45 protein-coding genes and 1 pseudogene (1 of these 46 running past the window's edge) are annotated in these 57,671 nt (G+C 47.7%); 12 read left to right on the top strand and 34 right to left on the bottom strand.

The window, feature by feature from the left end; genetic code table 11:
• Window positions 1-683: 683 nt before the first annotated feature.
• Window positions 684-3,779: a hybrid sensor histidine kinase/response regulator gene (locus FJQ58_RS08195; RefSeq protein ID WP_238403903.1), complete on the bottom strand. Its 3,096-nt coding sequence runs from the start codon at window positions 3,777-3,779 to the stop codon at window positions 684-686.
• 1,121 nt (window positions 3,780-4,900) lie between these two features.
• On the opposite strand from FJQ58_RS08195, the gene FJQ58_RS08200 reads away from it, so the two are divergent.
• On the top strand, window positions 4,901-5,380 hold the full coding sequence (locus tag FJQ58_RS08200) for a hypothetical protein (protein ID WP_139992176.1): 480 nt from the start codon (window positions 4,901-4,903) through the stop codon (window positions 5,378-5,380).
• Window positions 5,381-5,383: 3 nt separating this feature from the next.
• Here the strand turns inward: FJQ58_RS08200 and FJQ58_RS08205 are convergent, their stop codons facing one another.
• From FJQ58_RS08205 to FJQ58_RS08255, 11 genes are all read right to left on the bottom strand, one after another.
• Window positions 5,384-5,590, bottom strand: coding sequence for a hypothetical protein (locus FJQ58_RS08205; protein WP_139992178.1), 207 nt, complete (start codon window positions 5,588-5,590; stop codon window positions 5,384-5,386).
• A 220-nt stretch (window positions 5,591-5,810) separates the two neighbouring features.
• Window positions 5,811-6,257, bottom strand: a complete 447-nt coding sequence (locus tag FJQ58_RS08210; protein WP_139992180.1) for an OsmC family protein — start codon at window positions 6,255-6,257, stop codon at window positions 5,811-5,813.
• A 172-nt stretch (window positions 6,258-6,429) separates the two neighbouring features.
• Window positions 6,430-9,594: an alpha-mannosidase gene (locus FJQ58_RS08215; RefSeq protein WP_162341383.1), complete on the bottom strand. Its 3,165-nt coding sequence runs from the start codon at window positions 9,592-9,594 to the stop codon at window positions 6,430-6,432.
• 241 nt (window positions 9,595-9,835) lie between these two features.
• Complete coding sequence (locus tag FJQ58_RS08220) at window positions 9,836-10,693, bottom strand: NAD-dependent epimerase/dehydratase family protein (RefSeq protein ID WP_139992184.1); 858 nt, start codon at window positions 10,691-10,693, stop codon at window positions 9,836-9,838.
• Window positions 10,694-10,708: 15 nt separating this feature from the next.
• Window positions 10,709-11,650 (bottom strand): aldo/keto reductase family protein, encoded by a 942-nt coding sequence (locus FJQ58_RS08225; RefSeq protein ID WP_139992186.1) that lies wholly within the window; start codon window positions 11,648-11,650, stop codon window positions 10,709-10,711.
• 757 nt (window positions 11,651-12,407) lie between these two features.
• Complete coding sequence (locus FJQ58_RS08230) at window positions 12,408-13,778, bottom strand: MGH1-like glycoside hydrolase domain-containing protein (protein WP_139992188.1); 1,371 nt, start codon at window positions 13,776-13,778, stop codon at window positions 12,408-12,410.
• A 6-nt stretch (window positions 13,779-13,784) separates the two neighbouring features.
• Complete coding sequence (locus FJQ58_RS08235) at window positions 13,785-14,675, bottom strand: carbohydrate ABC transporter permease (RefSeq protein ID WP_139992190.1); 891 nt, start codon at window positions 14,673-14,675, stop codon at window positions 13,785-13,787.
• 15 nt (window positions 14,676-14,690) lie between these two features.
• On the bottom strand, window positions 14,691-15,593 hold the full coding sequence (locus FJQ58_RS08240; RefSeq protein ID WP_139992192.1) for an ABC transporter permease: 903 nt from the start codon (window positions 15,591-15,593) through the stop codon (window positions 14,691-14,693).
• 27 nt (window positions 15,594-15,620) lie between these two features.
• Window positions 15,621-17,303, bottom strand: a complete 1,683-nt coding sequence (locus FJQ58_RS08245; protein WP_139992194.1) for a type 2 periplasmic-binding domain-containing protein — start codon at window positions 17,301-17,303, stop codon at window positions 15,621-15,623.
• Between the two features lie 126 nt (window positions 17,304-17,429).
• The gene (locus FJQ58_RS08250; protein ID WP_162341385.1) at window positions 17,430-18,476 is read right to left on the bottom strand and encodes a response regulator transcription factor; all 1,047 of its coding nucleotides are present in this window, start codon (window positions 18,474-18,476) and stop codon (window positions 17,430-17,432) included.
• On the bottom strand, window positions 18,445-20,298 hold the full coding sequence (locus FJQ58_RS08255) for a cache domain-containing sensor histidine kinase (RefSeq protein ID WP_139992198.1): 1,854 nt from the start codon (window positions 20,296-20,298) through the stop codon (window positions 18,445-18,447). Before FJQ58_RS08255 ends, FJQ58_RS08250 begins: the two co-directional genes overlap by 32 nt.
• A gap of 412 nt (window positions 20,299-20,710) precedes the next feature.
• On the opposite strand from FJQ58_RS08255, the gene FJQ58_RS08260 reads away from it, so the two are divergent.
• Complete coding sequence (locus tag FJQ58_RS08260; protein WP_139992200.1) at window positions 20,711-21,946, top strand: hypothetical protein; 1,236 nt, start codon at window positions 20,711-20,713, stop codon at window positions 21,944-21,946.
• Window positions 21,947-22,050: 104 nt separating this feature from the next.
• Here FJQ58_RS08260 and FJQ58_RS08265 read toward each other — a convergent pair whose 3' ends face one another.
• The 13 genes from FJQ58_RS08265 to FJQ58_RS08325 all read right to left on the bottom strand — a co-directional run bounded on the left by FJQ58_RS08265 (window position 22,051) and on the right by FJQ58_RS08325 (window position 38,590).
• Window positions 22,051-23,583 (bottom strand): stalk domain-containing protein, encoded by a 1,533-nt coding sequence (locus FJQ58_RS08265; RefSeq protein ID WP_139992202.1) that lies wholly within the window; start codon window positions 23,581-23,583, stop codon window positions 22,051-22,053.
• A 644-nt stretch (window positions 23,584-24,227) separates the two neighbouring features.
• Window positions 24,228-25,814 (bottom strand): response regulator transcription factor, encoded by a 1,587-nt coding sequence (locus FJQ58_RS08270; RefSeq protein ID WP_139992204.1) that lies wholly within the window; start codon window positions 25,812-25,814, stop codon window positions 24,228-24,230.
• Window positions 25,786-27,702 carry a cache domain-containing sensor histidine kinase gene (locus FJQ58_RS08275; RefSeq protein ID WP_139992206.1) on the bottom strand — a complete coding sequence of 639 codons (1,917 nt, stop codon included), beginning with the start codon at window positions 27,700-27,702 and terminating at the stop codon, window positions 25,786-25,788. The genes FJQ58_RS08270 and FJQ58_RS08275 overlap by 29 nt, the downstream gene beginning before the upstream one ends.
• 131 nt (window positions 27,703-27,833) lie before the next feature.
• Window positions 27,834-29,501 carry an extracellular solute-binding protein gene (locus FJQ58_RS08280; protein ID WP_139992208.1) on the bottom strand — a complete coding sequence of 556 codons (1,668 nt, stop codon included), beginning with the start codon at window positions 29,499-29,501 and terminating at the stop codon, window positions 27,834-27,836.
• Window positions 29,502-29,580: 79 nt separating this feature from the next.
• Window positions 29,581-30,405 (bottom strand): carbohydrate ABC transporter permease, encoded by an 825-nt coding sequence (locus FJQ58_RS08285; RefSeq protein WP_420799820.1) that lies wholly within the window; start codon window positions 30,403-30,405, stop codon window positions 29,581-29,583.
• A gap of 81 nt (window positions 30,406-30,486) precedes the next feature.
• Window positions 30,487-31,422: an ABC transporter permease gene (locus tag FJQ58_RS08290; protein ID WP_238403911.1), complete on the bottom strand. Its 936-nt coding sequence runs from the start codon at window positions 31,420-31,422 to the stop codon at window positions 30,487-30,489.
• Window positions 31,423-31,727: 305 nt separating this feature from the next.
• Entirely contained in the window at window positions 31,728-32,255 is a 528-nt protein-coding gene (locus FJQ58_RS08295) for a hypothetical protein (RefSeq protein ID WP_139992214.1), read from the bottom strand.
• 259 nt (window positions 32,256-32,514) lie between these two features.
• On the bottom strand, window positions 32,515-33,558 hold the full coding sequence (locus FJQ58_RS08300; RefSeq protein WP_139992216.1) for an NAD(P)/FAD-dependent oxidoreductase: 1,044 nt from the start codon (window positions 33,556-33,558) through the stop codon (window positions 32,515-32,517).
• A gap of 117 nt (window positions 33,559-33,675) precedes the next feature.
• A complete protein-coding gene (locus FJQ58_RS08305) occupies window positions 33,676-35,295 on the bottom strand; it encodes an AraC family transcriptional regulator (RefSeq protein WP_139992218.1) in 1,620 nt (539 codons plus the stop codon).
• 136 nt (window positions 35,296-35,431) lie between these two features.
• On the bottom strand, window positions 35,432-36,442 hold the full coding sequence (locus tag FJQ58_RS08310) for an ABC transporter substrate-binding protein (RefSeq protein WP_139992220.1): 1,011 nt from the start codon (window positions 36,440-36,442) through the stop codon (window positions 35,432-35,434).
• Window positions 36,443-36,711: 269 nt separating this feature from the next.
• A complete protein-coding gene (locus FJQ58_RS08315; protein ID WP_139992222.1) occupies window positions 36,712-37,512 on the bottom strand; it encodes a hypothetical protein in 801 nt (266 codons plus the stop codon).
• Window positions 37,513-37,700: 188 nt separating this feature from the next.
• Window positions 37,701-38,255 carry a DUF2812 domain-containing protein gene (locus FJQ58_RS08320; protein WP_139992224.1) on the bottom strand — a complete coding sequence of 185 codons (555 nt, stop codon included), beginning with the start codon at window positions 38,253-38,255 and terminating at the stop codon, window positions 37,701-37,703.
• Between the two features lie 5 nt (window positions 38,256-38,260).
• Window positions 38,261-38,590 (bottom strand): PadR family transcriptional regulator, encoded by a 330-nt coding sequence (locus tag FJQ58_RS08325; protein ID WP_139992226.1) that lies wholly within the window; start codon window positions 38,588-38,590, stop codon window positions 38,261-38,263.
• 399 nt (window positions 38,591-38,989) lie between these two features.
• Between FJQ58_RS08325 and FJQ58_RS08330 the strand changes: the two genes are divergently transcribed.
• From FJQ58_RS08330 to FJQ58_RS08360, 7 genes are all read left to right on the top strand, one after another.
• The gene (locus FJQ58_RS08330) at window positions 38,990-40,072 is read left to right on the top strand and encodes a LysM peptidoglycan-binding domain-containing protein (protein ID WP_162341387.1); all 1,083 of its coding nucleotides are present in this window, start codon (window positions 38,990-38,992) and stop codon (window positions 40,070-40,072) included.
• Between the two features lie 328 nt (window positions 40,073-40,400).
• Window positions 40,401-41,069 (top strand): deoxyribose-phosphate aldolase, encoded by a 669-nt coding sequence (gene deoC, locus FJQ58_RS08335; protein ID WP_139992230.1) that lies wholly within the window; start codon window positions 40,401-40,403, stop codon window positions 41,067-41,069.
• A 1-nt stretch (window position 41,070) separates the two neighbouring features.
• On the top strand, window positions 41,071-41,517 hold the full coding sequence (locus FJQ58_RS08340; RefSeq protein ID WP_139992232.1) for a cytidine deaminase: 447 nt from the start codon (window positions 41,071-41,073) through the stop codon (window positions 41,515-41,517).
• A gap of 78 nt (window positions 41,518-41,595) precedes the next feature.
• A complete protein-coding gene (locus tag FJQ58_RS08345) occupies window positions 41,596-42,777 on the top strand; it encodes a NupC/NupG family nucleoside CNT transporter (RefSeq protein ID WP_139992234.1) in 1,182 nt (393 codons plus the stop codon).
• Window positions 42,778-42,796: 19 nt separating this feature from the next.
• Entirely contained in the window at window positions 42,797-43,978 is a 1,182-nt protein-coding gene (gene deoB / locus FJQ58_RS08350; RefSeq protein WP_139992236.1) for a phosphopentomutase, read from the top strand.
• Between the two features lie 21 nt (window positions 43,979-43,999).
• Complete coding sequence (gene deoD / locus FJQ58_RS08355) at window positions 44,000-44,707, top strand: purine-nucleoside phosphorylase (RefSeq protein ID WP_139992238.1); 708 nt, start codon at window positions 44,000-44,002, stop codon at window positions 44,705-44,707.
• Window positions 44,708-44,748: 41 nt separating this feature from the next.
• Entirely contained in the window at window positions 44,749-46,050 is a 1,302-nt protein-coding gene (locus FJQ58_RS08360) for a pyrimidine-nucleoside phosphorylase (protein ID WP_139992240.1), read from the top strand.
• A gap of 55 nt (window positions 46,051-46,105) precedes the next feature.
• Here FJQ58_RS08360 and FJQ58_RS08365 read toward each other — a convergent pair whose 3' ends face one another.
• Window positions 46,106-46,543 carry an Lrp/AsnC family transcriptional regulator gene (locus FJQ58_RS08365; RefSeq protein WP_139992242.1) on the bottom strand — a complete coding sequence of 146 codons (438 nt, stop codon included), beginning with the start codon at window positions 46,541-46,543 and terminating at the stop codon, window positions 46,106-46,108.
• Window positions 46,544-46,696: 153 nt separating this feature from the next.
• Between FJQ58_RS08365 and FJQ58_RS08370 the strand changes: the two genes are divergently transcribed.
• Window positions 46,697-47,341 carry a YitT family protein gene (locus FJQ58_RS08370; RefSeq protein ID WP_139992244.1) on the top strand — a complete coding sequence of 215 codons (645 nt, stop codon included), beginning with the start codon at window positions 46,697-46,699 and terminating at the stop codon, window positions 47,339-47,341.
• Between the two features lie 87 nt (window positions 47,342-47,428).
• Here the strand turns inward: FJQ58_RS08370 and FJQ58_RS08375 are convergent, their stop codons facing one another.
• From FJQ58_RS08375 to FJQ58_RS08385, 3 genes are read right to left on the bottom strand one after another with little or no spacing between them, the layout of a single operon-like run.
• Window positions 47,429-49,390, bottom strand: coding sequence for a carbohydrate-binding domain-containing protein (locus tag FJQ58_RS08375; protein ID WP_139992246.1), 1,962 nt, complete (start codon window positions 49,388-49,390; stop codon window positions 47,429-47,431).
• Window positions 49,391-49,418: 28 nt separating this feature from the next.
• Window positions 49,419-50,102 (bottom strand): DUF4956 domain-containing protein, encoded by a 684-nt coding sequence (locus tag FJQ58_RS08380; protein ID WP_139992248.1) that lies wholly within the window; start codon window positions 50,100-50,102, stop codon window positions 49,419-49,421.
• On the bottom strand, window positions 50,095-50,838 hold the full coding sequence (locus tag FJQ58_RS08385) for a polyphosphate polymerase domain-containing protein (protein ID WP_139992250.1): 744 nt from the start codon (window positions 50,836-50,838) through the stop codon (window positions 50,095-50,097). The genes FJQ58_RS08380 and FJQ58_RS08385 overlap by 8 nt, the downstream gene beginning before the upstream one ends.
• Window positions 50,839-51,072: 234 nt before the next feature.
• Between FJQ58_RS08385 and FJQ58_RS08390 the strand changes: the two genes are divergently transcribed.
• Both FJQ58_RS08390 and FJQ58_RS08395 read left to right on the top strand, forming a co-directional pair.
• The gene (locus FJQ58_RS08390) at window positions 51,073-51,750 is read left to right on the top strand and encodes a response regulator transcription factor (protein WP_139992252.1); all 678 of its coding nucleotides are present in this window, start codon (window positions 51,073-51,075) and stop codon (window positions 51,748-51,750) included.
• A complete protein-coding gene (locus FJQ58_RS08395) occupies window positions 51,750-53,048 on the top strand; it encodes a sensor histidine kinase (protein WP_139992254.1) in 1,299 nt (432 codons plus the stop codon). The genes FJQ58_RS08390 and FJQ58_RS08395 overlap by 1 nt, the downstream gene beginning before the upstream one ends.
• Before the next feature lie 74 nt (window positions 53,049-53,122).
• On the opposite strand, the gene FJQ58_RS08400 is transcribed toward FJQ58_RS08395, so the two are convergent.
• The 5 genes and pseudogenes from FJQ58_RS08400 to FJQ58_RS32280 form a co-directional block, all read right to left on the bottom strand.
• Window positions 53,123-53,473 carry an ABC transporter substrate-binding protein gene (locus FJQ58_RS08400; RefSeq protein WP_139992344.1) on the bottom strand — a complete coding sequence of 117 codons (351 nt, stop codon included), beginning with the start codon at window positions 53,471-53,473 and terminating at the stop codon, window positions 53,123-53,125.
• A 280-nt stretch (window positions 53,474-53,753) separates the two neighbouring features.
• Window positions 53,754-54,263: a CBM96 family carbohydrate-binding protein gene (locus FJQ58_RS32870; RefSeq protein ID WP_238403912.1), complete on the bottom strand. Its 510-nt coding sequence runs from the start codon at window positions 54,261-54,263 to the stop codon at window positions 53,754-53,756.
• A gap of 18 nt (window positions 54,264-54,281) precedes the next feature.
• Window positions 54,282-55,547, bottom strand: a pseudogene (locus FJQ58_RS08405) (family 8 glycosyl hydrolase); the annotation flags it as partial.
• Between the two features lie 664 nt (window positions 55,548-56,211).
• Complete coding sequence (locus FJQ58_RS08410; protein ID WP_139992256.1) at window positions 56,212-56,406, bottom strand: DUF2188 domain-containing protein; 195 nt, start codon at window positions 56,404-56,406, stop codon at window positions 56,212-56,214.
• A gap of 374 nt (window positions 56,407-56,780) precedes the next feature.
• Window positions 56,781-57,671 carry the 3' portion of an S-layer homology domain-containing protein gene (locus tag FJQ58_RS32280; RefSeq protein WP_162341389.1) on the bottom strand. It continues 594 nt past the right edge of the window, so only the last 891 of its 1,485 coding nucleotides appear in the window; its start codon lies off the right edge, out of view — the gene reads right to left on this strand; it ends in the stop codon at window positions 56,781-56,783.

Below are 57,671 nucleotides of genomic sequence, written 5' to 3' on the forward strand. Positions count from 1 at the left end.
AGCAAAGCAGCGACACTCGCATCTCGAGATTCTCCGATAAACAGCTGGTTTAATAATTGGTGATCTAGTGTAACCTGATATTGAGCCATGTTTAAATACTCCCCTCTGGAATGGTCTGGGTAACTCTTCTAGATGAGTATTTACTTCATGGCTTACTTTTTATGAAGTCATCATTTTACACAATTATATGGACTCAGCCCAAATCGGCGGTAGAAGGCTGTTTTTTTGAGTAATAGGTCTAAAAAGTAGACCTATTTCATCAGATATAGCCCATTTAGAGGAAATAGATCTAAAAAGCAGATCTATTCTATCGAGAGAGCCCCAAATTGGCGGAAAAAGGCTGTTTTGCTGAGTAATAGGTCTAAAAAGTAGACCTATTTCATCAGAAATAGCCCATTTGGAGGAAATAGATCTAAAAAGCAGATCTATTCTATCGAGGGAGCGCCAAATCTACGGAAGAAGGCTGTTTGTCGAGAGAAACCTCTCAAAAAGAAACCTCCCCTCCCAATAATTTAATAAACAACCTGCATCGGATATTCAAACGAAAATATGGCATCACCCCTATCCAATACCGAGAGCGGCATCACGCCCATCGACAAGCGATATTGGTTAATCCTAATTGGTGACTAATCGGCAAGAAGCCCGCTGAAGGAGCAATCCTCAGCGGGCTTTGAAGCATCATTTTACTTTTTTACGATAAACGAAATCGCAGTTCCCTTGCCTGGCTCACTTCGGATTTGCAAGCCCTGGCCGTACAGCTGCTTCAAACGGCGATCTGTATTGCGAAGACCAATGCCATGACCCTCTTTGGGCTGACCTTCGAGCAATTGCCGCAGCTGGTCCGCGTCCATGCCGACACCATCATCTTCAATGGTGATTTCGGCAAAACCTTCATAGTCGATCACGCGAATCCGAATGGTGCCGCCTTCCGCCCGTGCTAAGATGCCATGCTTTATCGCATTTTCTACGAGCGGCTGGATCGAGAGCGGCGGGATATCCAGCTGTAGATCCTCATCTGCCTCCCATATGATTTGAATTCGTTCCTCGAAACGCGCTTTCTCAATATGAAGGTACGAGTGTACAAGTCCAAGCTCATGCCTAAGCGAAACGAAACGCTCCAGATTGCGAGAACTAAAGCTAGCGCGCAAATATTTGCCAAACACATCAAGCAGCGATCTCATTTTGATAATATCAATTTCACTAAGTGCAGAGATCGAATTCAGCGTATTAAACAAAAAATGCGGCTGTATTTGCGCTTGCAGCCATGCCGCTTCTACCCGCAGCCGTTCGCGGAACGATTTTTTGCTATCTGTTAGGGCACGGACCCTTGATTTCAGCTCTTGAACATCGACCGGCTTCGTTAAATAATCGTTAGCTCCTGCCTTAAATCCAGTATCGATATCCTCTGCTCTGCTGCGTGCGGTCAAGAGCAGAATCGGCAGCTCCGACAACGTAAACCGCTCTCGAATGGCGTACGATAATTCATAGCCAGACATCTGCGGCATCATCACGTCCGCAATTACGAGATCCCATTCCCTTGTCGTTAGCATAGCGACCGCTTCTGCTCCGCTGGTAGCCGTCACAATATCATACTGGTCTAAGGAAAGTACGCTTACCAAAATGTCCAAATTAATCGAATCATCATCCACGGCTAAAATTCTCGGCCTCTCGGCAACCAAATCAAGGCTTGGCTTGTCCATAGGGAGGACATTAGACTTGGCATTAGCTGCCGCTGACTCCAATGCAGCTCCAGCCCATGCGTTTGCATAGGCCGAGGGCTCAGATTGAAGCGTCATCTCGCCTTGCGGCAGCGTAAAGGAAAATACCGAGCCTTGACCTGGAACAGCACTGACTGATAATTCCCCTTCATGAAGCTCTACCAACTGCTTCGAAATACTGAGTCCGAGCCCAAGTCCGTTAACGTTCACAGCATCCCCCGCATCGCCTTGCTCATAGGGGTCAAATATCATTTGCTGAAGCTGCTCGGAAATCCCGATTCCGGTATCCGCAACGCTAATCACCGCTTTCCCTTTCTGCACATAGGCATCGATGATAATTGTCCCTTCATTCGTAAACTTCGCGGCATTATGCAGCAAATTAAACAATATTTGTACTAGCCGGTCTTCATCCGCTCTCACAGGCGGAAATGAATCGGGAATGCGGTTCACGAGCTGAACAGGCTTGCCTTTGATCATATAATCAATCATGCCAAGCACGCCGGAAACGGTGGCCTGCACCTGTACGTTGGTCAGCTTTAGGTGAATTCGTTTCTCTCTCAGACGGTTAATGTCCAGCAAATCATTTAACAGAAATGACATGCGTTTGCCCACCGATACAAGCAGCTGTATTTGCTCCCGGTTTTTGGCATCATCCACTTTGCCTTCTGTGTCTAGTACAGTCTGTGCAAGGCTTAGCATGCCATGAAGAGGATTTCTAAGCTCATGGGAGGTCTGAACCAAAAATTGATCCTTGAGCTTATCTTCTTCAATCAGCTTCTTCGCTAACTGCTTCGTTTCGGCAGAATTGCGCATATAACGACTGAACCAATAGGAGGCAAATGCGATAAACGAGGCCATCATGTCAAAAGGATAATAATCCATCTCCATCCAGCCCGTATTTTTAACCACTCCCCACAAGATATTAACCATAATGCCGCTTAATCCAAGCAAAATAAATATAACGTCCCGGTCGCCTCTTGCCGCGGATAATAGGGAGAGCACAGGAACGGCTAGAAACGGGATCAGCACCAGGGCGGCATGAATGATATCCGTATACGCCAGCCAGGAAACCGGCAAAACAATCACGGCTGCCGCATAGATGATGCATAAGGTCGAATACGTTCGCAGTCCCCAAAAAGATTTGTAATCCGACAGCAGATGTTTGGCGTAATGAAATAGACAAACCGCCAACCCCAAATAAACCAAATAATACAGCTTAAGATTCCATGCATAGCTGATTGGCAGCCATACTAGCAACAGGAAACTGTTATCTATGAGAATTGAAATCATCCCAAAAATAAGTAATAGAAAAAAGTAGATCAGCGCTTTTTGGCGAACGCCCATACAATAGAGAATAATGGAATAGATGGCATGCCCAAGCAAAAGCAGACATACCGATAATTGCAGCCCGGCGGAAAACCAAGTGCTCCTATTAACAGCATGATCACTTCCAAATTTAATCGGCCAATAGATGCCGCCTGCAATGCGGTCGTTAAAATTTGCTACTTGTACGATAATATCAATTTCTTTCTCATTGGAAGCAAAGGTGGCTGAGAAAGGAACGATCCTCGGTTGATACTGTCCGAAGGAAGGACCAGGATCGCCTGATTGGGCCAATAATTGACCATTAATATACACTTTGGATGAGGTTGGAATCGTCGGTAGCCGCAGACCGTAAATTTGCTCGCCTTCCGCATCGACCAGCACCCGCAAGCGGTACGATCCATATCCAAACTTTGGATTCTGCTTATCTTTCATCAAATGGTCCCAGCGGCCGGGCACCTGAATGGTCGTTTTAATCATCTTTTCTGCGAGATCCGCGTTTTCTGTTCCGGTCAGCAATTGCTGGGGATAAAAATCCCATTCGCCATTCAGAGATATTGCATGATCCGCCGACAAATCCCACTGTCGCAAATCCAGTTGACCTTGTACAGCCTGAGCCTGGTCTGGCGGCGTCACCACCATAACCCAAAACAATCGCAGCCCTGTCAAAGCCGCTATAAATATCGTCATAAGCAGGAATACTTTTCTTAAGTTTTTCATATCTCTATTTTTCGACAAATAATAAGTTATTCCTTTGCCTTGCCATTATTCTCTTTAATGGTTTACTTTTATTATAAAATGATGCATTTTTTGGGTTGCATAAGTCCAAGCTGATTTTCCTTTTGTCGGTACTTATTGGCTTGTTGCTCGCTTCTTGCCAGAGTAAAGCTCATCCAGTTACCTCTATATAGTTGTTACTCGATTCCTGTCAGAGTTAAGCTCATCCCGCTACCTCTAACTCTTATGCATACTCTGAATCTCTATTTCTTTTGCGTATCCGTCCACACCCCGAACTTCTTCTTCCCTCTTTCTATAACAGTTCCTTATTGCGCACAATCCAGCTATTTCTCGAAATATCCCTTTATTGAGCATTCCGATTACCTACGACCACTCCCTTCACATTTCCCCCTCTTATTCCGTCTTACTCACCCCTTAACCAATAAGACTAGGCAACCCTCTTGCTTTAGATTTCTTCAAAAAAACACGTAACTCCCATGACTATAAACCAACTTAATTTGCTCTAATGGACAATGCAATTAAGAGTTATGCCCTTCCGCTTCAATTGAATATTACTGGCTTCGCTCAAGCTGACAAGGAATTTATCATTTTGCATATATTCACTATGATAATCCATGAGCCTAACACAAATAGATTAACTGGAATTCCTCCCGTTATTTTTGTGAATTATTGATTTTCAGGGCATTTAAAAGGAATTTCTCTCGCTATTCCCCATGAATCAGACGAAAACGAGCAGTACCCTCAAAATTAACAGGACTAATTCCAGCTAATTCATCACCCGAGCAAATAAGGCTATTTTAACGGGAGAAATTCCATCTATTTTATAAACCTGAACAAACAAATCAACTATACCTCTAGAAAACCTCAGAAAAATAACTGATTTTGTTGTCGAGGCCAGCTCGTTCCTCAGCATTCCCCCCTTTGAAGTCACCCCACTCATAAGTCATTACATTTTTGCACAAAAACACACTAAAAACGATTAACCCCCCCCTTGAAACTATACTAAATAAAGTAATTTTCGTTTCTTTGAGGAGCTATCTCTCCCTACATCCCACCCCTATATTTTTTGCACCCATACAACCTTAATTTCTATTTTGACGTAAATGAGAACAATTATCCTTATGATGAAAGGATCGTCTCGCTTTCAGTTTATTCTGCGTGTTGATGGAGTAGATGCTGTTGATACATTAAAGGCTATTGATACCGTAGAGGCAACTGAGAGAGCGGATTGGAGGATTATTTTTAAAATGAAGCTGGATGAGCATATGCTGCTGTGGAATCAAGCAGCCGTTAAATTACTGGATATTCGGCATATGATTATGAACCCGAGTGAGCGGCTGGAGCAATACCTGCTGCCATACAGTGTACGAGGCTCCGCCAGACTGCGGCTGGATGGCATGCAGCAGGAAGCCAATCACTTTCTCCTGCTGCTTAGCGCATTGACCCTTTTCCTAACACTTAAGCTGAATGATGAGCAGTATGCCTTTGCCCAAAAATGGCTGCACGAGGAAGCGATTCGGTTCTCGCAGTCATATCTTATCAATAAAAGGCCGGTGTCTCTCCCTAAGAGAAACCCGGCCTTCACTCTTGTTCCATTATAGTCGCTAGTACTGCTTGGGAGGAATTTCAGGCGGGATGTCCGGCTTGATCTCAGGTATTACATCCGGCTGAATCTCCGGCTCCCGGTCTGGCACGATCTCCGGTATCGGTTGATCGGGCCTGATTTCCGGTGCGTCCGGCGGCGTAATTTCCGGTTCATTGCCCGGATTCACATCGGGAATTTCCTGCGGCTTGCCTTCGTTATCAAACATCGTTCAACAGCTCCCTTCTCTTATAAGCATGTATACCCAAAAAACGCCTAGTTTTAACATACTCCTGTATTTTCTAGTTTCCCCCGAATTCTTCTGATGGTGGAATGCTTTAAAGCGGAAGGATTAAAAAATTCATTCAAAAGCAAAAATGCAGTGCAAGATGAGATTCCCACATCATGCACTGCATTTCAAATATTCCGTCTACTCTTTAATTAAAGGATTAGTTCTCAATAACAATACGATTCAGCTTCACATTAACCGGATTAGCCAGTGTGTCGCCAACCGGGCATTTGCTCTCTAGAAATTCAATAAATGCTTCTACCTTTTCCTGAGGCGAATCTGTCTTAATATAAAACGTATAACGTATATCCGAGTAGCCAGGCCGAACCTCGGAACGATTGAAGAAGCCGTCCAGATCAAGCTCGCCCTCTACCTCCACGCGGAAATCGTCAAGCTTGACCTCGAACTTCGTCGCGTATGCTCTGGCTACAATAGATTGGCATGCACCGAGCGATGCCAACAGCGCTTCGACCGGATTCATCCCCGTATCCGTCCCACCCAGACTTTTCGGCTCATCAATGGTCAGCTCGAATTGTCTGGCTGTCGTTTTCACTTTAAATCCCTCTTGTAACTGTGCAGTTGCCTTAAAGGTTTGAACGGATGCCATGTATATACTCTCCCTTTTTCAAGCTGAATGTATCCTATTTAGGAATGAACAACTAATTCATACCTAAATACTAGGAATAATTAACATTATAGCAATCGGCTTGGAAGACTGTCAATTTATTTTGGCAGAATATTCCTAGCAGTGAAAGAGTCATGACACTAAGCTAAACCCCTTATTTCTTATCCCCTGAATTAACTACTATTTTTAACGTTTTAATCTCAAATGCCCCGAAGTCCAGCGAAACAAGACTCCCTATTAACGGCAGCTCGACCAGCTCTTCTTCAAGCATATTAGCGGCAAAAACGCGGGCAGGAGTCTGGCCGAAGGTTAGCTTGGCCCCCTTTATCGCGGAGCGCTCTGCTTCATAGAGCCGAACAATGTACGCTTCACCATCCTCGGCCGGCTTCACGGCTTCGATCATGACATTGGTTGCATCAATGGAAAGGAACGAATCACCGTGGCCTAAGCCTTGCCCCTTCGCAGCAAGCACCGGCACGTTTAACTCATATGCCGGGCGTATGACTGATTCCGCGCTAAACCCTGCGGCATGGGGCAGCAGCGAATAGGTCACATGATGAATGCCGGCATCGCCACGCGGATCGGGATGAGTGCCTCCTTTATGCAGGGACAAACGCAGATCGGAGCCCTGTACCGAAATGCCGTATTTGCAATCGTTCAGCAAAGCAACGCCGTACCGATTTTCCGATAAGTCTGTCCACTTGTGGGCGCATACCTCGAACATCCCTTGATCGTATGGCGTATTCGTATGCGTCGGACGGTCAACGTGACCATACTGCACCTCGTGCCGGGCATGATGGGCAAGCACTGCAACGTCAAAGCCCACCTTTAATAGCTGGTGCCGCTCTTTCCAATCAATAACGGTCTCAAAGTCTACCTTCGCCGTATCCGCATGAAAAATCATATGCTGGGTAAGCGAGGACTGTCTTCCAATGTGATATTCGCTGCTTATGCGGAATTGCAGCGGACCGTCGGAGCAGATGTCACGGGCAGCGAGCCTGGTCTGAAGCTCCAGCTTGCCAAATATATCCCGGTCAATATCCCAGTTGTCCCACGCCCCTGGCAGGTCCTCGCCCATAAGAAAGGCATTAAGCGGATGGCCGGAGCCCCGAAGCTCCCGGTTCGCTGCTTTATCATAAAAAGATGCGATATAGCCATGCTTGTCAAAACGGACAATAGAATGAGGCGTATCCAGTGTATCGGCTTCCGCATCGTAGCGGAATGGTGATAGGGCCGCCGTACGGGACTGCCGCGTTAACGGAATGACTGCCGAGCCCAAGCCTGGTATGATTGCTCCGCCGATTAGCAGCTTGTCATGCCCAAATGCATCCGTGACCCGCTGGCTCGCAAGCGATTCATTCGCTGGAAATACGCCCGGCTTTATGCCTTCGAGAGCGATGACATCGCTCCGCTCCCAGCTAAGCGTGTTCCATACGGTAATGGCAGTGTCCTCGCCATCCGACATGGCTGCTATAAGCGCCGCCGTTTCCGCTTCCGCCTCGGTGATCACTTCGGCAACCTCTCGAATAGCACGGTCATGCACCTCCGGAATCGAGGTCCCTGGCAAAATATCATGGAACTGGTTAATGAGCAGCAGCTCATATAACGCCGTCAACCTTTTGCGGTCAGGCTGATACCCGTTTGCCACAGCTAGGCTTTCGAACATTTCCAGATCACGAAGCGCAAGCTCGGCTTTACGATTATTGCGTTTGATCTGATGCATCTGCGTCAGCGTTCCGCGGTGCCCCTCGAAATAAAGCTCGCCTACGTGCAGCGGCGGCTTGACCGCCTCTGTCTCCAACTGCTGCATAAACCGGCTTGCCGTCGTATGCGCAGCCTTAGGTACACCCTCCAAATCGGCAGCGCGCCTTGCCATTTCCAGCATTTCGTACTGAGGCCCGCCTCCTCCGTCACCGAAGCCGTACGAGACAAGCCGGCTATCGTTCACCTGCTTGTGCGCAATGGCATTATGCGGAGCATACACCCGGTCAATGAGCGTCTCCGCGTCTGGCCAGCAATGGATGGTATTGAAATGAGTCAGCACCTTCGTGCCATCTAAGCCTTGCCAATAAAACGTGTCATAAGGAAAATGATTCGTATCATTCCATGACAGCTTGGTCGTCAGGAAATAACGAACCTTTGTGCCAGCCATAATTTGCGGAATTGCTGCGCTGTAGCCGAAGGTATCCGGCAGCCAAAAAATATCGGCCGTGTAGTCAAAATGCTCTCTCGTATAACGCTGACCGACCAGAAACTGCCGGATGAGCGACTCGCCGGATACCAGATTGCAGTCGCATTCAATCCAGACGCCACCGTTAATTTCCCAGCGCCCCTCTGCGATCCGACGTTTCATCCCTTCAAAAATATCCGGGTAATGCCTGCGCATCAGCTCTGCATGGAAGGCAGAGCTTTGGATGAACGTATATTCCGGATATTGTTCCATAAGGCTTAGCACATTTGCATAGGTGCGCGCGCATTTGCGGATCGTCTCATCACGTGTCCATAGCCATGCTGTATCCATATGAGAATGGCCGATAATCCCCGTCGTCGGCGCGGATGCGCTCGTTTTTTTGCCCAGCAGCGGCTTCATGATTGCTATGGCATGCGCAAGCGGACGGCGCCACTGCTCCTCCGTCACCTCATCCGGCGATTGTACAAGCAGCGGAAACAAATCAAGCAGCGCACTTTCAATCTTCGCCCTCCGGAACGGATCGACCGCTCCTGCTCCCGCAATTTGCTGGAGCGTGCGAAGGTCAAATACAAACTCATGGACATCCTCGCGGCAAACCATCACATCGATGGAGCGGAATATCCGGTCATAGCGCTGGGCTCCCGAGAAATTCCCTTCGCTAAGCTGATACGGCTGCGTACCCACGCACGGATGCCCGGCATAAGCCTCGAAGGCAAGCTCTACCACCGTGCCTGGCTGCGCTTCCTCCGTTAAGAGCAGCGTATGATGATCCCCTCGGTTTGCCGCCTCATGCTTATGAGTGAAGATGCCCTTCGGCTTGCCATCTATCCAGAAAAACGTTTCTACGCCATCGGTTTGCGCTCGAATGTACAGCTTCTGTCCATGCAGCGCTTCCGGAATGCTATATTGTCCTTTAAACCAGGCAGAGCCCCATTCTTTTCCCCAAGCCTGACCGGCCTGTGCCTGCTGCCATTCCTCATTGCTGCCGGGAACCTGATAGCGATGCTCCTCAGTTTCGAAGAAATCAACCGCGACCTCCCCTACTTTTTGGAAAATCAGCGAGGTGTAAACCTCGTCCAGCTTCTTTATTTTGCCGAGCGTCTTCCCTCTATGCTTTGCATGAATCATGGGCAATAGCTCCTTATTTTGGAATACGTCCATTATAGAGCGCACCCTGCTCGCCTTCTACGGGACGAAAGCAAACTTTCAAAGGGAGAATTGGCGGATAACCCGGTGAAACGGCAATCGCCCTCTTCTACACAAGGAGGCGATCCATTTCTCTCAGAAATATAAAGCTTCTTTATTGTGTAAAACATAAAAAAGCCTTGCCCGAAGGCAAGACTTTTCCGCATCGCTATGAAAAGAAGCGCTATTTCTCCCAGCCTTTGACGTGATCGCGCCAGGCGTACTTCGGCTGCCAATTCAGCAGCCGCTTGGCCTTCTCGTTGCTGAGCAGCGATTCATGCTCCGTCAGCGCCGTGCGGAAGTCACGGACCTCCGGAAACCTCGCGGCCATCAGCTCACGGCTGGTTACCGCCATGCTGGAATCATCCGCCGCTATATTGAGCGCGACGCTTCCGAGTCCCTCGGCTTCTACCGCCAGGCGGCAAGCCTCTGCCGCATCCCGTGTATCGATATAGCTCCACAAGATGCGCTCGCGCTGCTCCGGATCATGAACGAAAGACGGAAACCGCTCATAGGCATCGGGTGCGATGACATTGCCTAGACGGAATGAAACGACCTGCATGCCCGTTCTGCGATTCATCATATCCGCTGTCTGCTCATTCACAATCTTTGATAAGCCATAGCTGTCCTCCGGCACTTGCGGATGGGCTTCATCTACCGGCACATACTGCGGTCCGATCCGCTCCCGCGCAAACACCAGCCCATAGGAGGATTCGCTCGAGGCGATCACCGCCTTTCGAATGCCGAGTCCCGCCGCTGCCTCCAGAACATTGTAGGTAGACATGACATTATTTTGAAACGTAACCTCGTTTGGATGCGAATAGGCAACGGGAATGGCTGCCAAATGCACGACGGCATCCGCCCCAGCCAATACGCCGTATACTTCGCCAAGCTGGTTCAAATCGACAATGACCGTACGGCACAGCGGCTCTGCCGGATGCTTAACATCCGCGTTGACGACCTCATACCCTTGCTCGACAAAATGCTTGACTACCCATCTGCCCAGCATCCCGCTTCCGCCTGTAACGACTACCTTTGGCACTTCGCTTCCTCCTTCTTACGCTTCTAAAATTTGTTCAATCCGACTGGTCACATCCGGACTGAGGACGATGCCCGAAGCCTTCGCATTTTCCTCCACCTGCTCGGGGCGGCTCGCGCCGACCAGCGCGCTCGACACATTCGGCTGCCGCAAAATCCAGGCGAGCGCCAATTGGCCGACCGTTAGCTCAAGCTCGGACGCTACTTTGCCCAGCTCGCGAACCTTCTCTATTTTCTCCTCGGTCACGTTTTTCCGCATGCCGTCAAGCTTGGCAGCACGGCTGTCTGCAGGCAGTTCGTTCACTGAACTATACTTTCCGGTCAGCAGCCCCTGCGCAAGAGGAGAGAATACGACTTGTCCGATGCCGCCGCGCTCTCCGTAAGGAATGACTTCCTTCTCGATATAACGGTTGAACATATTATAAATCGGTTGATTGACTACGATGCGGTCTAGCAAATAACGATCCGCAATCGCATGCGCCTCCACCATTTGGGCCGTTGTCCATTCGCTGACGCCGATATACAACACTTTGCCTTGACGAACCAAATCGTCGAGCGCCCGCAGCGTCTCCTCCATCGGCGTGCTCGGATCATGGCGGTGGCAATAATACAGATCCACATAATCCGCCCCTAGCCGCTTTAAGCTGGCATGGCACTGCTCCATAATATGCTTGCGGGACAAGCCCCGGTCATTGGGACCGTCGCCCATCTGGCCAAACACCTTAGTCGCCAGCACATAAGATTCCCTTGGAAAAGCACGAAGCGCTTCACCCATCAGCTTCTCCGCCTCGCCCCGCTCGTACACGTTGGCCGTATCATAGAAATTGATGCCCAGCCCATAAGCCGTTTGTATCGCCTTTACCGCATTTTCGCGTTCGACGTAACCTCCATATGTCAACCAGCTTCCGAGACTGATCTCGCTAACCTTCAACCCGCTCTTTCCTAAATGACGAAATTGCATCTCTACTCATCTCCTCCAGAATGGTGTATAAACAATGAAAAGGCTTTCTAGCACTTCCCTCTCTATTCTAGAGAAGATCGTATCAAGATGTAAGTAGTGAAAAATAAGTCACTATATTATATAACCTATATCTACTATACCTAAGGTAACTACCTTACAGGCGATTTCATCAGCTGTGGTTGACTGCCAACAAGTATCGCCCCATCGTGCACTGGGAGCTACTTGCGGTACGGAATGCGTGCACGAAAGAGCTACTCTCCGGGTAGAATGCGAACGCATCGTTTCAGTTGAAGATTATTAACTTCGTTAATCTTCTTTTTTCTATACTCCCCCGTCGTTTAAACCTGCAGCATGATCGTTCATCCTCGTAGTCGATGACTTCTCTCCGTTTGATTTAGAAGGATTTTCTCCCGCTATTTAGCGGAATTTTGGCTTTTTGAACAATTTAGATGGAATTTATCCCTATATTTCTAATAACTACAACTAGAATGACGCGAAGCGTCTGAATTAACGGGAAGATTTCCTGTTATTTCATTCCCCTCACGAATAACGCCATTTTAGCGGGAGCAATTCCATCTAAATCATAACTACCGGCCTATGCTGCTCCGTAAAACGGAAGAGAGCTACTTCTCTCATTAGTATCCTAAGTAAGCTCTTATAGCAGAAAAGCATGCAGCGGCCGATTATCGGCTGCACTGCATGCTTTCCTTGAACAAGTTAGAATCCTATTCCTTACCCCAATAGATTACTCCCAAACTTAAGCGATGGAGACGATATGCGTCTCTCCAGGCGCAACCGCAATCTCCGCATACGCATAAGGACGGCCAAGCTTATCATAGGCGCTGGCACTTTCGATCACTTCACCATTATGATGCAGCTGAACCGGAGCTTCCACCGCCTTATAGAACACCGCTCGCCATACAAGCGCTTCGCCGGATAGGCTGGTAAACGCCGTAGACGTTCTGCCTGTATGCTTCACGCTCACTGTTCTTCCGAGCACGGAAACTTCAGAAATTTCCGCCCAGCTCACTTCCTCCGTTAAGCGCGACACCGTAGTTACTGCATTGCCGCCATCTGCCGAGATGCCCATCAGCTCGGAAACGACCGCCCCGACTGCAGAATAGGATACTTCGGGATATTCGCGACGATCGAGCGCAGGGTCCATCAACGCCTTCAGGCTGCGCAAGCCCTCGCCGTCTTCGCCGCATCGGTAATACGTCTCCGGCAAATAAGACATGCCCTCCACGTTGGAAACGCCTTGCTTATGCATCTCGCGCAGCGCACCCTCCCGCTTCTCTCTATCTGCAATCGCTTCGTAATAGAGTGGCAGAAATTGGCCCTCACCGGACTCTGCCGCGAGGAAGCCACCGTCATGTCCCAAGGCGACGAAGAAGCAACCGCCTTCCTTATCCCACCACTGCTGCTCAAGTTGCTGGCGGAGATGTGCCGATTTCGCCGAGTATTCAGCATAAAGCTCTTTGTTCCCCAGCTTTTTTTCCAATTCGGCATAGGCTTGATAGCCCGCGATCATAACCGCAACCAAATCGGCTCCAATCTTGGGATAATCCCCAGCCTCGTTGTAGCTGGCAAGCCCTCTTCTTCCATAGGAAGGGTAGTATTCCGGAATGCCGTCGCCGTCTTTGTCCCATGTCTTCACGTATTCCGTTACCGACAAGCGATAGAAGTTTTGCAGAACCGGATCTTCCAAATAGGAACGGTCACCCGTCCACAAATATTGCCGGTAGCAGGCTTCAATCACATCAAAGTTGGCAGGGAGATTGTACCAGAAGTCCTCGTCATTCTCGTAGTCCACCGGCGCGGGCTCGTTATCGCCTGTAATCTCCCAGTAAGTGCAGTAATCTTTGCCCCTGCTGATATTCTCGGCAAATCGCTGCATCATATTGCGGGTATGTGCTTGCAAGCCAAGCACGGAAGCGCCCATGCTTTGATGGGAAATATCCCGCATGCAAAACGCTTCTCTCCCGGGCAAAGCCCCTTCATACCAAAGGCCGACGGGATCGCTCCCGTCATGGGCGTAAGCCAGCGCCTGTCCCTTCGCCCACTCAAATCCTTGGTTCAGCGCCTCGTCATCTGAGCGGAACATTAAATTGTTTGAGGCCATCTTCATCACCGATTATCCTTTCACAGAGCCGATCGTCAGGCCCCCAATAAAGTATTTTTGCAGGAACGGATAGACAAGCAGAATCGGTACCGTTACCAAAATCGTCGTCGCTGCTCGCAGCGTTAGCGGAGATAAGCTGTTGAATTTCTGGTAGATCAATTGCTGGTCCATAATTTGCTGGGAAGCTTCAACCTCCAGAAGCAAACGCCGCAAGTACACCTGCAAGGTATCGAAATGCCCGCTGGAATTATACAGAATGACATCGAACCATGAATTCCAATGCCCCACCGCGGCATAAATGAATACGGCGGCGAACACGGGGAGCGACATCGGAATCACGAGTCTAATATAAATCGTAATTTCCGTTGCACCGTCCAGTCTCGCCGATTCGAACAGCGCTTCCGGCAGCTCCGAAATATAAGAGGCCATAAGCAGCATGAAATAAGCGCTGATCAGCGTAGGAATCCAGTACACGTTAAAGGAGTCTGTCAGCCCAAGCTTAACCATCAGCAGGTAAACCGGGATAAGCCCTCCGTTGAAATACATGGTAACGAGGAACAGGATGCGCATAAACTTGCGCCCGGAGAAATGCCGGATGCTTACGATATAAGCAAGCAGTCCCGTCACGAACAAAGCGGTGGACGTCCCCACAATTACGCGCAGCACCGACCAGCCGAAGCCTTCAAGCAGCTTATGGTTTTGCGACAGCAGAACATAGGCATCCAGTGAAAACTTCCTTGGAAAAATATAGATTCCGCCCCGCGCGGCATCTGCTCCATCATTCAAGGAAAGGGCCAGCAAATTCAGAAAGGGATAGGCGACCATTGCGCCAAATAATAGCAAGACGGTAATATTCAAGACATCAAAAACGCGTTCAGATGCCGGTTTAGTTCGTGTGTTCATCCTGTAGGCTCCTTTCTAGAATATCGAGGTTTGCATCAATCGTTTCGACAGCCGGTTCGCGAGCACCACCAGCGTAAGCCCGATTAAGCTCTTCATTAACCCGACTGCCGTACCGTAGGAGTAATTGCCCAGCTGCACGCCGAAACGGTAGACATACGTATCAATGACCTCATGATAATCTCGGGTCGTTGGGCTACCCAGAAGCAATTGCTGCTCGAAGCCTGCATTCAGGATGCCGCCGAGCGCCAGAATGAACAGCAGGACGATTGTCGCCCGTATCCCTGGCAAGGTAATATGCCATATGAGACCGAAGCGTCCCAGCCCATCGACTCTTCCCGCTTCATATTGCTCGCGATCAATTCCCGCTATTGCGGATAAATAGATAATGGAGCTAAAACCAATTTCCTTCCACAGGTTGCCTGAGGTAATAATCGCCCAAAAATATTTTCCTTCTCCGAGAAACAGGATAGGCTCCTGAATGAAGCCCATGCGCTGCAGCAGATCGTTGATGATGCCATCGCTGCCAAGCAGCGTAAACAGAATGCTGGCTACAACAACCCAAGAAATGAAATAAGGAATGTAGGACAACGATTGTATCGTTTTCTTAAACGCGCGGTTCTTAACCTCATTTAATAGCAAGGCCAGAATAATCGGCGCCGGGAAACCGATACAAAGGTTCAGCAAGCTAATGACGATTGTATTGCGCATAATCATCCAGAAATCAGGCTCTTGGAAGAAGCGGATAAAATTGTCGAAGCCGACCCAATTGCCAAACAGCGTCTGGCCGGGAATATAATTTTGAAAGGCAATGATTAAGCCGTACATGGGAAAATAAGCAAAGAGCAGCACCCACAGGATAATCGGTAAGCTAAGCAGCCAAATTTGTCTCTCTCTGGAAAAGCGTCTAAGGTAGTTCATGATTCGGCTTCCCTCCCGCTCTCCGGTTTATTTCAGCAAAGCAATGTTCTTTTTAAATTGCTCCGTACGGTATTTCTCGATATCAGCAAGGCCGATTTTGATCGATTTTTCCCGCAGCTCGTCGAAGTTTTTGATTGCTTCCGCTTCAGTCTTGGACATGACTGCCTTCGCAAAGCCGGTTTTGATCAGCTCTTCGATTTGCTGGTTTTTAATCGTAAGCGGATTATCATTCATAAAGCTCACGCGGCGCTCTGTGCTGTCGTAGATGGTGTCGCCTACATTTTCATGCATAAGCTTTTTCCATTTGTCATCTTGAATGAAGTTCTGGTCATACCAAGCCGTGCTCTTCTGGTCGTCGCTGAGCAGTCCCTGAGGATAAGCGAGCCAGAACGAGTTGCTGCCGTTGGCGGCTTCCGTTTTCTCAAAGTCCAGTTTGCCGTCAAGAAGCGCCTGCTTCGTCGTTTCGTTGAACGACCATTTGCCGCCCTCTTCATAGTTCCAGTAGGAATCCTCGATATTGGGAATTCCCCAGCCAAGCAAGCGCGTGCCCATTGGCGTCATCATAAAATCAAGGAATTTAATGATTTCTTCCGGCGATTGCGCTTTGTCCGTCAATATCGTGTAGTTCCACCCGTGCGTGTCCTTCGGCGACAGGTAAGCCTTCTCCGCGCCCTGCGCTTTAAAAGCGATCTGTACGTAACGCTTGTCCTCTTTGTAATCGGCATCCGTTTTGAGCCATACCTCATGGCCGGCATTCCATGACTGCCACCAAGGACCGATATGCCCCGCAATTCTTTCGCTTGAAAATTTAATTCTCCAATCGTCGAACTTATTGACGAACGCATCCGGGTCCATCATGCCGTCAAGGAAAAATCGGTTGTAATACAGAACCGCTTGCTTGCCTTCCTCCGTATTCAGCCAGTGGGTCAAATTATGATCGGCATCCTCTTTGTAGCCGTCCTTCAATCCCCAGAAGCCGAGCGCATTGTTGATGTTCACATCGGAATTCCAAGACAGCGCGTACGTTTTCTCGCCGTTGGCGTTAGTCGGATGCTTTGCCACCATCTGCTTAAGCACGTTGTAGTAATCCTCAGGCGTTTCAATGGCTGGAGCGCCTAGCTCCTGGTACCAATCCCAGCGGATATGGGCCGTAAAGTCCGGAATCGGCAGATAGCCCCAGCCGCGTGGAATGCCCCACAGCTTGCCGTCTTCATCGAGGTAGGACTCATAACGCGCGCCTAGCTCTTTTTTGATATTGGGTCCATATTGATCCACGAGCGGAGCTAAATCCATGATTTTGCCTTGAGCCTTCCACTGCGAAATCGCGGAATCGTCCATGGCTGCGATGACTTCCGGATAATCGCCGGATACGAGCATCAAATTCAGCTTTTCCTTCGGATCTACGTCCAAGGAGCTTCTCGTAATATCAACGTTAAACTTGTCCAGCAAATAGGTATGAAAGGCTGCTTGTTTTTTATTTATTTTATCGGGATTGCCCTGGTCAGCCTGATAGAAGTGAATCTTCGTTGTTTTAGCCGGAAGCTCCCAGCCAAACTCGTTCACCGTACCCGCCGCAACTGTATTCCCTGGCGTTTCTTCTCCCGCTTGCGGAGCGCTGCCGCCATTGTTTGTGTTCTTGCCGCTGCATGCTGACAGAATCAGCACGGTGCAAAGCAGAATGGCCATCAGTGTAGCCGTTTGCCGTTTCATAAGATGAATCCCCCTTGTAAAAGATGTGCTTGCCCCTTCATTGTAGTCAACCGGGAATTCGAATAAAATGGCATTTTCGTTGCGTCTATGTCGTTTTCATTATCGATGTTAGCGGTTTCATAATTTTCATAAATGCCGCATGTTTTTTCGGTACTCCGAGGGCGACAGGCCAATTTGCCTTTTGAACCGCTTCGTAAAATGAGGATAATCCGGGTAACCGCAGCGCTGGCCAACCTCGTACGTTTTCAAATCGCTATGCTCCAAAAGCGCCTTGGCATGCTCCATCCGGATATGCGTAAGGTAGGCAATATAGGACATGCCCGTCTCTTCCATGAGCATGTGGTAGAAGTGCGTCGAGGAAATGCCGAGCGGGGCAAGCACCTTCTCCAAATGGAGCTCGGAATCCGAGAAGTTTGCCTTAATATAATCGATCGCCTGATGGATCACGCCACGCTTGCCCCAATTTCGCTTATCCCTGATTTCAATTAAAAGGCCCTCCAGCCATCCTGCGAAAGAAGCCGAGGCTTCTTCATAGCTTTGGCTCTCGTAAGGAAATGCCCACGCTTCATGCGGAAATTGCGGCTGCAGCCGGTTTCGGATCAAGGAGGCCGCATCGCGAAGCAGCGACACACGCTCTTCCTGCATGCCCCCCTTATCGTCCATCAGCCCAAAGAGACTGTTCATCTCTTGACGCATACCCGGCTCATTGGCAATCCACAGCTCATGGCCGATTCGCTCTGCCGCCGAGCTAATCGGTGCGATTAATTGATTTTTGATAATGGCAATCTGTCTGGATTTCATAAAATGCTCGAATCGCTTGGCTACCAGCCCGAGCACCTGCTCCGGCTTCATTGGCTTCAGGATATAATCCACGACGCCATGCCGCAGCGCTTCCTGCGCATATTCAAATTCGCCGTAGCCTGACAAAATCATAATATCCATATCATGGCCGTCCTCGCGCAGCCGCTGGATAAGCTCGATGCCATCCATAACCGGCATGCTGATATCGGTTATAACCATATGAGGCAGCTCGCGCCTAGCGATTTGCAGCGCTTCCTCTCCATCAGAGGCTTCCCCGACGATTTGGTAGCTTGCGTTCGCGGCAGTCAACATTTTAAATAAGCTTTTCTTGCTCATCGCTTCATCGTCCACGAGAAGAATTCGGTAATTCATGGCCGTCTCCTTTGCTTCCATCATGATGGTCTTCGAGCTTGACGGGTAACAAAATATCAATACAGGTGCCGTCTGCGCCGGATGCGGCGATGAACAGCCCGTAAGGCTCTCCGAACAGCAATCGTATTCTAGTATGCACATTCAGCAATCCGATAGACATTTTATTTTCTGTCGAGGGCCTATGCTCCATCAGCTCCTTGATAGGCATATCGAACAACTGATTATAGGAGTCGAGCACCTCTTCCGTCATGCCCTTGCCTCCGTCTTCTACGGAAACGAGACAGCCGTCAGCCGTCTCCGCAGCAGATACCCGAACATAATTGGGCGGTATTTTATGCTTTTGAAAGCCATGCTTGAAGCTATTCTCCACGATTGGCTGCAGCATGGAACGGACAGACATCACGCGGTAACCCAGCTCCGGTTTTAATTCAACCGAATAGGCCAAGGATTCGTAACGCTCGGCTTGAATGGATAGATAAGCCTCGATATGCTGCTTCTCGTCCCACAAAGTAACCCTATCATTCGGATTTTGCACATTGTAACGGAACATATCTCCAAGCGATACGATCATTCGGCTGATTTTGTCATTCCCCTCGACGATCGCGCTGGAATTGATAAATTCGAGTGTATTGTACAGGAAATGGGGATTAATTTGCGCCTGCATCGCGTGCAGCAGCGCCTCCTTCTGCTTCACCTCCAGCTCTTTTTCCCTAAGCTCCGATACGTGAACGATCTCGACCAGCCGTTTGATTTCGCCCACCATCTTATTGAAGCCGCGGTAAAGGCTTCCTATCTCAGCGTTCTTGTTCTCCGGGGCACGTACGCTAAGCTCGCCCAGCTCTGCCCGCTTCATTAGTCGCAGCAGCGTTAGCAGGGAGTTGCTAAGAGAGTACATGACTGCGCTTGCAACAACCATGACGAGAAAAAACAACAAAAGTGAAACGAACGTAGAAATTCGGCTGACCTTCAGCAGCGAGGAATTGAGCTCATCGAGGAGAACCTCGGAGAACAAGGTAAGCCCGGTGCTGTTGGAGCGAAAAAACACGACCAGCTTGTTTCCTTCATCCGTAGGCATCGTAAATGTTCCGCGACGCTGATCCCCCATTTGCTTGAGGTAATGCTCAGGTATACTCGTTTCTGCCCCGTAGCCGCTTGGGTGATAGGCTGTTTTCTGCTCGGGATCGGCGATCCAAATATAACCTGTTTTGCCAATACGGACATTTTGAGTAATGTTAATCACTTCGTCCAGCTTCAAATCGACGATCAGCATGCCCCTATCCTCATCGCCGTAATTCAAACTGCTGAATTTGATCGCCATCGTAAGAAAGGTAGGGCCTTCCTCTTCGTGCTCCAGTCCCATAATGACAAATTTGCCGATGTCCTTCATCCGCTTATCATAGATAGCAAACCTTCGTTCTGCCGACATAAAGCTGGAGGAGGAGACGGCAATGCCTTTGCCGGTAACGAGCGAAACTCCGTGGATGTCCTCTCTATTAGTCATAAGGGGATTCAGCAGCTTTCGCTCTACTTGCTCGGACAGCCGGAAGCGTTCAAAGGAATCCGTCATCCTCCCGTTTAAGAAATCAGAGGTCAGGTCATTCACTAGAACAGGGTACATTAACCGCTGGATTTCCTTAAAATACGTGTCTAAATGGTCATTGACCTGGTTAACTAACTGATAGCTTGAGCCGATCGCATTCTCCTTGATTGCTTTGTATGATTTCTCATACCAAAATTGGCCAAGCAGCGGAAGTGGCACATACAGCAGCAGCATTAAAAAAATAATTTTCTTCTGAAGCGAAGCATTCATAAAAAATCCCATATCGTCCGCCCCTTTTTGCCATCCCTAGCTATGAAGTTATGCTACCCATTATAATGGATAATTTTGAGGACGAGACCGATTTAAGATTCCCCTAAACGATTGATCATGATTTTGACATGAAACTGATGATTATGACATAACGATGGTTGGGCAGAAGTACCACGAGCCAAAATTAACAGATATTATGAGCACTATTTTCCATAAACCTTTTATTTTAATGACATTCGCTTCCGAAGCCTATATGGCGAGATTGTCTTTTATAGTCCGGGATTATCGCATTTTCATTGCATTTTTATAACAAAAAAATATTTTTATATAATGTCCTTTTATCGCGAAATTATGCTTGTTTTTTCCAAATTACCGCTTAATCTAGAGTAGATTCATCGCATTTATTATAAAGGAGGCGTAAGTCATGAACTGGTTTAAAAAAGGTCTCATAGCTGCACTCGTACTACTGGGGCTGGCTTCAGTTCCGGTCGTCGGATCAGCCCTGCCGGGAGAAATATCGTACAGCAGCGGCGCAACGGTATTCACTCGCTACACCGGATTAGAAACGTTTAACGGAAGCACCTACACGCCGCATTCACCAAGCCGCTATACCAGCAATGAAGTGCGGTTCAAGATGCATTTTGACAAATACCGTTACAAAATCAGAAGCTCCGGCAGCACGACCTTCAACTTTGCCATTGCACGAATTACCCCCGACTTTCCGAACGGTATCTCCATGTATGAGCAAACCTTAAATCCTTACAACGCCTATTCCAATTACCTCGATGGGGACTACTACCTGTACATGTATGACTTTAGCGGCAGCACCGCCAACCTTAATCTTTCCCAAATGGAAATTACCGCGGTTACTCCCGGAGAGGTGCGGCTAAACAGCCCGGGTTCCTTCAACTATACGACAGGTTATGAAGCAGGGTCCGGCTCCTCTTTCCTGTTAAAAGGCAATACGTACACCATCGATGCCTATGTGGAGGGTGCGCCAACTTCAGTAGTTGCTTCCGTAACGACAAGCAGCGGCACGACCACGCTTGGCACAATGGCTTATTCCGGAGCACTGGGGCGCTACACCTTGGACTACACCTTTCATCAACACTACGATGCCCGGAGCGCACAGAAACCGACATTGAAAATAACCGCCACCTATCCCAATGACATCCGGGGGTCCTCGGTCGTCGTCAATTCAAGGCCCATCTATGTCACCGAGATGGATGCAACCTATTACCAGCGTAACGACTCCACATGGTACTACAACTCTCCAACCGACAACAGCTTCGCTGGCGGCGCAACTAGCGGCTTCACCTGCTACCATTTTGTTGCCGACATTTACGATCCGCTGTATGCAGGCTCTCCTCAGCAAGGGAACGACACGGACATTATCAACTTTATGAAAAAACAAGGCGCGCACGCCTCCAGACCCGGCACAAGCTATGCAACCGCGTCGATGACGCCAATTCCTTTCCCTGACGCCATTTATTATACGAAATACCATTTCGCGAAAGTCACAAGCTGGGATGCCAGCGGCAACCCCACCGCAATTATCTCCAAATGGGGCGGGCTTGAGCTCGTCAAGAGCAGCTCTGCCGATCCGTTCGGCAGCTCGATCGCGACCTACGGCACACCGCATATTTACTTTAAAAGATAAACAGCCTGCCGCGCTGAACCTATAGGCTAAGCTACCTGAGTGACTGCGCGATACAACAAGCCCCGCTGGAGCTATCTCCAGCGGGGCTTGTGTCTTCTTGCTTGTTAGCGATCAGCCCGATCGTTCGGACTGCTGATTTTAATCAATCGGCTGTCAGGGTCCCATTCAATTTTATTCTCCAATGCCTCTATGACAAAACGCAAAGGCACCATAGTCATCGTATTGATAATCATCGGGGGATACTCCAGTGTGACAGCCCGGCCGTCGATGAATGCCTCTTTTTCCCTAATGGTTAGGTTAAGAGTGTGACCAGCCGTCGAGATCGTCATCTTCCCTTGTATGTACGATACTTTTGCACCCAGTTCATTAAATGTACTCCTCAGCGGTACGAACGTAACGCCTTTATAGATATACGGATTCGCAGTAAGCGGAAGTTGCTTTCCGTTCAGTTGTACATTGATGGCCTTCATCACCTGCCGCAGCTTTGGGTCCATCTCAGCGTAAGGGATATTCATTTGGTTATAGTAGTCCATAACCGATTCATTTCCCGCTGCAATTCCGAACGGAACCTTCGTCCAGAGCGTCCCGTCTTTTTTTACGATCATCAATTGGTCTTGACTGACCGAATGGACTGCAAAATCTTTAACATCTGAAATGCCTGCTATTTGGAAGGGATAGTTGCGAGTTGTGTCCGGACTATATAAGGCGCTTAAGGTACCGTCAGCATATAGAGCTGCACAAGCAAAGTTTCCGCAATCAATATCAATGGCTGAGGAAGCAAGCTTCTTCCGTTTTAATCCTTGTTGTAACTCCCATACCGTGCCGTCTTGCTCCAACACGAATGTTTTTTCCCATGTGCCATCAACCTTCTTGCCCTTTATACCCTCAAGTTTAACCGGATACATCAGAAACGGGATTTCGTCGCCCCAGCCATAATAATGACCCCATAACCATGTCTCTCCTTGGTTATTGATTGCAGCCGAGGAGAAGCTTCCTGCATGAACGGAAACGATATTCTTAAGCCCTTCTACTTGTTTGGGAACAGCAGCCTTGCTGAACAGTTCTCGGTAATCTGCAGGTTTATATGCGTTTACGTCAATTCTTCCTGATTCTCCAAACGAAGTGCTTCCCCAAGTCCAAACGGTACCATCTGCCTTTAATGCCAAATGATGCCCTTCATTGGATGCGATATCAATGATATCGGCTAAATGATGAACTTGTGCAGGCGCTATAACAAGATCATCATCTTTTTCATTATATGTCCCTAATCCGTTCAGTCCGTTACCATTACCGCCCCAATACCACACCGTTCCATCTTTTTTGAGAACCATGGTGTACCCGTCAAATTGAATCTTTGCCGCATCACTAAACACAGGTACGGCAGCCGACTTAAATCCTTTCGTATTATCGCCGAGCTCACCATAATCGTTCGCACCCCAGCTCCATACGGTACCCTGATTGTCCAAGGCTACTCCATTTCCCCCGCTCATCTCAACCTGAGTAATGCCAGTGAGAAATTTATTAGTAGGACTCCCTTCCGCCGCTTGCATTGAATTAACAGGTAAGCTTAACACGGCCACAATAAAAACAAATACTAGCATTGCCGTTTGTTGTACCCTAACTGCCTTCATCCTCATCTCTTCGATCCTCCCATCGCCATACTATCGTTCGACTCCTTCATATATAAACGAACAGTACATCAGACTTGTTGCAATTTATTCTATTTTTGGAAATGTAATTCTCTTGGATTGGAAAAGGAATCGATTTGTATAATACGAGAAAGAGGAATAATGCACATCAATCTGCATCCCTGTACGGACTCAGCTGATCTTTGCTTCACTTCAAATCAATTAGTAGGAAATCATACCGTTAATTTAGGGGAATTCAGCTTTTTCTGTAGTTTAGAAGGAATTTCTCCCTCTAATATCAGGGTTTCTGCACCATATCGGGTAAATCCATAACATTAACAGGACTATTTCCAGCTAATTCATATCCTAGCCGAATAACGCTATTTTAACGAGAAAAATTCCTTCTAAATGAGTAAATTATTCGAACTTTGATTCATAAATTGAACCACACACAACTATGAGGTGCTCTTTGGGTGCTCTTTGGGTGCTCTTTGGGTGCTCTTTGGGTGCTCTTTGGGTGCTCTTTGGGTGCTCTTTGGGTGCGCTCTTTAAGTTAATCATTTGTCTGCCCCTTCAGGTGCTCCTATAGTCGCTCCAACCTGCCTCCCTTCCAAAATAAAAAAGGAGGAGCCTAAGCTCCTCCTCCACTTTGGTTACTCCTCTACCTTGCTAAGCCCGGCGTCCGAGCGCACCTTAAGGCGATACTCCTGCGGCGAGATGCCCTCCAGCTCCTTGAACACGCGTGAGAACTGCTTGCTGTTCTCAAAGCCGACGGCGTTGCCGATCTCCTGCATCTTCCTGCTGCCCTCGAGCAGCAGCTCCTTGCTTTTGCGGATGCGCACTTTCTTCAGAAAGCCGACGAAATTTTCACCCGTATGCACTTTGAAGGCCTCGCTGAAGTAGGAGTAATTCAAACCGACATGATTGCTGACTACAGCCATATTCAGGGGACGATAGTAATTATCCTCCATATACGCGACCGCCGCTTTAATCTCCGAATGCTCGCTATACGCTGAGCGGATGCCGCGGACATAATCGTTTACGCTTGCCAGAAGTAGCTCCAGGCTCCGGTAATAGTCGTGAAAGCTGCGGAAATTGTCCATACTGCCTACTTTCCGGTACAGCTTCAGCACCTCGATGGACTCTTCACCATAAATGCGAAACACTTCATCGAGCACCTGTTCATTGATCATTTGGCCTACGCGCTTTAAATAGTCAATATTGACATCCGGAATGTCCTCGATATGAAAGATCTGCTTCAGCAGCTCCTGAATCTCCCGCTCCCGATCCGTCCCCAGCATATTGCCGAGCTTTCGAATATCCTCGTCCGGTACCGGATAGGATTGTTGTTTCTCTCGAATATCCTCGTGCCTTAGCAGGCGGCAGTTCGAATAAAGGAACGAATATTGCAAAGCCGTACCTGCCTGCTTGTAACATTCATATAAATCCTCCAGCCGCTGTCCCTCCGCACTTATTCCCATGCGCAGGCCCTCCAAATCGATACCGCCTGCCTGTCTGAACAACTCCACAAACCGAAATGCGGGACTGCCAATAAGAACAAGCTTGTTCTCGCTATCCAGAAACGAGACATCCAGCGCACCCTCAATGGGCTGCAGCATTTTCTCCACAAGCAGCTTGAATTCTTCCTTGTTCATCGAGTCGCCATTCTCCGATTTATAACTCAAGACAGCGACAGTAAATGGCAGTGTAAATTGCTCAAATCCGATTTTGGCTTCAAAATCGCTTTCATTCTCCATGTATGGCTCGCCCTGCCTAAACCACTCTCTTAGCCCATTGATTCGGAGCTGTTCGCGGTACGTATCGCTTATAGCTACCCGCTCGGCCAGCTCCGCTCGTTTTTGCAGCGTGATCTCGCTATTGCGCAGCGAATCGAACAGCTCGTCACGGCGGATCGGCTTCAGCAAATAGTTTTTCACCTGATATTCGATGGCCGCTTTGGCGTATGCAAAATCATCATACCCGCTTAAAATAACAAAAATCGGCTTTTGCTCGGACTCTTCTTCTTTCGTCAGCCGCTTGATCAGTTCAATGCCATCGATCCCAGGCATCCGAATATCCGTTAAAATAATATCGGCCCGTTCGCGCTCATATTGGGCTAGCGCATCTTCCCCATGAATGGCCGTCCGGATCTCATATTGCTCCGGAAACTCCCGTTCAATCATGGTTTTGAGCCCTAATCGGATATTTTTCTCATCGTCGACGATTAACAACTTCATCATGGCCTGAGCCTCCTCCCATTAACAGCACCTTAGGAAGGGTAATCACTACTTCTGTAAAATGCCCTTCGCTGCTATATACCTTTAGTCCGTATCGCTCTCCATAATACAGCCGAATACGTTGATGGACGTTGCGCAACCCAATGCCGAACGTTTGCTTCCTATTAATCATTTCCGTCGTCGATGGCCCATTGCCGCTCTCATCGCTACGAATCATTTCATTTAACCGATTCAGCCGCTCAGCTTCAATGCCTCTGCCATTATCCCTAAGCGAGATGATGATCCCATCGTCCTCCTTCTCGGAAACATCAATTCGGATGCCGCTCTGGCTCGCTTCCATCCCCATCCATGCATGCTTGACCGCATTTTCAATGATCGGTTGCAAAGACATTTTCAGCACTTCAATCTCCATCAGCCTTGGTGGAATGTTGAGCTCCAGCTGAATAGGCTCGTCAAAACGGATATTCATGACCGCAATATAATTTTGAATATGGCGAATCTCATCCTGCAAGCTGACATACTCGCCCGACCATTTGAAGTTGTAGCGCATCATTCCGCCAAGCGAAGTAAGCGAATCCGAAATGGTCCGCTGGTTTTCCATCTCCGCCAACATCTTAATATTCTCAAGCGTGTTGTAGAGGAAATGAGAGTCGATTTGGCTGTGCAAGGTGCGAAGCTCGGCTTCCTTTGTCAACGCCTGCTTCTTCACTCCCTGCGCAATCAATTCATTAATGGTATGAATCAATTTATTAAAATGATGGGCCAGCTCCCCGACTTCGCCACCCCCGCCTAGCGGGAGGCCTGTCGGCATCTCTCCCCTTCGGACCTTCTTCATCGCTTCCGTCAAACGGCTCAGGTTTTTGAGAATAAAAGCATTCATCAGGTAAGTAATGACCGACAACAGCCCGATCAGAATAAGGTTAACGGCAATAATTTGTTTTTCTGCTTTGGAAATATGCTCGCTAACCGCCTGCAAGGAGACCACATTCAATAGCTCGGCATTCGCTTGCTCCAGAGGCGCAGATATAAGCAGGTACGGATGCTGATCGACCATAAACCTTTTTTCGGCAATCCCATGTTTGTTCATTTCCGCAAACTCATTCAAGATCGCTTCGCGCAGCTCCGGGTCCCTGCCAACAAAAGGCTGATTCTCATCGAAAAAAATAGTACCGTTGCCATCCGATAGCATCATTTGCGAGCCCTCATCCTTTACACTCGCAAACGCCTTAGGCGAGAACTGCTTGAGCAGCATTTCCACTTGAATGACACCGATTCGCGTGCTCCCGGATTGAATCGCCCGTACAAGCGAAACCTTTGGCAGCTGGTCCGTCCCCTCTGTCACGTTCCGGTGTAAAATATCGGGGTCCTGGTCTTTGAACAGCCACAGCTCCTGATCTCCCAGCCTGTCCAGTTCGGCATACCAAGGCTCTTTCTGAATCCGTCGTTCGTGGAAAATAATCGGCCAAATTTCCGAGATATGAACATTATTGGCAAATAAGCGCAAATGAATAATGTTGGGGTTATTGGTTTGAATATTAATCATATCCGTCAGCGGGCCCCGGTAAAGATCAAGCAGCTCCTCCACCGGCAGATCTGCCTTCACCGACACATACTCCAATATTTCCGGCTTCGAGACGGTGAGCTGGGCAGCAAGCTCCATCGCTTCAATCTGGTTCACGATATTCACTTTTTCCATCTCAAGCGAATATTGCCCTTGCTTCAGGGTATCGTTGATATAGCTGTCCCTGATCTGGCTGAACAGATAATTCGATACCCCTATGCTTGGGATCAAGAGAATAACGATATATGCCGCGACCAACCGGCTCTGCATCGACCTGCGACCGAGCCAGGTTGCCGCCGATTGAACAAATGATTTTAGCTTTCTGCCCATTCCTGCTCACGTCCGCCCTAAATATAATTGACTGTTATGACTCTCTCATGCGGCAAAAAGCACCCCAGACCGTTTCCGGATCTAGAGCACCTTCGCTTTGGGCCTTCCTCCAATAAGGAGCTGTAACCCGACTATTTCGTAGCTTCTTCTAGCTTAGCCACGTTAACTTCATACTGCTTCTGCTTGAATGTCTGAACCTTGCTGAAGCCTAATGCTTCGCGCTTAGCCAGATGCTCATCCCAGAGCTTATCAAATTCGGCATCGGATTTGGCAAGCAGCAGCTTTGGAAGCACTTTGCCAAACTCTTGGCCTATCTTCGTATTCATAATGCCTTCTTCCGAAGTGCCCGTAGGGTTTAGCTGATCAAATTCAGACAAGCTAACCGATTTGCCGCGCGTCCAATCTTCAAGCTGCTTGAACGGCTCCACCGCTGGCGGCGACCAAATTGGCGTAAGGTTTGTGTCCATCATCATCCAGAACGTATGGGAGGCGCCGAGCTGCTTGTCAAATGCACCGCGATCGGAATTAAGCAAATCAAGTGCTTCTGGAAGGAATTGGTCCTTGCCATCGATGTTATCCCACGTCACGCCTTGTTTGCCGAAGAACGTGTCATGCTGCCCTTCTTCAGAGATCATGTAATCTAGGAAACGAATCGCACGCGCTTTGTCTTTTACGTTTTTGGAAATCAGCGTTACCGTCCAGCCTGAAATCGATGGCCCAGCCAGTGTAGGCTGATCTAAATTAGCGTTGGCAGGTCCATCTACAGCAATGTAAATGGAGTTAGGATCATTGGCGTACAGAGCATTTTGCTGGTTGGCAAGATCGGATCTGGCGTACAGCATCGCAAAGTAACGGCCCTGCGCGATTTTCTCTTCCATTTGTGGACGCTTGTCAATAAAGATATCCTTCGATAGAAGCCCGTTTTCATTGGCTTGACGCATCGTTTTGAGCCATTTCACATACTCAGGATCGGTGTCGCGGTCATACAATTGTCCATCCTTCGCATAAGGAATAGCCAGGAAGTTCTGGATGTAGTGCTGCAGGGATGCGTTGCCCGTGTCGCTGAAATCGTACATGCCAAGCGGAATCAATGGCTGTCCGTTAACGTCCGGATACATTTTTTTGGCATCCTCCAGCGCTTTCAAGAAGCCTTCCGGCGTACGCATATCTGGTTTTCCAAGCGCTTCATACATATCCTTGCGCACTAGGAAGGTTTGGGTCGATACGATATTGTCCCCAAACTTCTCATAGTCCTTCGGAGAAGAGGACGAGTTCGGATAGCCGTATACATTGCCGTCCTCCTGCTTGTACCAAGAAAGCTTGGCAGGGTCCGTTACTTTGTAGAAATAAGGATCGTATTGGTCAGCGAGCTCGTTGAGCGGAAGCACAAGGCCGCCTTCGATCATTTTCTTAACCGCTTCCTCGTACCAGCCCAGCGTAATAAAGTCCGGCAGGCTGCCCGAAGCGATCATCGTATTCATTTTCTCTGCTTCGTTACCAGCAGGAACGATGAAATTTACGTTAACGCCGGTTTTTTCGGTAATATATTTGGAGGTAGCGTCAACGCCCCATTTGTTCGGAAACCACGAAAAATTGATATACCAGTCGAAGGTAATCGGGCTTTTGTCCACTTCCCAGCCCTTATCGTCCTGCGTCAGCTTTACATCCTCAGCGGGAGCCTTGCCTGTCTCATTGTTGCTATTCTTGCTGTTGCCGCCCGAGGAGCAAGCGGTCGTAATCACCATAACCGCAGCGATCATGAGCATCAACAGGTTCTTGACCTTTGGTTTCTTGTTCATGTTTGTAATCCCCTTCTCTGTATGAATGATTATATATGCAATCTTCCGCTCGATAAAGGGCAGAAGGAAATGCCGCCATCTAGCCTTTAATCGAACCAATCATCATGCCTTTGACAAAATACTTCTGTAAGAACGGATAAGCAAGCACAATTGGCAGTGTTGTGACGACCATCGTTGCCAGCTTAATCGACTGTGTCGTTACCGATTTGCCGATGCCACCCGGGATAGCCGCGAGCATCTGGCTGGAGCTGGACTGCGCAACCACGCGATACAAATACGTCTGGACCGGCTGCAAATCCATATTGTTCATATAGATCACGCCTGCAAAATAATCATTCCATTGGTATACGCCGTGGAACAACGCAATCGTAGCGATGACCGGCATCGACACCGGTAGGATGACCTTAATGAAGATCAGCCAGTCATTGGCCCCGTCAATCCGCGCTGCTTCCTCCAGCCCGTCCGGAATATCCCGGAAGAAGGTCATGAAGATGATTAGATCGAAGAAGCTAAACATCGCCGGAATAATGTAGACTAGGAAATTATCGAGCAAGTGCAGATCCTTCATAAGCAGATAGGTCGGAATGAGTCCGCCTCCGAAGAACAACGTTACCGTACCGAAGAGAATATAGATTTTGCCGCCAATCAGCCCTCTGCGGGAGAAGGCATAAGCAACCATCGCCGTGAAAAAGACGTGAAGCACCGTACCCAGCAGCGTCTTGGCAACCGTAATGCCCATCGCGGTCATAATGCCGCTGCTTTGAAACACCGCATCGAAGCTCTCGAAGCTGAATACCCGCGGCCACCAATAAATGCCGCCGCGCATGCCGTCTTGCCCCTCATTAAATGCATTTACGAGCACGTACCATATGGGGTAAAGCGTTGCAAAGCAAATGGCCAACATGCCAAAATTATTGAAGAGATCGAAAAGCGCTTCTCCTTTTGTTTTCCGTTTAATGCTAAACAATTTTCGCCGCCTCCGTTTCTAGAAAAGTGAAGTGTCGTTCATTTTTTTCGTCACCCGGTTTGCAATCAAGAGCAGGATAAGCGCAATAACGGATTTGAACAATCCTACTGCTGTGGAGTAAGAGTACCGTCCCTGCTGCATCCCTGTCTGATAAACATAAATATCGATGACATTGCTTGCGCTTTCGTTAAGCGAGTTGCGCAGCACGAGAATTTGGTCAAAGTTGGAGTTGAGCACGCCGCTCACCGCAAGAATAAACAGAATTGAAATCGTCGATTTAATGCTCGGCAAGGTGACATACCACATTTTCTGAAAGCGGCCTGCTCCATCAATGGTAGCCGCCTCGTACATTTCCGGCGATACGCTGGCGATCGCTGCCAGATAGATAATAGCCGACCAGCCAAGCTCCTTCCAAATATCCGAGGTAATAATGATGCTCCAGAAATAGCTAGGCTCCGCGAGATACGAAATCGGTTCCTTAATGAATTTCATAGCGAGCAATAGATTGTTAATTACCCCAACGTCCGCCAGCCAAGTGGTCAAAATGCCGCCTAGGATGACCCAAGACAAGAAGTGAGGCAAATACGAAATCGTCTGAATCGCTTTCTTAAAGCCCACTGAGCGAACCTCGTTGAGAAACAAGGCGAAAATAATCGGCAGCGGAAATCCGATAGCCAGCTTAATGAGACTGATGCCAAGCGTATTCCGCATAACGTCCATGAAGCTATCATCCTGGAAAAACTCCTTAAAGTGCATGAAGCCTACCCAAGGCGCTTCGCTTATCGACTTAACGATGTTAAATTCTTTAAAAGCAATGATGACGCCATACATGGGTACGTAGTTGAAAATAATCATCCATACGACGCCAAGCAGCGCCATAATCTGAATATGACGTTGGCTGTACAATTTTCTGAGCCATTTGCTTCTCGCTGCCTTCGCATCCGCGGCAGACAGGGAAGTCGGTGCCGAATTGAGCTGTGTTTTCAAAAATATGACCTCCATGCTGATGTAAATCTAATGGGTAACGAATGTAAGCCTTTGCAACTTTTATATCCTAATTGTAGTTCGTTATTCCCACCCACGTAAGGCTTGAGATTTCGTATTCGGGTCGCCATTTTTCGGTTTTAGGCGTTTCCTGTCGGTTTTGGGCACAAAAAAGTGGTGGATGCCAAATCCTGCATCCACCACATCTATGTCACTTTTTCTTTTATTCCGCTACGGAGCCTACATCCGAAAGCAGGCTCCCTTGTCTCCGTTTCTTACGTAATCGGCCCTTCAATCGCCTTGCTCAGTTTTAAGAGGAATTCCGCCTTATTCAATTCATTATTTTGGATAAAAACTCGGTAGTCTCCATCTTCCGGAATGACAATATCGACGCTGCCCGTGCCCGATTCAATCGTTTCGCTGTATATCTCGTCCGTGGAAACGGACATGATGCCAATCTCAAGCTCTTGCTCCCTAACGCTTTCCACAGTCAACGTAAAGGTTTCCCCCTGGGTCCATGGAATAATTCCGAAATTATTGCTTCTCATCGGAGCCATCCAAATCGATAAGTTCTTGCCGTCGTTTGTCTCTATGCTGCCCGACATATTCACTTGGCTCTCCAGGGTTTTCGCATACTCCTCTGTTACGATTTCGGATTGTGCTTGATCGTTCGTTTGTTGCTTAGATCCCTTAATGACATATACGGCGCCTACTCCGATTGCTGCAACAAGTATGAAACATAAAATAAAGAAACCTTTTTTCTTTCCCGTGGAGCTTAATAAGGCATCTCTGCGAGAATTCATCGTCTTCTTTCCACCACCCTATTGGATTGCTTTACTGCTTGTCTCTTTGTTATCCACGTTAACAAATAGCTGTGGACTGCAGTTATCTAAAGTTGTATTTTATAATCGGCCACAATAATTGTCAAGTGTTGGAAATTAAGAGAAAGTATAGGCGATCGTTTATTTTGTTGCATGGTTCGTTTAACAAAACAAACGCAAAAAATGCAGAGCCATGGAGGTCCCCCTCCTATGCCCTGCATCTGAATTACGTTGTAGCCGCCTATTCCTCTTCATCCACTACGCCAAGCGCCTTGTTCTTTTCTTTAAAACGAGCATTATGGGATGATACATACGCCATTCTTGGCGCTTCTGGGTCCATAAACAGCTTTGCGCTGTTAACCGCAAGTGCCGCGTCCGTAAATGCCCCGGCAATGAGCGTGATCTTGCTGTCATAATGCGCGAAGTCTCCGGCAGCAAAAATCCCTGGCAGGTTAGACTCCAGCTTCGCATTCACATACACATTCCAGTCATCCATGCTAAGACCCCACTCTTTAATGCCGCTAAAGTCGGATTTGAGCCCATGGTTAACAATAACCGCATCCACCGTTAGCTGCTCCGAATGACCGGTCTCCAAATGCGTCACCGTTACGCGGTCAATCGTCTCGCCATTCCCGCTGTACAGTTGGCTAACCTCGCAGGTCGTCCGTACGTCTACGGAGGATTCTTTCATTTTGACAATATTTTTCTCATGTCCGCCGAATTGATCCCGACGATGCACAACCGTTACCTTCGCCGCAATCGGCTCCAGCTCATTCGCCCAGTCCACCGCAGAGTTCCCCCCGCCTGAGATGAGCACATGCTTCCCGCGGAACGGCTCAAGCTCCTGAACCGTATAATGCAGATTAGTAACTTCATACCGCTCTGCACCTTCAAGCTCCAGCTTCGCCATTTTCAAAATGCCGCGTCCGATAGCCAAAATGACCGTACGAGTCCAGTGCTTCCCGCCGCTAACGGTCTCCAGCAAATAGGTACCGTCTTCCAGCTTCTCTAGGTTGCTGACCTGCTCCCCTAGCAAAATCGTTGGATCAAACGTTTTCGCTTGCTGTTCCAGTTGAGTAATCAGCTTCTCGCACAGCGTCGGCGTCACACCTCCGACATCCCAAATCATTTTCTCCGGATAAATGAGCATGCGCCCGCCTAGGCTTTCATTCGCATCGATCAGCTTGGTCTTCAAATCCCTCATCCCGCTATAGAAAGCAGCATACATTCCTGCCGGTCCGCCGCCAATAATCGTTACATCATATAATTGCAGTTGTTCTGTCAACGTTATTCCTCCTGCTCCAGTTCGTTCATTTGATATTGATTATCAATTTCATTGTAAGCTTAGCCTCTTTTTAATAGCAATGGACAAAACGCTTCAATTTTTTGCACAAATCTTACTTTAGGCCAGTGCCTGCAAAATATCATCGATCTTCTTGGCATTCGAAATGACGCCATAGTTCATCCATGTCATAAAATCAACCTCATAGACATGCCCACCCTGTACGGCCGGGAGGGCCGACCAAACTGGATGCTGAAGGAGCGTTCTCTCCGCTCCCGCTGCCTGGCTGTGCCATTTGTCGAACGTAATGAATAAATGATCTGCCGTCAGCGCAGACAGCTCTTCCAACGTAAAGGTTTTCATTCTTGCCTGATTCTCCTCTTCGGCAGCTTCATTCATCTGATAGGGGCTGAGTCCAAGATCTCCGTAAAGAACGGCTGTCGCGAATCCACGTCCCCTATCTGTATACTGATAAACGTTATCCGCTGAAATACGCAAGAAAGCTACCGTTTCTCGCTTCCTGCTGCGTCCCAGCTTCTCGCGGGCCGCCCTCGCCTTCGCCTCATAACCCGCAATCACTTCTTCTGCCCGCTCCGAACGGCCAAAATAATCCCCAACGATCCGCAGCAGAGTCCGCCAATTGTGGCCCATCTCCTTAAGGATATGCGTCTGTGAAATTTCCTGACATTGCCGATATTCCGTATCACAATACCGGTCCAGCAGCATGATGCAATCCGGGCTATATGAGGCGAGGGGCGTAAAATCTCCATTGGACTCATCAAAAGTAGGGATGTGGTCCAGTGCTAGATAATCTTGTTTTCCCCAGACAGCATGAGAATATTGAACAACTGGCGTAATATTAAGCGCAACCATGTAATCCTCAAGAAACGGAGCAATCACTCGGGGCTGGCCGCGATGGCTGCTGCGATACTGCCCCGGCGTAATGCCAACGAATTGTTTAAATCGCCTATTAAAATAATATTCATTTGTGTAGCCAGTATACTGAGCAACAGCAGAGAGGTTGTCCTCACTGCCCGCCAACCATTTTTTCGCTTGTTCTATGCGTATGCGGTTTAAATACTGCAGCGGAACCAGCCCTGTGGCATCCTTAAAGAGACGAGTATACTTCCAGCGATCGGTACTCGCAATTGCAGCAAGCTCTCCCACAGTCAGCGCGTCACGATAATGCTCATGGATGTGTTTTATAGACAACGTTATTCCCTGCCTATCAAGCAGTTCCGGTGAATTGCCGATCGCTGCCGATTCATGATTTTGACTCAAAATGAGCAGCAGCAATTCCTGAAAACGGACATAACGGTAAAAAAGCTGCAGTTCCTCTACAGGATGGCTGTATGCGAGCAGATCCTCGAGAAGTTCCAGTACTCTTGCAAATGGCGTGCAAGCCAGCACCGTCCGATCAGGAATAATAGTAGCAGCAGCTGGCGCAAGCCCTACTTGTAATCTGAATTCAAGCAGATAATAAGAGCAGCCATAACCATCCGGCTCAATCTGGGCTTCCATTCCCGGGTGAAGAAGATAACATTTGCCTTGGATGAAAGCAAGCTGTTCCTCCTTCATCCGTATCATTCCTCTACCATTAGTCATAATCAATAGTGTAAAGCATGCCTTGTCTCCATGACTTCTCTCAGCATCGCTAACCGCACGGATAAACTCTGCTGCTTGCAAAAGGTAGAACGTAGTTGGCGCAGTCTGTGAAGAGCCTCTAGCTTGCAAATCCATATATTTAACCCCATTCTAAAAATGAGAATGATTATCACTTTTAGTGTAACGTAAATAGGGCTGCTCTTCAACCTTCGTTGAAGAGCAGCCCTATTCGAACATTCAACGGCTATTCTCGATACCAGCTGCCCTTTTTTTATGAAGCAAGCAATTTAAGCAGCTCATCCATCTTCTTGTAGTTGGAAGTTATTGCACCGGTCTGCCAATAAGATCTCTCTACCGGATAGATATGCCCCTGTTTCACCGCTTCCAGCGACTTCCAGATTGGGCTATCCAGCATTTCCTTCAAGGCCGCGGTATTCCCTTCATCGTCCCACGTACCATTAGAAGGAAGCAAAATAATGTGGTCCGCATCCAGCTCCGGAAGCGCCTCCTGCGAAAGCACCATATTTCCTTCCGTCATGGCTTCTGCATATGCTGGAGCCTTTAGTCCAAGATCTTGATAAAGAAGCTGGCCTACAAAAATATTTTTTGCTCCAAAAATATTAATCGATTGATCCGCTACATTCATTCGAAGAACGACAATTTTCTCGTCTCCCACAGCTACTCCCAGCTTAGACTTAACCTCACTGATTCGGTTATCGTAATCACTGAGCACCTTTTCGGCTTTTTCTGGTATGCCCATTAGATCAGCAATGACCGATAGCGTTTGGCGCGTATCTGCCAGCACCTCATCTGAAAGGCGATAGGTAGGCGCAATCTTCGAATACTTTTCATATTGCGCCTCATCAATCCCTCCAACCTCAATGATCAAATCCGGCTCAGCTACCACCAAAGCTTCAATGCTTCCCGTTACATCGAATAATGGAGCCTCAAGCTGCAAATAATCCTGCTTGCCCCACATCGGATTGTAATATTGAACGACTGGCGTCACACCAAGTGCAACCAAATAATCCTCCCGATACAGAGCCGTTACTCGCTTCGGGTTAGTCGGAATCTCCAGTTCGCCAAAAGCATCCTTAACGATTCGAGTAGCCGCAGTGGATTCATTCTCTGCCTTATTCGCTGCACCGCTGCTCTCTTCCGTTGGCGGCTGTGTTGTTGCGCTTTCGCTTGTATTGTCATTACCCGCTCCGCAGCCTGATAGCACGATTGCTGCGGCAAAAACAGTCATCCACCCTTTTTTCAAATAACCTGTCCAAGCCATTCCCCTATCCACTCCTATAACTTTTTCGTCACTTCAAATAATGATTATCATTCTCATTATCAATGCCATGATTGTAACCGATCTTCACTCCCGCGCTCAATGCACATTCTCGACAATACGGTTTATACAAATTCGTCTATGGCGCTTGCCTGGCGGAATCATGCTAAATTGGCTCCAATTTAGTATACAAAAAGGACCCCTACGCCAAACCCTTTTTTCAAAGTGTCCAGTGTATGGGGTACCCGTTTAATATCAAATGCAACTACTACCTAATCCAGATAATTATAGTATTCTAAAATATCCGCAATCGTTTGTTTCTGCTCTTTAGTCAGCGTGTAATCCGTCGATTTGTTGGAAATGTCCTCAAACCTAATAATGACTTCTTCTGTACTAGGAATAACCGTACTTAATAGGTTTTCATTTTTCTTATTCACATCAAGATCAATAAGCTCTGTCATTCCGGAACCAAGAATGTCAACATTATTTAATTTGTTCATAGGATTGAATTTGAGCTCTTCTAGCACTTCCCCAGCCCTTACTTTTATGCCCGTAAAGACAAATAATGCTTTGGAGGCCGGCTCCTGGTACCCTACCCGAAGCACCATATATTTATTAGAATCTTTGACGCCGATATAAGGGTAGAACACTAATCCTTTTGAAACGCCTTCTTTAGGCGAAATAAAGGTAATATTCTCTACCTTATCGTCTTTAATCTCAAACATAGCCTCAAGCTCAGCTTTACGATTGTCAATTTTAGTCTTTATTTCTGTTTTGAGCTTCGTATATTCTTCCTTGCTCTCCACTTTTATTGCTTTATCAATAGCAATATTAGCATCGATGTAGCTACCTTTTTTGAACAACTCTTGAGCCTCAGCATACAAATCTTCTTGGTCTTGAGACTTACTAGATCCTGATCCTTGTGTGCTAGTTGTGCTGGAGCCATTATCGGAATCTGTAGTCGTATCACCAAATATCGATCCAAGAACCCCAATTACAATAACAATTGCTATGAATATACCAACAACGATGAGCAAGATTTTAAGGCATCCCGGCCTTTTTTTCGCTTCCACTTCCCAATTAATCCCCCTTAAGGCTTATTCATTGGTTATATAGTAGCATCCTGCCATCCCAGTATCAACCATTTTTATATAATATTTTAATATTTTTTGTAAAAATAAGTCGAAAACTATCAAATGCTCTAAAATGGAAAATAGTATTCAATAAGTGAAAATAATCAAGCGCCTCTAAATGAACAAATCTAGTTATTAAGCTTTTTTATTTTACTTCCCATCTTCACATAACCATAACCAAGAAGAGCAAATATAAGGAAATAAATAACCGAGACCGGAATCATGATTGCCCAAAGCGCGTTCTTGAAATGAGACAGCAAATTCGACATATTCGCTATTAAAATAACTGCATTCACGAGCAGCATTAAACCCATGACCCGCTGAATGTTTTTGTAAATCGTCGTAAGGGATTCGACATCCGTATATAATTTCGGCTGTTCGCCCGGCTGCCATTCCCTGCGGAAATAGTGCCACAGCGCGCCAAAGGAGGTTACATACTCCCAGCCGGCGTCTTGATATAAAGCAATATATTCCGCCAGCTTCCCATCCTTCTTCGTAAGTCCGGACTGATGATCCAAGCCGTACGTATACCGAACGGACTTATCCCTCACGAAGCTGCTATTAAAAAAACCAGCTTTCTTAAAATGCAGCCCTTGGCTGGACATCTCGTTTAGCCATTGCTCCTCCTTCTCGTAGTCCCAGCTCATCGTTAATCTGAATTTTTTCTCCAAACGTTCTCCCATACCGCTCACTCCTTCCCCGTAATCAAAGCATTCCGACCTGCCTGCAATAGCTCCTCAAGCCGTTCAATTTCAGCCGCAACCACCGCTTTCCCATTTGGGGTAATCGCGTACATCTTACGGCGGGTATCCGCTCCTTCCGGAACGGGATGGTGATCGATAAGCCCTTTATTAAGCAGCGTATTTAGAGCCGTATATAGCGTGCCTGCTCCGATCTTGACCCTCCCCTTGCTCAGCTTCTCGGTATCCTGCATAATTCCGTACCCATGGGCGGGCTCCACATACAAAGCAATTAAAATATAGAAAAAAGCTTCCGTCAGCGGCAGCATCTCTTTCATCTCGGCTCTCCTCCTCATCTACATCGACAGTCACTATATCGTATAACGATACAATAATACATGATGTATCGAATGTCAATATAGTTTAGCGGAATTATCGTTTCTACTTGCAGAAAGTAATTCTCATATTTTATGAGAGTTTTCCCATGTACAGTTTTTGTTAAGAGAGATAGTGTAATATAAACATCATTACAGGATATTTCCAATTCTAACGCTGTATAGTGCACCAAACTGCATGCAAAAGGCTAATTTGAGAGCCACTCAGACAACACTTGAACATGCGAGTTACATAGGGAGCATTTTGATTCTGGCTGAAATGGCTGATTAGGCCCATTCCACAGGTTTCGACAAGTCGGATAGAATAGAAATAAGTTGAGGAACAAGGGAGAAGATTACGCTTTGGATAACAAAACTACACGCAGAAACACCCGTACCAAGAGCAGCTTGTCATCATTTAAGAAAGCAACATTGTCACTTTATTTGGCCGTCGTCATCATTCTCGTAGCCGTCTGCGGAGTACTCTACAGCAAATATACGAGTTTGGTCGACACCAATCTCCAATCAGCGACTGCTGAGCATTCCGACTCCAATAATCAATCCGGCAGCAGCAACTCCCCTAACTCTGATTCGGGGAATAGCGGGCTTAATGGAAATGAACCAGTTACGGATGAGCCCATTCCGGCGGGCACGGTCGATGCAGAGGAGACGCAAGAACCTGCTGAAGACGTCGAGAAGAACACGAATAATCCCGAGCCAGTAGCCACGGAAAAGCCGGTCAAGATCAAGGACGAGGCTAAGCCAACCGTTCCAGCACAAACGGAGAAACCAAGTCAAGGCCAGAAAGATAACGACAATAAACCAACAGACGAAAGCCCCGCTGTAAAGCTGCCTACGACATACGTGGTACAGAAGGGCGATACCTTGAGCACGATATCAGAAAAATTTTATCAAACCAAGGACCATTATGCGCTGCTTGCCGAGCATAACCATATTATGTTTATCAATGATATGAAAGCCGGCGATACGCTAACCATACCTGCATTGTCTTCAGGGACTGGCACATCAGGCAGCAAGCCGCAGGAAACCAAAGATTATTCCAAGATTACTTTGCCAGCCACCTATCTAATTCAAGCAGGAGATACCCTCTCCGGTGTTTCTAGAATGTTTTACAAATCAGCAGAATATGTAGATTACATTGCAGATGAAAACAAGCTGGACAAAAACAAAGGGCTAAAGGCTGGCACCAACCTTGTCATCCCTTCTCTTAAGAACTATAAGCCGGATGAATCCATCGGCTCTGGAGACGATTCGGCAGAATTTGAAGCAACAGAACATACTGTGCAAAAGGGCGAGACGCTCTACAGCATCTCCAAAATTTACTATGGCACGACCAAACACGCCATGTTTATTGCGGACTACAATCATATCGTCGATATTGATCAAGTAAAAGCAGGTACGGTACTGAAAATCCCTAAGCCGTAATCTAGGCCCTGCAGGGCCGCTTTCTGCGTAAGCCCCATCAGTATTATAAATACGACTATTCCAGCCAAAACCATCTTGGCTCTACACGGCATTCTCAGGATGTTAGCTTGAGCTTTCACTGAAGAAGAAGTTCCGCAATCGCGGGGCTTCTTCTTCTTTTTTTGGGCAGACTAGTTTTTGCGTCCCTCCATGCCCTCCAATTTCGTTTGGTGTCTGACAAAGCAATATCGCCATGAACAATTGTTCATTTTTAATTTTACATATGTTCATAAGCGTGTTATTATAATCTTGCATTTGAGGATTCGTATAAGGGGAAGGTGAACTGGCTATGTTAAATTTGTCCGAAATGATTGATCATACGCTTTTGCGTGCTGATGCAACAAAAGCTGAGATTACAAAATTAACGGAAGAAGCGAAAAAATATCAATTTGCTTCCGTTTGCGTTAACCCTACTTGGGTAGCTTACTCCGCTGAACAGCTGACCGGCAGTACGGTAAAGGTTTGCACCGTCATCGGCTTTCCACTCGGAGCATCGGCAACAGAAACAAAGGCTTTCGAAGCTAAGCAAGCTATTGCATGCGGTGCGACAGAGGTCGATATGGTCATTAATATAGGTGCCCTGAAAGATGGCGATGACGAATTTGTAAAAAAAGATATTCAAGCCGTTGTCGAAGCAGCTGCAGGAAAAGCGATTGTCAAAGTCATTATCGAAACCTCGCTTCTTACGGATGACGAGAAAATCCGCGCTTGCCAGATGTCCGTTCAAGCAGGTGCCGATTTCGTGAAAACCTCAACAGGCTTCTCTACAGGCGGAGCGACCGCAGAGGACGTTGCTCTTATGCGCAAAACCGTTGGGGACAAGCTTGGAGTAAAAGCATCCGGCGGCATTCGCAATCTTGAAGATATGGAAAAAATGATTGCGGCAGGCGCGTCCAGAATTGGTGCCAGCTCAGGCGTGAAAATTATGGAAGGCGAGCAATCGACCTCTTCTTATTAATATAAATAATGGCGCTGCTCCCCAAGGAGCAGCTTACAGGAGGCAAGGACGGATGAAGGAACAGTTGATAAAAGAAGCGATTGAAGCACGTCAACACGCTCATATCCCCTATTCGCACTTTGCAGTAGGTGCGGCCATAATGACAGGCAGCAAACGGATATACCGCGGCTGTAACGTTGAGAACGCCTCGTTTGGACTCACGAACTGCGCGGAGCGTACAGCTATTTTCAAAGCGGTGTCCGAAGGCGACCGCGTGATCGAAGCGATTGCCGTAGCAGCGGATACCGAAGGCCCGATTTCCCCTTGCGGCGCATGTCGGCAGGTCATGGCAGAATTCTGTGATGAGAATACGAAAATTTATTTGACGAACCTGCATGGCGATACGGAAGAATGGACGATGGCACAGCTGCTTCCCGGTGCTTTTCTTGCCACTGACATGAAAAAGTAAATGATAGTCCGATAGATTTGTAAGCGCTTTATAGCAATGCTATTCACGCACACTACTAACTTACTAGGAGAATCCACCATGAGATATTTACTCGCTATATTGGGTTTGCTTATCGTTCTTGGTCTTTCTTACGTCGCCAGCAATAATAGAAAGAACATCCGTTATAAACCATTGCTCATCATGGTTGTCTTGCAGGTCGTATTAGCCTTTACGTTACTAAATACTGCAGCAGGCGCGGTGTTGATCAAAGGTTTCTCCAGTATGTTCGAGAAGCTGCTCGGGTTCGCCCATACCGGAATTGAATTTGTATTTGGCGGCCTATTGAACGAAGGACAGTTCTCGTTCTTCCTAAGCGTTCTGCTGCCCATTGTATTTATTTCGGCGCTTATTGGCATTTTGCAGTATTTGAAGGTGCTGCCGTTCATCGTCAAATATATCGGGCTAGTCTTGAGCAAAATAAATGGAATGGGCAAGCTCGAATCCTATAATGCAGTAGCTTCTGCTATTTTGGGACAATCCGAAGTTTTCATTTCGGTCAAAAAACAGATCGGATTGCTGCCGAAGCAAAGGCTGTACACACTATGCGCTTCTGCGATGTCGACAGTATCCATGTCGATTGTCGGCTCGTACATGCAAATCCTCGATCCTAAATATGTCGTAACCGCGCTGGTCCTTAACCTTTTCGGAGGGTTCATTATCGCTTCCATCCTCAATCCATATAAAGTAGCGGAGGAAGACGATATCTTGCAGGTGCAGGAAGAAGAAAAGCAGACATTCTTCGAAGTGCTGGGCGAATACATTATCGATGGTTTCAAGGTAGCGATTATCGTTGCAGCCATGCTGATTGGTTTCATCGCCTTGATTGCGCTCGTAAATGGGCTCTTCAGCGGAATCTTCGGCATTTCGTTCCAGCAAATTCTCGGGTATATCTTCGCTCCTTTCGCTTTTATTATGGGGGTTCCTTGGAAGGATGCCGTCGATGCAGGGAGCATTATGGCAACAAAAATGGTATCCAACGAGTTCGTCGCCATGCTGGAGCTAGAAAACTATCCGAATCTCTCCGCTCGCGCGGTAGGCATTGTGTCCGTATTCTTGGTTTCTTTCGCCAACTTCTCCTCTATCGGCATTATTTCCGGGGCCGTGAAAGGGCTGCATGAGAAGCAAGGCAATGTGGTAGCCCGCTTCGGGATGAAGCTGCTGTACGGAGCCACGCTGGTCAGCGTTTTGTCTGCCATTATCGCTGGATTGTTTATTAATTAAAGAGAGGAGCATAACCCTGTTGAAAGCATTTCAAAGAATTCATTTGATTGTGATGGACTCCGTAGGCATTGGCCAGTCGCCTGATGCAGCCAGCTTCGGAGATGACAATGTGGATACGCTTGGCCATATTGCGGAAGCACGCGGAGGCCTGAAGATGCCGAATATGGCCGTGCTCGGATTATCCAATATTAAGGAAATACGCGGAGTGCCTGTCGCCGAGAAGCCCCTTGCCTATTATACGAAGATGCAGGAGGCATCGAGCGGCAAAGACACGATGACTGGCCATTGGGAAATCATGGGGCTTCATATTGCCGTTCCGTTTCGCGTATTTCCGGACGGATTTCCAAGCGAATTAATCGCAAGGATTGAAGCCAAAACCGGTCGCAAGGTGATTGGCAACAAGCCCGCCAGCGGAACCGAGATTCTGGACGAGCTGGGCGAAGAGCATATGCGGTCAGGCGCATTGATCGTTTACACCTCTGCCGATTCCGTCCTCCAAATTGCGGCTCACGAAGATATGGTTCCACTGCAGGAGCTATATGCTATTTGTGAGTATTGCAGGGAAATCACCTTGGAGGATCCCTATATGCTTGGACGAATTATCGCCCGTCCCTTCATTGGTACACCGGGGGATTTCAAACGGACATCCAACCGCCATGATTATGCATTGAAACCATTTGCCCGTACGGTTATGAATGAGCTGCAGGACGGCGGCTATGAGGTCATCGCTCTCGGAAAAATTTCCGATATTTATGACGGCGAAGGCGTTACGCAGACGGTACGCACCCAATCCAACGCTGACGGCATGGATCAAATGATCAAAATCATGGATGAATCCTTTACAGGCCTTAGCTTCCTCAACCTGGTTGATTTCGACGCACTCTACGGTCATCGCCGCGATCCTGAAGGGTACGGGCAAGCGTTAGAGGAATACGATGCCCGGTTGCCAGAGGTATTTGCCAAAATGACCGAGCAGGACCTGCTGTTGATTACGGCGGATCATGGCAATGACCCTACTTATCATGGCACGGACCATACCCGTGAATATGTGCCTTTGTTAGCTTACTCGCCGCGCTTCGAACAAGGCGGACATGCCCTGCCCATCAGGAACACCTTCGCGGATATCGGGGCAACGATTGCGGACAATTTCAAAGTGGCAAAGCCTGCCCACGGCATCAGCTTTTTATCAGATTTAAAATAATGTACCCGAAGGAGAATGTTTATGAGTATTCATATTGGTGCCGAACAAGGCCAAATTGCAGATACGATATTATTGCCGGGCGACCCGCTGAGAGCCCAGTATATTGCGGAAACCTATTTGGAGAATGCCATCTGTTATAACCAGGTCAGGGGCATGCTCGGTTTTACGGGTACTTATCAAGGTAAACGCATTTCCGTTCAAGGCACAGGAATGGGCGTCCCCTCCATCAGCATCTATGTCAATGAACTCATTCGTGATTATGGCGTAAAAAATCTTGTGCGCGTAGGCACCTGCGGGGCTATGCAGAACAGCGTGAACGTTCGCGAGGTTATATTAGCGCAAGCGGCTTGTACGGATTCCAGCGTCAACCGCCATGTATTTGGCGGGTATGATTATTCGCCAATAGGCAGCTTCCACTTGCTTAAGGCAGCTTATGAGCGCGGCATAGCGAAAGGCTTAAAGCTCCATGTCGGCAATATTTTTTGCTCCGATTCCTTTTACCGGGATGACAAAGAGATCGTACAGAAACTGATGGATTACGGTGTGTTGGGCGTGGAAATGGAAACAACGGCGCTATACACGCTAGCTGCCAAATATGGGGTGAATGCCTTAACCATATTAACGGTAAGCGACCACCTCTTGACGGGAGAAGAAACGACAGCGGCTGAGCGGCAAAGCACCTTCAACGATATGATGGAAGTCGCTCTCGAAACCGTGATTTCCCTTTAATTTATTTCTAATCAAACCTAAGATGCGAGGAGACACACAAAATGAGAATGGTAGATCTAATTGAGAAAAAGCGGGACGGCGAAGAAATGACGACAGAAGAAATCAACTTTATTATCGAAGGTTATACGAAGGATGAGATACCTGACTATCAAGTCAGCGCCTTAGCTATGGCAATCTTCTTCAAGGATATGACGGAACGCGAACGAGCGGATCTTACGATGGCCATCGTAAATTCCGGCGATACGATCGACCTGTCTGCGATTGAGGGCGTGAAGGTAGACAAGCATTCCACTGGCGGCGTTGGCGATACAACCACGCTCGTGCTCGCACCACTTGTTGCCGCGCTGGATATTCCGGTAGCGAAGATGTCCGGCCGCGGCCTCGGACATACCGGCGGCACCATTGACAAGCTGGAGGCTATTGCAGGATTCCACGTTGAGATTGATAAGGAAGAGTTCGTCCGTTTGGTGAATAAGGACAAAATCGCAGTCATTGGCCAATCCGGCAATCTAACCCCGGCCGATAAGAAATTGTATGCTCTTCGTGACGTGACGGCAACGGTCAATTCGATACCGCTGATCGCCAGCTCGATTATGAGCAAGAAAATTGCGGCTGGCTCGGATGCCATCGTGTTGGATGTGAAGACAGGCGCCGGCGCCTTTATGAAAACCGTTGACGATGCCAAAGAGCTTGCGCACGCGATGGTTAGCATCGGCAATAACGTCGGTCGCAAGACGATGGCTGTCATCTCGGATATGAGTCAGCCGCTCGGCTTTGCCATCGGCAATGCGCTTGAAGTGAAAGAAGCCATCGATACGCTGCAAGGAAAAGGACCTAAGGATTTAGAGGAGCTTTGTCTTGCCTTAGGCAGCCAAATGGTATTCTTGGCGAACAAAGCAAGCTCTCTGGAAGAAGCCGAGGAGCTGCTGAGAGAAGTAATCCAGAACGGCAAGGCGCTGGAGAAATTCAAAGCGTTTATTGCCAATCAAGGCGGCGATCCGACGGTTGTAGACCATCCGGAGAAATTGCCGCAAGCCGCTTATCTCATCGAAGTGCCTGCCAGTGAAGATGGCGTTGTAACGGAAATCATAGCAGATGAGATTGGCACGGCGGCCATGCTGCTTGGCGCAGGGCGGGCAACGAAAGAATCGGAGATCGATCTGGCCGTAGGCCTAATGCTGAATAAAAAAATCGGCGATAAAGTAAAAGCCGGTGATTCACTCGTCACCATTCATTCGAATCGAGACAACGTGGATGACGTTCTTGCCATCATTTACGAAAACATTCGCATTGGCAGCCATGTCGAGCCCCCTGTCCTCGTTTACGGGATTGTCACTGAATAACATACCCATCAGAAACCGAAAGCCTCCTTCGTGAGCGCTTCCGGTTTCTTTGTATCTATTCCTTCGGCAGGATCACCCGATTCGTCACTGGCGAAGACAAAATAACCGATGTATTCACGTTTCCAAATGGCATAAGCCTCTCCACGAGCTCACTCAGCGCATCCATCCCCGTTACTGCCGCTTTCAATATATAGCTGACCGTTCCCGTTACGCGGTGACCTTCCAAAATATCATAATCATTGCTGATTCGTTTCTCGAATTCCGTAGGGGATACCTTTAATTCACTCATCTGAATCATGACCTGTATATTCCTTCCGACCGCGGCTGGCGATACTCGTGCTCCGAATCCCAATATGGCTCCACTCTCCTGCAGTCGCAGCAAACGCTCCGATATGCTAGGACGGCTTAAAGCCATTCGTTTGGATAGCTCGCTAATCGTCATGCGCCCATCCTCCTGCAGCAATTGCAGCAGCGTTCGATCCAATTGATCCATACCCGCTGGCCTCCCTTCAGTTTGCACAATAGATGCCATTATTTTATTCAATGTAACCTAAACTTACATCTATTTCATTCAGTTTATTATATATTCCGATTGCACGGTTTTGTATCCTTAAATTAAGAAAATCAAGCAGGCGGTGCATGCCAAATGATTCGAAAATTGGATAACAAAATGAAGGATATGCTGCGAAAATGGCTTCATATTGCAATAGGCTGCTTTGTTACGGCTGGCGGATTGATGATTCTGAAACACTCCCATATCGTAACCGGAGGAACGGCAGGTCTCTCTTTAAGCTTATCGCCCTTGCTGCATGTCCGATTCCACTATTTGTTCGCCCTGCTCAACCTTCCTTTTTTTATATTTTCCTACTTTTACATGGGTAAATCCTTTACCGTCAACACCATGCTGGCCATCGGGCTTGTCTCCGCATTAAGCGCTCTAGACAGCGCCTTGCCCGCTTTTGCAATTCCATCCCTGATCGGGGCTGTTGTTGGCGGCGCATTTATCGGTGCGGGCATTGCCGTATTGTTCCGAAACGGCGCATCCCTCGGCGGCGCGACGATTCTTGCCATTTATGTCCACCACAGATATGGCATCCATCCGGGCAAAACCAATCTGGCCTTTGACCTGCTCGTTGTAATCACCAGCTTATTCGTCTTTCCGCTGGCAAGCGGTCTGATTTCAGCATTATCCATTGCCGTTACCGCAGGCTTCTTGTCTTTTTATAAGAGAAAAAAGGCAAGTGCTGAACAGGTGAAAAAGGAGCCTCTATCCCGTGCAGCTCCATCTTAAGGAGCCTAGATAGCAACCACAATACTAGCAAACAGCCGCGAGTTCGGATCAATCATCCGAATTCGCGGCTATCATTATGTTTCTTCGTTATTTTGGACTTCCGCCTTGAGGTCTGGCGCCTCCACCTCCGCCGCCAGGCCCACGGCCCGTATTGCCGCCAGTCGTTACTCCCGATTCATTCAACCACGTAACGCTGCTTGAGATTTCAAACGATGTGATTTGCGTTCCGCCTGTATAATTCCCGTCCGTATAGATGCCGTCCGCTGCGCTCCCTGTCGAAGCTCCTCCCGAATAGAGGGTATACGAACCACCACTTTGCAGCTCAGGCGAGCTAATAACGACGGATTGATAATTTTTAGTTGGCGCAAAGGTCATAATGGCGTTGCCATCGCTATCTTGCAAGTGAACCAACGTTCCTGCTTGCTGAGTCTGAGGGAACGTCATGCTGACCGTGAATTGACTGGAGCTGTCAGACGCTGCTTGAGCCATTCCCGAGCTTCCCGCTGCCACTAGCGTTCCACCGCTGAGATCAAAGCTGCCATCGTAATCCAATGCCCCATTGCCGTTGTTCGTTGGGCCATTAACGATAACCGTACCACCCGTCATCACGATGGAACCGTTCGAATCCAGACCATCACCAGCGGCATCCACGCTTACTGTGCCTCCGCTAATGGTAAGCAGATTGCTAGAAGACGCTTGGAACTGGTCTGCGCTTCCGCCGCTCGTTTCATCGCTGCCTCCCGCTACATTAATCCCGTCATCCGAAGCAGCCACATGAGTCTCGCCGCCGGAAATCGTAATGTTTGCCCCTTCAATGCCTTCATAGCTCTTGGTGATATTAATGCTTCCTCCTGCGATCGTCACCAAGGCATCCGCATGGATTCCATCATCACCCGTCGCTATTTCCATATCTCCGCCTATTACCGTAACATTGCTGTTGCTGTGCACGGCATCATCTGCGGAATCAATCGCAAAGCTTCCGCTATTCACGGTGATATCTCCTCCTGCCTTCAGCCCTTTCGTGCTTGCCGTTTCCTCCGTTGCTGTTGTAGTTGAAGCAGCGCCTCTTGGCGAGCCTCCTCCCATCTCCTCCTGCTTCACTACACCATTAGAGCTGCCTCCACCCGTCGTCAAGGTATACGTACCGCCATCCATGACCAAAGCAGTTTCGGCTTGAATCCCGTCATTGCCAGCCTCAATCTGGAAAGTTCCACCGGCAATAGCGATAAACCCTAGTGCTGCCTCGGCATCGTTAGTGGACTTGATTCCGTCTCCCTCTGCCTTAATCGTTAGATCTCCATTTTCAATAGCAATCATGTCCTTGCCTACAATGCCATCATCCGCAGCCTGAATGGCTATGGTTCCTGACACGATTTTTAAGTCATCTTTGCTTGTAATTCCATCATTGTAGCTGGCCACAACCGACAGCTTCCCGGTACCGTTGATCGTCAGATCCGCTTTACTGAATAAAGCCGCACTCGGCTCATCGGTCGCAGCATCCGCAAAGACATAGTCTTTACCGTCCGAAATCGAATTCACCGTACCTTCCTGCAGCGTCATAACTACCTTGTCCGCTTCCTTGATATCGATCGCTGCGCTGTCGTTGTCATGAATCTCTACTCCGTTCAGCACCAGATGGACGACTCCTTCATCTTGTACATTTACCACAATTTGCCCGTCGCTCAGAGTCCCGTTCAGGACATACGTTCCTGCTTCTGTGATGTTCACGGAGCCATTCGCGGTGGCTGCTCCGGAGCCGGTAATCGCGGCACTGGTTCCGTTCATTTTAATCACGGTCGCAGAATCCGCGTTCCAATCCGTAGCGTGATCCTCCTCGTCAAACGTCGCCACGTCAGACACTTTAACGTTAGCGGGAAGTGCGGCTGTAACGGTCTGGCTTTGCGAGCCTACCGTACTTGCCGTGTTTGCAGCGGCTTCTGTCACCTCTGCAGTTGGCGTTGTCTGCGACGCTGCAGTACTGCAAGCTGTTAAAACCACCGTACAGATCAGTAAAATTCCTAACATTCGTCTTATTTTTCCTTTTTTCATATCGCTCATCCTTTCGATTCCAAATGATTTAATAGTCATACGTGGTTGGATTCATCGTTAACGAAATATCTAGGTTTCCATTTCTGCATCGAATGGCGTCCAGGAATTGCTTCTGGTTCGTAATCTCGTCAATCGTCACGGTGTACACCAGTTCATATAAGCTGCCTAGCTCAGTGGTCCGAATTTTCTTAAGCTCATAACCCACTTTAAATTGGGCAAAAACTTCAGCAAATGCTTCCTCATAGCCCAAATTTTCCGGGATGGTCACTTTCAATACTTTTTGCAGCGTTTTTCTAACGCCAAATTTCACTCGGTTAAGCACCACCATCAGCACGCAGAGGATCAGAGTGAACAACACGGCGTAACCGAAGGAACCAACCCCGCAGGCGAGCCCCGCTGCCATGGTGAACAAGACAAAAGTGATATCCTTAGGGTCGCCCGGCGCGCTTCTGAACCGAATAATGGAGAAGGCTCCTGCTAGGCTAAAAGCTCTGGCAATATTGCTGCCGATGAGCAATATGATGATAGCTACAATGACTGGCAGCAGCACCATCGTAAGCGTGAAGCTTTGCGAATACCCATTCGGATTCGTCTTCATATAGGTGTAACTGATCATGCCGCCTAGGACTAGAGACAATAGAATCGTAATGATTGCCGATGTAAAAGTTAATTCCGTTGTAGTTAAGGAGGTGGAAAAAAGTGACTCAAGCATAGAGGACGCTTCCCCTTTCTGCGCTGCTGTTTCTCAGCATTTTTTTGTATTCATTGCCGTATTTCGAGAAGCTAGTGCGATACATCTGATGCTCAGACAGCAGTCTCGACAACCACATGGGAATTGTCTTCTCTGCTTTTACTTCCATCAGCCACTGGCCAGGCTCCAGCAGAGGTTCTCCGTAATTGCCGCTCTCAAGCTTCAAATCATACCGCCGGCATCTGATATTCGTATCAAAGGTAATTCGGAGGTCGCGGCTATTTTTACAAAATAACGCTTTGCGCTCATAACCCAGATATACTTTGGGCTGCAGGTCATACTGTCCAAGAAAGTATGTAATTTCCTGCAGAACCTGATTGTTCATGTAATCCTTAAGTTCTGGCTGGACGCCTGTACGGACAAATTCATAAGCCTCATTCAGCTTCAGTCCCGTCCTTCGTTTGTTAACCAACCCGCATACCTTCTTCTTAATTTCTAGGTATACCTTTGCATCCTGCTGCGGGGTGCCGTAAGCCCTCAAACGAAGCTTTTCCTTGTACTTCGGCTTGGATAGACTGTTGCGAATCAAAGCATCGTGTTCAGTGTCATAATACAAATTAGTGATGGAATAAAATTCATGCTGCTTGTTATAATCGTCCAGCTCCATATATTCCAACAATTGAAGGTAGAAACGGCGGTAGGCCTCGCTGTCCAGCAAATATTTATTCTCATATCGGTTGAATACCTCAATAGCCATAGGGTTCAAGTCCTCTCTATTTGATTTCGCTTGTAATGGCGGTTGTGATCTCGTGTGCTATAGTTGTATCTTAGTCCCCAAACCTTTAGTGAAACTTAAATCCATTTACAAATGCTCAACTTTTTTGCTGGCCGGACAAGCTTCGTTTTTCCCTTTCATTATTAAGGTTGACTAAAGGTAATCCTGATATAATTACCTCATTAAATACAGAACTCATATAGAGGATGACAGACCATGAGAATCTTAATCGTAGAAGATGAGCTTCATCTTGCAGAAGCCTTAACCCAAATATTAAAGAAGCAGCATTACGCCGTTGACGCTGTCCATGACGGCAGAACGGGCTTGGATTATGCATTGAGCGGGATTTATGATTTGCTGCTGCTGGATATTATGATGCCTGAAATGGATGGGATCAGCGTATTGACCAAGCTCCGCAAAGAAGGCGTCTCCACTCCCGTTATTCTGCTAACAGCAAAAGGAGAAATTTCAGATATGGTCGCAGGCCTGGACTATGGAGCCGACGACTATATCGCTAAGCCTTTTTCATCCGAGGAGCTGCTTGCCAGAATAAGAGCGGCGCTGCGGCGCAAAGGAGAGGTAGTGCCGGAGGATGCGTTAACGTTCGGAGACATCGAATTGAATACGACGAATCTAAAGCTCACCGTCAAAGGGAAAGAAATGAAGCTCAATTTAAAGGAAAGCGCCTTACTGGAGCTGCTGATCGTTCGGAAACAAGCCGTGACTTCCAAGGAACAAATTATCGAGAAGCTATGGGGGTTTGATTCCGAAGCGGAGCATAACAACGTGGAGGTGTACATTTCTTTTTTGAGAAAAAAATTCACATTCCTGCACTCGACGGTGCGCATTAACACGATCCGAAACGTAGGGTATGTATTAGAGGTGACAGCCTAATGTTTACGAAGCTCCGAAATCGATTTCTCATAGTTAACCTGATTATTATCTCCATCGTCATGCTTGTCGCCTTCGCTTCCATTTACGTCATTACTTACCGAAATGTGCGAAGCGATATCAACATGGAGCTCTTCCGGATATCGGAGTCTTATCAGAAGCCACCCGGGAATTCGGACCATTCGCCTTCCCGTTCAGAGGGGGCCTCTTCTTCAACAGCCATGGATAATGATAAAGGACCTATGGATAAAGAAGAGAGGTATAACCGGAATTCGCCGCCTGAGCGCTCCGTTTCCTTTATGCTTCAAACCGACGAAGCGCATACTCTGACTGCAACTGCCTCGCAATTTGTGATGGATACCGAATTTTATGAGGAGGCGCTGGAGGAAGCTGTGGCAGTGAATAAAGACACGGGACAATTTAAGCTCGATGGCAGCCATTGGACGTTTAATATGAAGCCTACCAATGATGGCTATATGCTTGTCTTCCTGGATATCACCGCCCAGCAAGAGATTTTGACTAATTTGATCTATACCTTCTCCGTAGTGGGATTGGTCATGCTTCTGATCCTCTTCTTCACCAGCCGCTTCTTCGCCAATCAGTCGATCAGGCCGGTTAAAGAGGCTTTCGATAAGCAGAAGCAGTTCATTGCTGACGCTTCCCATGAAATGAAAACGCCGCTTACCATTATTAATACCAATGCGGATGTCTTGTTATCCAATAGCGAGGACACGATTCACAATCAATCCAAGTGGCTGCACTACATTAAATCAGAAACGGAAAGAATGACAAGACTAACTAATGACCTTTTGTATTTAACGGAAATGGATGATTCCAGAGCAAGCATGGTCTACTCGAAGTTCAATCTGAGCGAAGCGGTTGAAACGATTATTTTGACGATGGAGGCCGTTATCTTTGAGAAAAATGTGGCGCTGGACTATGAGATCGAGCCTAATCTGACGGTACATGGCAGCAACGAGCAAATTAAGCAAGTGGTTATGATTTTGCTGGACAATGCGGTTAAATATACGAACTCCAAGGGCACGGTCACCCTTGCGCTTAAGAAACAGCAGAACGATGTGGTGCTTTCAGTGAGCAACACTGGTGAGGGGATTGCCGCCGAGCATCTAACTCGGATCTTTGACCGCTTCTACCGTACCGATACTTCCCGTGCGCGCAAGCAAGGCGGTTACGGCCTTGGCCTGGCGATTGCCAAATCCATAATCGAACAGCATAAAGGGAAGATTTACGCGACAAGCACGGTTGGCCAATCGACTACGTTTTTTGTGTATCTTTCTTGAGAAAAGAAAGGCGATCCTGCGCAGGATCGCCTTTTCTCTTTCTATTATGCATTTATAACAAACGTTTTCCCTGCTTATTTGCCCAGAAAGCTCTCAACGATAAACTCCAATTGCGCTTCCAAAGAAATGGGATCGTTGAAGTAAGACCCTTTGGCATCAATAAAATATACCTGATTATTTTTTACCGCGGGCAGCGATTCCCACAGCTTGCTTCCGTAAACGACATCCGGATTTCCGTCATCCCATCCCCAGTTGCTCGTGAAAATGTAGTCGCCGGCATATTCGGGCAATAGCTCAAGCGTCAAGGCCGCTCCAAATTCCTCGCCGTCAATCAGTTTTTCCTGAATTATCGGTGGCGCCTTAAGCCCAAGGTCTCCATGAATGATTTCTCCGCCTCTGCCGCCCTTATTGCCAATTAACGGCATCAAGGGCAGATTTCATACGAAGCATGGGCAAATCCAGTACGGGCCCGTCATCCTTATGTCTGGATCTGAACTGTGCTGGCGGCATGCCGTAGCTTTTCTTAAAGCGGAAATAAAAGAAGAAACGGATTCGCCATCCTCTTCAAGAGGAAAGTGTCCGTTTCTGCTTTATCGCGTAAACCATTTAAATCCTTCTATTTTGAAAAAAAAGGCTGCACCTGTCCGCCTTACGGCAGCCTGTCACAGCCTTCCCCTTGTTCCGTCGATTCATCATAACAGCAGGCTATCCGCCATTAATTTGAAGAACCGGCCGTCTTGAAGCGGTCGTGTTTTCCTTCGAGGCAAGCTCTGCTCCAACATCCTCCGTTAAGCCCACGATTCTAAACGAAATCACGCTGCCAGAGAAGTTCTTTACGAATGAGGTGACGTCCAAATAAATATAGCTGCCTGCGGCACTGGCTGTATCGGAGCCTTGAGAGGTCCCAGCTTCAGTTGGCCGATTAGAGTACTTCAGGGTAGATTCGGTCCAAGCCTGATTATTAATGCCAAAAGCCCTAATAGGAACACTCGTGGAATTGCTATGCAAGCTATTCACATACAACTTGATTTTCGCTGAATTGATAGTGCCCGTTACGGTCGATTTATTAAATTTCAGATACGCCTCACGTGCATACGACGCATCGCTGTCTCTTTTCTTAATCGTTAACGTCGTCTGTGATCCATAATTATCCGAGCCGTACGTACCGCCACGAACAAAGCTGTCCTCTATGACTTGAAGGGTAGCGCCAGGCACAACAGGGCCACTGCTTCCCGGCTTCCACCAGTTGCCCGAAATGTAGAGCATATTCAACAGGTTAAAGGTATCTTCAAAATAACCGGCTTTTGCATTTTTCATCCAATCCCATCCTGCATTCACCCACGCCTGGTGGCTCGTGCTCGTCGTGGCGGCCGAGATAAGCGGTGACGTAAAGACGGCGGAGCTGTAGGAATTGATCGCATTCCCGCTTAACGTATAGCCCGCTACAATGGAAGAGGGCGATCCGTTTGTCTTGCCTTTAATCCACACCGCCATTTTGTCAGCGATTGTTTTGCCTCTGGCATCGCCATAAAGCGCATAATCCATTACGATGCGCAGCGGAACCCGCGATGCATTGTAGAAATATTGATTCGTTTCTTTGAATTCATCCAAATACCACTCCGGGGCCGGCTTAGCCGGGTTATCTACAATAAAGTCGGAGATTAGTCCCGTTGTAGCAGCATAGCTATTGCTAACCTGAGAGTAAGCTGTATACAAGCTATTAATGACGTTAATCCAGGTCTGATCGCCAGTCACATCATAAAAAGCTCGTAAATGACTAAGCATCCAGTCCGATGGCCTTGAATTTAGCGCGCTCTTCGAATCCCAGTCTCCCAGATTCAAGCGATTGCTATTTGTAACATTGCTTTGCTTTATCGCGTTAATCATCGCTGTAGCTTCGGAGAGATAATTAATGGTGCCGCTTGATCCCCATTGATTGTGGGCTAATATCAACGAGTAGGCAATGTCCAAATCCCCATCCGTCGCAGAGCTGAAATTACCTTGCGCATTCACATGATCGGCTACGACCCAGCCCATCAGCCCGCTATTGATTGAGCTCTTGAATGCACGGGCCGTCTTAAATAAGCCGTTGTATATCGTCTGTGCATTAGCGTCATGACCGGCCATTAATGCCGTGATGACCATTCCGTAGCCTTGTCCTTCAGATGTTCCTAGCGGCGTAAAACCGCCAGCGCTGCCCGTAATTTCACCCTTCACATAATAGCCCCCGGGAAGCGAAGCCAGATTATTTTTCAGGTACTTGCCTTTCCAGTAGTCGTAATAAGAAGACACCGAAGCATTCATGGACGACTGCGTGACATGGTTAGGCTTGATAATTCCGGCATAGCTCACCTGCTGTGGAAAAGGTTTTGCTTCTCCCGCTGCACTGGCCGTTTCCACAAACGAAGTGGATACCTGGGACAGGCTTAACAGCATCACTGCGGCAAGACCAATGGCAAAAGCTTTTTTGCACGTACGGATGGTTCGATTAAAATGCATGAACATTAAAATTCCTCCCTTAATAGTATAAGCGCTTTAACTTTTAAAGCAAGGTAGGGTTCGTTCATATCTGTCGGGACGCGCTTCACGGTGATTTTATCACATAATTTTCTATTTTAATACCTCTTTTTTTAATAATCTACTTTCTTCCTATTCGAACCTATTGCTCATTCGATAATAAAGTTTAATCGCTTATATATTTAGGTGTGGTTATGACTGGTTATTTATATTGAAGGCTTGAAAGTGGATTTTCACCTCAGCTAGCGCCAATAAAGCCAAGTCGTTTTTTTTCGCATGTGTTTTATTTAGATGGAATTTCTCCCTCTAAAACAAGAAATAAGGCGTCTTTAGGGATTTAGATGGAATTCCCCCCTCTAATCCCCTACCATTCCGGATATCCCAACAAAAATGGCTGTATTAACGGGAAAATTTCCATCTATATAGGAGTAATCCGTTGATTATTACTATTTTAACGGGAGCCATTCCAGTTAAATCATCAACCGTGGAACACAGGGCAATGTGCCAAATGCGAAGTCATACTCTCTCTAGCGACCAAAGGCCGAAAACATCTCATTTGAGATAGGCATAACTCAAAAAAGCATCCAGCAAAAGGTCTCATAAGATACCGATTGCTGGACGCCTTTTTTGGTGCAAAATGTTGTGGCTACTTTGTTTTCTTACGAATTTGCTTATCGCGATTCTCGCCCCATTCTTTGGCTTGGGAAGTCGCAATCGCAATTGCCCGTCCCTCTTCATAACCGTCCTCGAGCAATGCGTTGGCAATGTCGATCGCTTTGTTGCGAACGGGAGCCATAAAGTTTTTGAGAGAGTCCGGGTAATCCTCTTTCGTCCACGGCATTGTGCAGCCCTCCTCTCGGTATTGGGTCACAAGCGGCTATTGCTTTTACCGCCTGCATTTCCTAACAACTTATACCCATAACGTGTGGAAGGTCAAACAGACATTTAGCAATTATCAAGTACTGACTAAGGAATAAGAAGTTAGTTTAACTCTACTTTTGCAGTGCCAAAATCGATGAAGGCTAATGTAACTACAGGCTTTTTAGGATATTAAATAAATGTCTTACAAAATAGAAAAAGCACCACAGAGTTTCACTAAGCAAAAGTGCGAAATACGGCGGGTGCGTTTAATTATTTTAAGCATGAGAAAATGAAAAAAGGCGTTACCCAAAGTAATTGGATAACGCCTTATCAAACAGGATAGCTTCTTAGGTATTATGGCATTGGGAGATAAGGAGGAAAGTTAGGACCACACGCTATCGGATTTATGCTGCACGATGGAAATGGTATTTCTGGTTCCTCTTCCAGCAATGAAGCAGTAGACTGGAACGTATATCCGACTACTTTACCTTCGCTATCTACAGCTGCAAGCGCGAGGAAGCTTGGATGTTCATAATAAGTTCCATGGACGGCTACTTCTCCTCCGAATATCGCACCAACTGGAGGAATTCCGGCTATTAAATCGTTACCGGATTTAACTTCCCATGCAACCGCGCTAGGAAACTCAATGTTTGGAAGTACACCAAGGCTCAAAACGCCACCTGGTAAATGCTCGTCTTTTGTGAAATTAAATAGTGGGGTTGTCACTGTCCTTGGCCCCTCCAAATAGATGTTGCTAAACTTCAGAATAATTCCGTCACTGTTCACTTCGTACAAACCGAGGTAATGAGTAATCGTAATATCTGAGATATCTTCACCGACACTGTAATCGTTCAAAGCGTCTATTGTAGAAACGTTCGTTCCGACGAGTGGAGCGGAAATTGGATTAACACTCCTCGCAAATTTCAAGCTGTTATTCTGGTTAAGATCATAAGTAATCGCAACCGCATTCAAATTGGAACCTACTTTAAGTTCATAAGTAAGCGAAGACACCGTAGGCGTCGATGTAGGTGATGGCGATTGCGTTGGCACTTGTGTCGGCGCTTGTGTTGGCACTTGTGTTGGCACTTGTGTTGGCACTTGTGTTGGCACTTGTGTTGGCACTTGTGTTGGCACTTGTGTTGGCACCGGTGTAGGTACAGGCGTAGCCGTTGGAGTCGGCGAAGGTAGGGAGGCAACGAATTGTTGTTTAGCCTCGTAAGCACCGGTCACCAATAAGTCTCTTGT

It is taken from the genome of Paenibacillus paridis (genome assembly GCF_006345825.1).
GTDB lineage: Bacteria > Bacillota > Bacilli > Paenibacillales > Paenibacillaceae > Pristimantibacillus > Pristimantibacillus paridis.

Coding starts and splice junctions, on each gene's coding strand:
- FJQ58_RS08200 (WP_139992176.1), top strand. CDS start 4,901: ATGATGAAAGGATCGTCTCGCTTTCAGTTTATTCTGCGTGTTGATGGA.
- FJQ58_RS08205 (WP_139992178.1), bottom strand. CDS start 5,590: ATGTTTGATAACGAAGGCAAGCCGCAGGAAATTCCCGATGTGAATCCG.
- FJQ58_RS08210 (WP_139992180.1), bottom strand. CDS start 6,257: ATGGCATCCGTTCAAACCTTTAAGGCAACTGCACAGTTACAAGAGGGA.
- FJQ58_RS08215 (WP_162341383.1), bottom strand. CDS start 9,594: ATGATTCATGCAAAGCATAGAGGGAAGACGCTCGGCAAAATAAAGAAG.
- FJQ58_RS08225 (WP_139992186.1), bottom strand. CDS start 11,650: ATGCAATTTCGTCATTTAGGAAAGAGCGGGTTGAAGGTTAGCGAGATC.
- FJQ58_RS08230 (WP_139992188.1), bottom strand. CDS start 13,778: ATGAAGATGGCCTCAAACAATTTAATGTTCCGCTCAGATGACGAGGCG.
- FJQ58_RS08235 (WP_139992190.1), bottom strand. CDS start 14,675: ATGAACACACGAACTAAACCGGCATCTGAACGCGTTTTTGATGTCTTG.
- FJQ58_RS08240 (WP_139992192.1), bottom strand. CDS start 15,593: ATGAACTACCTTAGACGCTTTTCCAGAGAGAGACAAATTTGGCTGCTT.
- FJQ58_RS08245 (WP_139992194.1), bottom strand. CDS start 17,303: ATGAAACGGCAAACGGCTACACTGATGGCCATTCTGCTTTGCACCGTG.
- FJQ58_RS08250 (WP_162341385.1), bottom strand. CDS start 18,476: ATGAATTACCGAATTCTTCTCGTGGACGATGAAGCGATGAGCAAGAAA.
- FJQ58_RS08255 (WP_139992198.1), bottom strand. CDS start 20,298: ATGGGATTTTTTATGAATGCTTCGCTTCAGAAGAAAATTATTTTTTTA.
- FJQ58_RS08260 (WP_139992200.1), top strand. CDS start 20,711: ATGAACTGGTTTAAAAAAGGTCTCATAGCTGCACTCGTACTACTGGGG.
- FJQ58_RS08265 (WP_139992202.1), bottom strand. CDS start 23,583: ATGAGGATGAAGGCAGTTAGGGTACAACAAACGGCAATGCTAGTATTT.
- FJQ58_RS08270 (WP_139992204.1), bottom strand. CDS start 25,814: ATGATGAAGTTGTTAATCGTCGACGATGAGAAAAATATCCGATTAGGG.
- FJQ58_RS08275 (WP_139992206.1), bottom strand. CDS start 27,702: ATGGGCAGAAAGCTAAAATCATTTGTTCAATCGGCGGCAACCTGGCTC.
- FJQ58_RS08280 (WP_139992208.1), bottom strand. CDS start 29,501: ATGAACAAGAAACCAAAGGTCAAGAACCTGTTGATGCTCATGATCGCT.
- FJQ58_RS08285 (WP_420799820.1), bottom strand. CDS start 30,405: ATGTTGGCCATTTGCTTTGCAACGCTTTACCCCATATGGTACGTGCTC.
- FJQ58_RS08295 (WP_139992214.1), bottom strand. CDS start 32,255: ATGAATTCTCGCAGAGATGCCTTATTAAGCTCCACGGGAAAGAAAAAA.
- FJQ58_RS08305 (WP_139992218.1), bottom strand. CDS start 35,295: ATGGATTTGCAAGCTAGAGGCTCTTCACAGACTGCGCCAACTACGTTC.
- FJQ58_RS08310 (WP_139992220.1), bottom strand. CDS start 36,442: ATGGCTTGGACAGGTTATTTGAAAAAAGGGTGGATGACTGTTTTTGCC.
- FJQ58_RS08320 (WP_139992224.1), bottom strand. CDS start 38,255: ATGGGAGAACGTTTGGAGAAAAAATTCAGATTAACGATGAGCTGGGAC.
- FJQ58_RS08325 (WP_139992226.1), bottom strand. CDS start 38,590: ATGAAAGAGATGCTGCCGCTGACGGAAGCTTTTTTCTATATTTTAATT.
- deoC (WP_139992230.1), top strand. CDS start 40,401: ATGTTAAATTTGTCCGAAATGATTGATCATACGCTTTTGCGTGCTGAT.
- FJQ58_RS08345 (WP_139992234.1), top strand. CDS start 41,596: ATGAGATATTTACTCGCTATATTGGGTTTGCTTATCGTTCTTGGTCTT.
- deoD (WP_139992238.1), top strand. CDS start 44,000: ATGAGTATTCATATTGGTGCCGAACAAGGCCAAATTGCAGATACGATA.
- FJQ58_RS08360 (WP_139992240.1), top strand. CDS start 44,749: ATGAGAATGGTAGATCTAATTGAGAAAAAGCGGGACGGCGAAGAAATG.
- FJQ58_RS08365 (WP_139992242.1), bottom strand. CDS start 46,543: ATGGATCAATTGGATCGAACGCTGCTGCAATTGCTGCAGGAGGATGGG.
- FJQ58_RS08370 (WP_139992244.1), top strand. CDS start 46,697: ATGATTCGAAAATTGGATAACAAAATGAAGGATATGCTGCGAAAATGG.
- FJQ58_RS08375 (WP_139992246.1), bottom strand. CDS start 49,390: ATGAAAAAAGGAAAAATAAGACGAATGTTAGGAATTTTACTGATCTGT.
- FJQ58_RS08380 (WP_139992248.1), bottom strand. CDS start 50,102: ATGCTTGAGTCACTTTTTTCCACCTCCTTAACTACAACGGAATTAACT.
- FJQ58_RS08385 (WP_139992250.1), bottom strand. CDS start 50,838: ATGGCTATTGAGGTATTCAACCGATATGAGAATAAATATTTGCTGGAC.
- FJQ58_RS08390 (WP_139992252.1), top strand. CDS start 51,073: ATGAGAATCTTAATCGTAGAAGATGAGCTTCATCTTGCAGAAGCCTTA.
- FJQ58_RS08395 (WP_139992254.1), top strand. CDS start 51,750: ATGTTTACGAAGCTCCGAAATCGATTTCTCATAGTTAACCTGATTATT.
- FJQ58_RS08400 (WP_139992344.1), bottom strand. CDS start 53,473: ATGCCGTTAATTGGCAATAAGGGCGGCAGAGGCGGAGAAATCATTCAT.
- FJQ58_RS08410 (WP_139992256.1), bottom strand. CDS start 56,406: ATGCCGTGGACGAAAGAGGATTACCCGGACTCTCTCAAAAACTTTATG.